This is a genomic window from Vreelandella venusta (genome assembly GCF_007989605.1).
GTDB classification, from domain to species: Bacteria; Pseudomonadota; Gammaproteobacteria; order Pseudomonadales; family Halomonadaceae; genus Vreelandella; species Vreelandella venusta.
Genome location: NZ_BJUL01000004.1, coordinates 1 through 57,671, shown reverse-complemented (window position 1 = coordinate 57,671; position 57,671 = coordinate 1). Strand labels below are relative to the sequence as shown.

Genomic DNA, 57,671 nt, shown 5'->3' with positions numbered 1-57,671 from the left:
ACTTTGTTGACGCTGCATTGGGTGGGGAGCTGGAAGTGCCCACGCTGGATGGCCGTGTGAAGCTGAAGATTCCACCGGAAACTCAAACCGGTAAGCTCTTCAGACTGCGCGGTAAAGGCGTGAAGCCGGTACGTGGCGGCGCACCTGGCGACTTGCTTTGTAAAGTGGTCCTGGAGACGCCGGTCAATCTCAATGACGAGCAGAAAGACCTGCTTCGTCAGTTGCAAGAGAGCTTTGACGGCAGCAATAGCCACAGCCACTCGCCGAAGAAAACTGGTTTCTTCGACAGTGTGAAGAAGTTTTTTGAAGAGATGAAGCCGTAACGGCGATTCACTTCACAGCACATCAGCGCCCCGGCACTTTCAAGTATCGGGGCGTTTTTTTGTTAACTAGTTATTGCTAATTCATTGTGTTGCATAGTGTAAAATAGTGGGCCTGATGGGCTTATCGCTTAATCGCTAACCGATACCCTTTAAAGCGTGGATTATTTGCACATAACTTATTTGCACATAAGGACGAGGGCAAATGCTAGCGGATGAAGAGTCTCGCCCAGGGTTGGGCATTGGGCTGCGGGTGCTTTCCGGCGTGCTGTTCACCGGCATGTTGGTGTGTATTAAAGCGGTGAGTGACGAGGTGCCGGTAGGGCAGTCGGTGTTTTTCCGCTCGCTATTTGCGCTGTTGCCGATTGTTGTGTTTTTGATGCTACGTCGCGAGTTTCCGCAGGGATTGGCGACGCGTCGTCCACTGGGTCATGCGTTGCGCTCGGGGCTTGGGGCAGCGGCAATGTTCGCGTCGTTCGCGGCGGTGGCCTTGTTACCTGTCGCGGAAACTACGTTGTTAGCCCAGCTGACGCCCGTGTTTATGGCATTGGGTGGTGTCTTGCTGCTGGGGGAGCGCTTCTCGCTTTATCGTGCGGGCGCTATTGCGTTGGCGTTAGCTGGGGTGGCGGTGCTGGTGCTGCCAGGGCTTGAGGCCAGTCGCGAGCAAGGGCAGTTGGCTGGCTATGCACTAGGCGCGCTGAGCGCGCTGTTAACCGCCGGGGCGCTGCTAACCGTACGGCGCATTTCACGTACCGAAACAGCCGGTTCCATTGCCTTCTACTTTATTCTGGTCTCTGCGCTAGCGGGGTTGGCAACACTGCCCTTGGGCTGGGCACCGCTTAAGGGTGACGTGGTGTGGTTGTTAGTGCTGTCTGGCTTGTTTGGCGGCTCGGCCCATATTGCGATGACGCTGGCGCTGCGTTACGCCGAAGCGTCACGCCTAGCGCCTTTTGAATACATTGCGTTGGTGTGGCCTGTGTTAGCAGATTGGCTGCTGTTTGGCCTGCCGGTTTCTAGCGGCTTTTTGCTGGCACTGCCGTTGCTACTTAGCGGGGTTGGGTTGGCCACACTGGAAGGCCGTCGGATTAAACGGCTTCTTCGACAATAAGCTGAGGGCGGCCCTTTGAGCATGGCTCAATACGCGCCGTCACTTTGTAAACTTGGCGAAGTAACTCCGGTGAGATTACTTCCTCGGTTGGGCCGCAGGCGATTAAGCGGCCGTTCTCTAACACCATGGCTGCATCAGTGAAGCGCAACGCATGCCCGAGGTCGTGAAGGGCAACCAGAATGAGCATGTTGCGCTCATCGGCAAGACGCCGCAGTACGCTTAGCAGGTTGATTTGGCGGTTAAGGTCAAGCGCTGAGGTAGGTTCATCCAGCATTAAAATTTCAGGCTCTTGAACCAGTGCCTGGGCGGCACTCACCAATTGACGTTGACCGCCGCTCAGATCACCAATGTCGCGTTCGCCAAGTGCACTGATATTGAGCTCTTCAAGCGCTCGGTCGACCTGGCTAAGGTCTTCAGGCTGCACTTTTAGGCTGCGCCCTTGCATACGTGCCAGCAGCACTGATTCGTACACCGTTAGCACTGCTTTTGCCCCCGTATCTTGAGGCATATACGCCACTGGGCGTTCGGCACTGGTGCCACTGACAATCACCTCACCATCCCCTTTTAGCAGGCCTAGAATACGGCGAAACAGGGTTGATTTACCCGCAGCGTTAGGGCCAAGCAGGGCGACAACCTGGCCACCCTGAAAGCGCGGCGTGGTTATGTCCTGAATAATCGGACGACGCCCATAGCGAGCAGAAACGTGATTGAGTTGTAGGGTTACCATGATGCCTTCTTATGGTTGAGTACCAAAAATAGGAAGAAGGGAATGCCCACGAGTGATGTGATAATGCCAATGGGAATAATGGTGCCAGGGATAATGATTTTGGAAATCACTGAGCCAACCGAAAGGATCAGCGCGCCGCATAAAGCAGAGCCGGGCAGGAAGAAGCGCTGATCCTCACCCAGCAGAATGCGTGCAATGTGTGGCCCTACTAGGCCGATAAAACCAATGGTGCCGACAAAAGCGACGGCAATCGCTGCCAGCAGCGACACCAGCACTAAAACTTCTAAGCGCAGTGCGCGTGGGTTGACACCCATGCTTTCGGCCTTGGTATCCCCTAGGCGCATAGCGGTTAGCGCCCAGCCGTGGCGCGCCAGTAACGGCATAACGGCTGCCAGTACACCGAGTGCAATCCAAAACTTTGGCCAGGTTGCCTTGGTTAGACTGCCCATGGTCCAGAAGACAACAGCGGCGACAGCCTGTTGGCTGGCAAAAAACTGAATCAATGCCATTAATGAGTTAAAAATAAACACCATCGCAATGCCTAGCAGTACGATCGTTTCCACGGTGACGCCGCGCTTAAGGCTGAGTGCGTGGATTAAAAAAGCGGTCACCATTGCCATCAGGAATGCATTGATAGGAACGACATACTCAATGGCCGCAGGAATGATCGCAACACCAAAAGCCAAGCCCAGGGCGGCGCCAAAGCTAGCGCCGGCCGAAATGCCTAACGTAAACGGGCTGGCCAGCGGATTGCTTAGGATCGTTTGCATCTGCGCCCCCGCCACCGAGAGGCTGGCACCCACCACTAACGCCATCAGCGCTACGGGCATGCGAATTTCCCACAAAATGACACGTGCCTGCTGGCTAACAGCCTCTGGGGTAAACAGGGCCGCAACGACTTCGCCAAGACTGTAACGTGCAGGGCCGAGTGCAAGGTCAATACACAGGCTTAAGAACAGTGCTATGACCAGCGCCGCCAAGATCATTTGGCGGCGAAATACCTGGGTGCGGTAGAAGGCGCGTCCGTGGGAAACGCTATTCATTGCAGTGCTGTCAGTCGTCATTTAACGATATCCAATAACCGGGTGCATAATCGATAGGCAAAAAGCGATCGTGCAGCTCGCGCATTGTTGCTTCAGGGTCGAGATCGACAAACAGTTCGGGGTGCAGCCATTTCGCCAGTTGCTGAACAGCAACAAAATAGTAAGGGCTGTTATAGAACTGATGCCAAATGGCGTGGAAGTTGCCAGTGTCGACCGCTTCAATACCGGTCATGGCGGTGCGCTTGGTGAGGGCTTCGAGTTTCTCGCGAGCGTGATCCATGTTTGCGCCTGGTCCTACGCCCACCCAGGCGCCACCGGGAACGTAAGCATCCCAATTACCGCCGGTGACAACGACGTGTTCGGGGTTGGCGGCAATAATTTGTTCAGGATTCAAATTGCCGAAGCTGTTAGGAATAATGCCTTCGGCAATGTTACTACCGCCAGCCAGGGTGACATATTCGCCAAAGTTACCAGGGCCAAAGCTCATGCAGCATTCATCTGAATACCCGCCTGCCCGGTCAATAAACACGCTAGGGCGCTCTGGGTTGGCGTCCTCAATAACATCAGTAACCCGCGCCATCTGTTCTTCAGCAAAGGCGATAAATTCCTCGGCAGCGGCTTCATCTCCCATCAACTGGCCAATAATCCGCATCGAGGGAATGGTATGTGCGATGGGGTCTTCGCGGAAATCCACATAGACAATAGGGATATCCAGCTCGGCTAACTTATCGTCATAGGCGGCGTCTTCAGTGGCTGCTTTCGCCTCAATATTCATCAGGATGACGTCAGGATTCAGCGCTGCTGCCTGCTCAACATCAAAGGTGCCATCTTTGAAGCCACCAAAGGTGGGGATTGCTTCAATGTCGGGGAAGCGTTCCAGATAGCGGGCGTAATTGTCGGGATCCGCCTGAGAAAAGTCTTCCCGCCAGCCAACTACATGGGTAAAAGGCGTTTCTGGCTCTAGTAGGCCAAGCAGATAAATTTGCCTTCCTTCGCCTAAGATAACTCGCTCGGCAGGCGCATCTAAGGAGACTTGACGGCCTGCAACATCGGTGACGGTGATGCTATCTGCATTGGCTGCGGTGAACGTTAAGGCGGTTAGTGCGCTAAGTAGCGTCCGGAAAGCGTGGGAAGAAATAACTATATTGATCACCAGTTGGTAAGTGAAACTAACCGTGGGTCGCCAGCGCGACTATTGAGAGGTAACGCTAAGGGGAAATTGATTATGCGTGTAATTCGTATTCACTGAGCTGGGCATTATTACGAAAACAGGCTTGTTTGTCGAGGTACGCTGCTAAGGAGGCGCCTTTGGAACGTGTTGTTGCAAGGCATTATTATTCGCCGCTTGGCGCTTTTCGTTGTGGGCATTACGCTAGTAGGAGTTCACTCGCTATCTTTGGAGAAAACAGCATGCCTTTATCCCGTGCCGAAATCGTAACGCCTTCTGGTGAGCGCTTGATAAACCGCTTATGCAAGCACTGGGCACATAAGCTTGAGGTTGAGCAGAATGACCAGGCAGCCAAAATCACATTTGCCAATGGCACCTGCCTGATGCACGTCGAGGCGGATCGCTTGATTGTGTCCCTCGAAACCTTGGAAGAGGAGCATCTGGATCAGTTGGAGGGCGTGGTGGAAAGTCATCTCATACGCATGGCAAAAGACGAGCCGCTGGAAATTGTTTGGGAGAATTAATTCGTTCGAGGCAGCGTGCGCGCTGCCCTAAGCAAGCACCGCATCATTAACAGGGGTCTGTTATAATTTCGGCCACTTTTTTATCCTTGTTTTTCTTATACTAAGCTTGGTGCCGAACGGCGCATGCGCAGGAGTTCTCATGACCCGAATTGCCATTGTAGGCGTCGCTGGCCGTATGGGCCGCACGTTAGTAAATGCGGTAGAGCAGCAGGCAGGTGCCTCACTTGCAGGTGGTATCGTTGAGCCAGGTAGTTCCTTAGCGGGGGCGGACATTGGCGAGCTGGCAGGTGTTGGCAAACGCGGTGTGGTGGCCGTCGATTCTCTCGCTGCAATTGTGGACGACTTTGATGTTCTAATCGACTTCACCGCGCCGCAAGTCACCTTGGCAAATTTGGCATTCTGCGCTGAGCACGGCAAGCGCATTGTGATTGGCACCACCGGCATGAGCGATGACGAACTGGCCGAACTGGATAGCTACCGCGATAAAGTGGCCATGGTGTTTGCGCCTAATATGAGTGTCGGCGTTAACCTAACCCTCAAGTTGCTTGAGACCGCTGCAAAAGCCCTCGGTGACGAAGGCTACGATATTGAAGTCATTGAAGCGCATCATCGTCATAAAGTGGATGCGCCTTCTGGCACGGCGATTAAGATGGGAGAAGTGGTCGCGGAGAGTATCGGCCGCACGTTAAAAGAGCACGGGGTCTATGAGCGGGTAGGTCAGTGTGGTCCGCGCACCGACAAAGAGATTGGTTTTGCCACCGTACGCGCTGGCGACATTGTTGGCGAGCACACGGTGATGTTTGCCACTGAAGGTGAGCGTATCGAAATTACCCATAAAGCCTCCAGCCGTATGACCTTTGCTAAAGGTGCGGTTCGCGCTGCTCGCTGGGTCGCTGATAAAGCGCATGGCCGTTACGATATGCAGGATGTATTAGGTTTAGAGTAATGTTTTAGCTCAACAGGTCGTGTCTCGGTATGCACTCTGTTGGCTGCTGAGCATGGCTTTGTTGATGGCCTCCGAACCTGCGGGTGAGGGGGCTTTGTTGCTTTTGGCCCCCTCCTAATCGATTTTCTGCTTAATTTTGACGTCGGTGCTGTAGGCGTCCCCCTGCCCAGGTTTCGAAGATAGCGCGGTCGTCGCCTAGCATCATGAGAGTGAACAACTCCTCTGCCAGGCTTTCGCACCGTGCCATACGGCGTGCCATCAGCGGTGAGGCTGACAGGTCGATAACGACGAAGTCGGCATCCATGCCGGGTGCGAAACGGCCGATGCGGTCATCTAGCGATAGGGATACGGCATTGCCTCTGGTCAGGGCGTGAAAGCCTGCCCAAGCCGTCAGCGGCTGGCCGAGCAGTTGTCCTACTTGATAGCCCGCCTTGAGAGTCGCCAACCCGGAAAGATCGGTGCCAGCGCCAATATCGCTGGCCAGGGTGAGATTTAACCCATTTTCATGAGCGGCGTGGCGGTCGAACAAGCCGCTACCAAGGAAGAGGTTAGAGCTGGGGCAAAAAGCGATATTGGCACTGCGATCAGCAAGCCGCTTGCGCATACCATTGTCCAGATGAATGCCATGGGCAAAGGTGCTGCGTGGTCCAACCAAACCAGACTGCTCGTAAACCTCAAGATAGTCACGGCTTTCTGGAAATAGCTCGGCTACCCAGTCCAGCTCGCCGAGGTTTTCCGATAAGTGAGTCTGTAGCCAGAGGCTTTCATCGTTGCGCAGCAGGCCGCCAGCGGCATCAAGCTGGGTGCGTGTGGACGTGGGAGCAAAGCGCGGCGTAACGCTATAGCCAAGGCGATCGGTGCCATGCCAGTCGCTGATTAAGCGCTCGGTATCACGAATGCCGCCGAGGGTCTTATCAGTCAGTGTTTCAGGGGCGTGGCGATCCATTAGTACCTTGCCCGCAAGCATACATAGGCCGCGGCGTTGGGCAGCACTGAAGAAGGCATCTACCGAATTGGGATGGCTTGAGCAGAACACTTGGGCGGTGGTGGTCCCGACTCGCATCAACTCTTTGAGAAAAGCGTCGGCCATGTTGTCGGCATGTGCACGCTGGGCGAAACGGCACTCTTCAGGAAAGGTGTAGTCATTCAACCAGTCCAGCAGTTGGCGGCCATAAGAGGCCATGATATCGAGCTGAACATAGTGGACATGACTGTCAATAAAGCCTGGCATGACCAGCTTGTCGCGCTGGTCGATGACGCTGATATCGGCGGGTAGCTGAGGGGCCAGAGTGCGATAGTCGCCGACGCCCTGAATGCGACCGTCGGCCCACCATAGAGCACCGTCTTGGTGGTAGACAACGCTACCCTCTCGGGGCGTGTCACCATCGCCGGGGTCGGCATCGAAACTCAAGACCCGTGCACGTATTAACCAGGCTTGCCCCTGCTCTTGTTTCAGGCATGGTCCTTGCTCTTCATTCATACTGTTGCTCCTGAAGATAGTTAGAGAGGGAAGGCTTAATGGCCATTGCTGTGCCGTTTGTCAGCGTCAGGGGCAAGTTTGGCGCGTGCGGCTTCGGCTGCCGCCATGACTCGCTCCGGTGTGGCTGGGGTGTCCAGAGGTATCGCCTGAGTGTATCCGTTTAGGCTGGCCAAGCCGTCACGCAGTGCCGCCCATACCGACATACCAAGCATGAACGGGGGTTCACCCACGGCCTTGGAACGATAGATGCTGGCCATGGAGTTGGGGTGGCCTTCCATTAAGGAGGTGTTGAAAGTGGCGGGTAGGTCGCCGTAAGTGGGAATCTTGTAGGTCGCGGGGCCATTGGAAATCAGTTGGCCTTTATTATTCCATTTCAGCTCTTCACTGGTTAACCAGCCCATCCCCTGAATAAAACCACCTTCGACCTGGCCGATATCGATAGCCGGATTCAGTGAGTCACCCACGTCGTGGAGAATATCGACACGATCTACCAGGTACTCGCCGCTCAAGGTATCGATTGAAACTTCGGCCACCGCCGCACCAAAGGCATAGTAGTAAAAAGGGCGTCCATTGCCGGTGGCGCGGTCATAATGGATCAATGGGGTAGCGTAAAAGCCTTTTTCCGAAAGTGAGATGCGCGATAGATAAGCGGCTTGAACCAGCTCTCCCCAAGCGATGCGGCGTTCACTTTCGCCAAAGCCGGCTATTAAATAACCCTCTTTGATGTGGATAGTTTCTCGATCGAGATGGTAGTGCTCGGCGGCAAAGTCATAAAGTCGTGTTTTTAGTTTGAGTGCCGCATCGCGCGCCGCCTGGCCATTGAGATCGGCACCGCTGGAGGCGGCGGTGGGAGAGGTGTTGGGCACCTTGTCGGTACGCGTGGCGGTGATGCGCACGCTATCAAGATCCAGCCCCAACTCACGCGCAACTACTTGGCAAATCTTGGTGTGCAGCCCCTGGCCCATCTCGGTGCCGCCATGGTTGATCATGACGCTGCCGTCGGTATAGACGTGAAGAAGCGCGCCCGCTTGGTTGAGGTGCTGGGCGGTGAAGGAAATGCCGAATTTTACCGGGGTCAACGCTAAGCCTTTGCGAATGACGGGGCTCTTGGCGTTGAACTCTCGGATCGCTCGGCGCCGCTGCCAGTAGTCGCTAGAGGTTTCGAGTTGCTCAACCAGCTCATGCAGTAGAACGGTCTGATCTACCGTCTGGCCGTAATGCGTCGTGTTGCGGCCGTCGCGGTAAAAGTTGCGCTTGCGTATCGTCAACGGATCTTCGCCCAGACGGCGAGCGATATCCTCCATTGCCGCCTCGATAACCATCATACCTTGGGGGCCGCCGAAGCCGCGGAAGGCTGTGTTAGAGGCCGTATGGGTGCGCGCTCGATATCCTGTAACGCGGACGTCACCCAGCGAATAGGCGTTATCCGAGTGGAACATAGCGCGATCAACAATGGCGTCGGAAAGGTCGGGTGAATAGCCACAGTCGCCGATTACATTGATATCGCCACCCAGAATCACGCCCTGAGCATCGACGCCAAGACGGTAGTCGTTATGAAAAGGGTGGCGCTTTCCGGTGACGCGCATGTCGTCGACCCGCGGTAAGCGGAAGCGGCAGCTGCGCCCGGTTCGTCTAGCGATTAGGGCGGCTAGGCAAGCCCAGGGAGAAGCCTGTGTTTCCTTGCCGCCGAATCCGCCCCCCATGCGGCGAGTCTCGACGGTAACGGCATGGAAGGGAATGCCGAGCACCTCGGCAACCAGTTTCTGCGTCTCGCTAGGATGCTGGTTGGAGGTATGAATCATAACGCCTTCGTCTTCGCTGGGATGAGCGACGCAGGCTTGCCCTTCCAAGTAGAAGTGTTCCTGGCCACCGACAAACTGTTTGCCAGCAACGACAATGGCAGCGTCGGCAAAGGCTTTTTCCCAGTCTCCACTGATCTGTTGATGAGTAGGGCGTACCAGATCGCCCGCGTTGGCGGCAGCAACGGGGTCGAGGCTTGCAGGGCGCTCTTCGATCTCGATAATTGCCTTTTCGACTGCTTGACGAGCCGCACGATGGCTGTCGGCCGCCACGGCGAATAGCACCTGGCCCGCATAGAGCACTTCGCCGTCAGCCATGATGGGATCCCCTGGGAAAACGGGGCCAATATCGGTATGGCCAGGTACGTCTGCCACGCTAATGACATCGACCACGCCCGGCGCCGCCCTTACTGCTTCCAGATCCATTCGGGTAATACGACCGTGGGCGACAGACGACAGTCCCGCAGCTAAGTGGAGAGCATTGGCCGGAAGGGCTAGGTCATCAATATAAGCCGCGCGTCCGGTGACATGCTTGATGGCACTTTCGTGATTGGCCGAGGTGCCAGAAAAAAAACGGCCGGTATGTTGTGCTGGCTGAATTGCTTTCTGCTCAGGCTGTGGTGCTGGCAGATCAGTGAGCGTACGCATGGAGCATCACCTCCTGAGTGTGTGGTTGAGCGTGGGTAGACGATTCGATGACCAGACGCAGGCGTTCAAGTAGCGCACTCGCTGAACGCGAACGGTAGTCAGCGCTGCCCCGGACATCGCTCATCGGTGAAAAGTCATTCGCGAGCGCTTGGCGTGCAGCCTCGAAGACGCTTGGTGAGGGGGGATTTCCTTCGAGAGCCGCTTCGGCCCCGCGGGCTCGGGCAGGTATGCCAGCCATGCCACCGAAGGCCAGGCGTACATCGCGTAAACATCCATCCTCCAGATGCCAGGCAAAGGCACCCAGCACGGCAGAAATGTCATCTTCGCGCCGCTTCGAGAGTTTCCATACTTTCAACTGATGGCCTGCTTGTGGGGCCGGGATGAAAACTGCGCTTAACACCTCATTGTCAGCCAGGTCGGTTTTTTTGTAGTCGATGAAGAAGTTGCTGGCGGCAATCTCGCGGGAGCCGTTAGGGCCTGCTAGGCGAAGCTGTGCATCAAGAGCCAGCAGCACCGGCGGGGTATCGCCGATGGGGGATGCATTGGCAACGTTGCCGCCCAAGGTGCCACGGTTGCGTACTTGTGCCGAGCCTAGGCGGTGCAGAAGATGGACAAAGGTTGGATATTGACTCTCGAGTAGAGGCTCCAGGCGTGCATAGGTGACGGCTGCTCCGATCCACCAACCGGGGCGCCCGCTCGCATCCTGACCCTGTTCAATTTGCTGCAGCTCACTTACGCGAGTGGTATCGATAACCCGCGGTAAGTCCTTTAGTTGTTGGGTGACTTCAAGCCAAAGGTCAGTGGCGCCCGCAACCAAGCGTGCCTCTGGATGGGCTGCGCGCAGACGTACTAGTTCATTTAATTGGCGAGGCTGATGGAAGCGGCTGCTGGTTTCGTCCAGGTTGGCCTCGTGCTGATTATCTTGCGGATCATTCAGTGTGGCATCTAACCAGATAGGGCGATGACCATCGATACTGTTCATGGCTAATGCCGCATCGCGAATGGGGCGATAGCCAGTGCAGCGACACAGGTTGCCGCCAAGTGCGGCTTCAAGGCGCTCAGGGCTAAAGGGCGTGGCAAGCGGATTAGTGTGTTGCTCTTCGTGCAGTGTGAACAGTGACATCACAATGCCCGGCGTGCAAAAGCCGCATTGGCTGCCATGGCATTCAACCATGGCTGCTTGGGCGGGATGCAGGTATTGCTGGTCGTCAGCGAGACCTTCGACGGTGACTAAGTGGCGGCCTTGGAGCTGATGAGCGGGCATGATGCAGGCATTGGCGCTGTGGTAGCGTAGCTCGCCATTGGCGTCGGGTGCTCCGATGGCTACCGTGCAAGCGCCACAATCACCCGATGCGCAACCTTCCTTGGTGCCGGTCAGGTGTAGTTGTTCTCTTAGTAGTTCCAGAACACTAAGGTGAACATCCGCTGTAACGCGATGCGGTTGCCCATTGAGGTGAAATGTAATCATAGTCCTACCCGTTATGTTGTTATTGGTTGCTTAGTTGCTGTCCGATCGGTCAAGTGGTGCATGAGAAACGGGGTATTTCTTGATGACTCAACATGAGAGGAGTCGTCTATTGTGCTGTCAGCAGCATCACCACCGCCAACAGGGCGGAGACCCACATAGCAGGCTTAATCTCATTCAGCTTGCCGGTAGCAAGCCGGATGAGTACAAAGCTGATAAAGCCGAAGGCGATACCCAGGGTGATGGAGTAGGTCAGCGGCATTAAAATGATGGCCAGAAATGCGGGGAAAGCTTCATCGAGACGGTTCCAGCCAATTTTTCCAATCGGTGCCATCATGAACAGCCCCACCAAAACAAGAGCTGGAGCAGTTGCGATGCTGGGAACTAGGGACAGCAACGGCGAGAGAAACAGAAAAGGCAAAAATAACACGCCAATAACGACTGCCGTGAGTCCTGTGCGGCCGCCCTGGGCAACGCCAGCACCGGATTCGATAAAGGTTTGCGCCGCACTGGTGCCGAGGGGAGCCGCGATCATCGATGCGAAAGCATCCACCGTCATGGAGCGCTTGAGGTTGCGTGGATTACCGTTAGCATCCTTAAGGTCAGCAGACTCGGATAGCGCCATAAAGCAAGACAGTGAGTCGAAGAAGTTCGTAAATAGCATCACGAAAATGAACGGCAGGTAAGCGACCTTGAGGGCGCCTAGAATATCGACCTTCATTACTGCCGAGAAATCCGGCCAGGCGGCTAGGCCTTGCCAAGCGACCAATACGTCGTCACTCCACAGCCGCCCCATAGGGGCTGCCAGCAGAGTGGTTAAGGCGATGCCTAGGATCAAAGCGCCATTGAAGCCGCGAATGACCAATATCGCAGTTACTATTAGGCCAATAAAGAAGGTTATTAGGCTTGCGTTTAGATCACCAAGGCTAACAAGGGTCGCTGGGTTGGCTACGATGAACCCGGCATTTTTGAGCCCAATAAACGTAATGAATAGTCCTATTCCGCAAGTAATGGCATAGCGCAATGAGGCTGGAATGGCCTCGATGATGGCTTCGCGAACGTTAAACAGAGCCAAAACAGCGAACAGTACTCCTGACCAGAATACGCAGCCTAGAGCAACTTCCCACGATAACCCTGCACCAAGCACCAGGGTGTAGGTAAACAACGCATTCATGCCCATTCCGGGAGCAACCAAAATTGGGTTGCGGGCATACAAGCCCATGGCCAAGCTACTCAAAAAGCTGATGACCACGGTGGCAGAGAGCGCAGCAGAGAAGGGAATGCCCGCATCAGATAAGATGGCTGGGTTGACCACGATGATATACATCCCAGCTAGAAACGTCGCGATGCCTGCAAGCACTTCGGTCTTCACCGAGGAGCCGCGGCGGCTGACATTAAAGTAATTATCCAGGGTGCTCGTTGGCTGGACGGGTGGGGAGCCGGAATACGGCGTAGGACTTTGTGGCATGACGATATTCTCTTTGTATTTGTTGGGTGAGCTATCGAAAAGCGAGTTTGACCATTTGGTCAAGCCTGGGAAAGAGTAGACAAAAAAACATCCGAAAGGCAACCAAATATATTGATTACGTACACAAAAAAAATTGGGCGACTTCTATCTTCCTCATTTACCGATAGCCCTAAGGCTGTGGCATATTGATTGCATGATTAAAACTGGGCATGTAAAGTTACTGGTAGTTTTAGGGCTAGCCTAAGGTCGATAAATCCTGTAACATTCCAAAAATTTTGGCCCAGTGGCTGCAAAAAGCAGCAAAATATCTGCAGCGAACAAATTTCTGCAGGGTAAGCACCGCGCTTGTTGCACTGGCCTTAGGTTAAAAACAGTCAGCTAACGCTGCGCCATGGCCATTCGCCACGGAAGAGAACAACAAGCGGGATGAAACCGATTTTTTTACTATCGGCTTCGTCCCGCTTTTTTACGACCCGACGTTTGCACGCAAACGCCGACAAACCGGATCGCCGAGCCTGCGCCCACAGGCTCCCACCAGCATGGGAGAACTTGTCTTGAATAACCCCGCATTGAGCAAACCCGCGATATTAGCCCTGGAAGATGGCAGCGTGTTTCATGGAATTGCCATTGGCGCAGATGGCGTCACAAGCGGTGAGGTGGTGTTCAATACAGCCATGACCGGCTACCAGGAAATCCTCACTGACCCTTCTTACACCCGCCAAATCGTCACGCTAACCTATCCACATATCGGCAATACCGGCATTAATTCGGAAGATGTGGAATCTGCATCGATTGCCGCAGCGGGCCTGGTAATTCGTGATTTACCTCTGCTAGCCAGCAGTTTCCGTTCAGAGCAAAGTCTGTCTGACTATCTAAAAAGCCAAAATGTGCTGGGCATTGCGGATATCGATACTCGCCGTTTAACGCGCATTCTGCGTGATAAAGGCGCGCAAAACGGTGCGATTCTGGCGGGTGCAGAAGCAGAGGACGATGATGCGGTAGAGCGGGCGCTGGCGGCAGCGAAGGCATTTCCTGGGTTGAAGGGCATGGATCTGGCCAAGGAAGTCTCGTGCAAAGAGGCTTACGAATGGACGCAAGGCGAGTGGGCGTTGGGCGAGGGCTATGCTGATACTACTAAAGGTGAGCGTCCTTACCATGTGGTGGCGTATGACTTCGGTGTGAAATTTAACATCCTGCGTATGCTGGCCGAGCGCGGCTGCCGGTTGACGGTCGTACCGGCACAGACGCCTGCTGCTGACGTGTTGGCGATGAATCCGGATGGGATCTTTTTGGCTAACGGCCCTGGTGATCCCGAGCCTTGTGATTACGCCATCAAGGCGATTCAGGACGTATTGGAAAGCAATACGCCGGTATTTGGCATTTGCCTTGGCCACCAGTTGCTGGCGCTGGCCTCGGGTGCCAAAACCATCAAGATGGGCCACGGCCACCACGGTGCTAACCATCCGGTGCAGGATTTAGACACCGGCACGGTAATGATTACCAGCCAAAACCACGGCTTTGCTGCCGATGAAGCGACCCTTCCAGCCAACGTGCGCGCCACGCACCGTTCGCTGTTCGATGGCACGCTGCAAGGAATCGAGCGCACTGACCGCCCGGCGTTTAGCTTCCAAGGTCACCCGGAAGCCAGTCCCGGCCCGCGTGATGTGGCGCCGCTGTTTGATCGCTTTATTGCCATGATGCAGGCGCGTCGCTAACGCTGCCCTTGATCGCCGCCATGTAACGCCGTTTTTTTGTCGCTCATCGTCACCTATTTTGCGGGAACCGTTATGCCTAAGCGTACCGATATCAACAGCATTCTTATCATTGGCGCTGGCCCGATTGTCATCGGCCAGGCCTGCGAATTCGACTACTCTGGCGCCCAGGCGTGTAAAGCGCTGCGTGAAGAGGGGTTCCGGGTTATTTTGGTTAACTCCAACCCGGCCACCATCATGACTGACCCGGCCATGGCCGATGCTACCTACATCGAGCCGATTACCTGGCAAGCGGTTGAAAAAATTATTGAGGCCGAGCGCCCGGACGCGATCCTACCCACCATGGGTGGTCAGACAGCGCTCAACTGTGCCCTTGACTTGGAAAAGCATGGCGTACTAGAGAAGTACAGCGTCGAGATGATTGGTGCCAATGCCGATGCGATTAATATGGCTGAAGATCGTGATCTGTTCGATCAAGCCATGAAGCGCATCGGTTTGGAGTGCCCGAAAGCGAAAGTGGCGCACACCATGGACGAGGCCTGGGAAATTCAGGCGGAGCTTGGTTTCCCGACCATTATTCGTCCTTCTTACACCATGGGCGGCTCCGGCGGCGGCGTGGCGTATAACAAAGAAGAGTTCGAAGAGATCTGTACCCGCGGTTTCGAGCTTTCCAATAACCACGAGCTATTGATCGACGAATCGCTGCTGGGTTGGAAAGAGTACGAAATGGAAGTGGTGCGGGATAAGAATGACAACTGCATCATTGTCTGTGCGATTGAGAACTTCGATCCGATGGGGGTTCACACCGGCGACTCGATTACTGTTGCGCCAGCGCAAACGCTGACCGACAAAGAGTACCAAATCATGCGTGACGCCAGCCTCGCAGTACTGCGCGAGATTGGTGTGGAAACCGGCGGTTCCAACGTGCAGTTTGGCATGGACCCGAAAACCGGCCGCCTGGTGGTTATCGAGATGAACCCACGGGTATCGCGTTCATCGGCGCTGGCATCTAAGGCCACAGGTTTCCCGATTGCCAAAATCGCCGCAAAACTGGCGGTGGGTTACACCTTAGATGAGCTGCAAAACGACATTACCGGTGGCCGCACTCCTGCATCGTTCGAGCCATCAATTGACTATGTCGTCACTAAGATTCCGCGTTTTACCTTCGAGAAATTCCCGCAGGCAAACGACCGCCTGACCACCCAGATGAAGTCGGTGGGTGAGGTGATGGCGATTGGTCGTACGTTCCAAGAGTCGCTGCAGAAAGCGCTGCGCGGCCTGGAAACCGGTAACGATGGCCTTGATCCGATTATCACTGATTTCACGCCAGACAATATGGCGATTATTCAGGGCGAGCTGCAGGCTGCCGGTGCCGAGCGTATTTTTTATGTGGCTGACGCCATGCGCTCTGGAATGAGCATTGATGACGTCTTTGCGCTCACCAATATCGACCCTTGGTTCCTGGTTCAGTTGGAAGATCTAGTGTTGACGGAAAATGCCGTCGCCAAGCGCGCCCTGGCCGATTTCTCTGCTCGCGAGCTTTATCAGCTTAAGCGCAAAGGCTTTGGTGATGCACGTTTAGCCAAGCTGTTGGGTGTATCTGAAAAAGAGTTTCGTAAAACGCGCCAGGCAGCGGGTATTCGTCCGGTTTATAAGCGTGTCGACACCTGTGCTGCGGAATTTGCTTCAGACACTGCTTATATGTACTCCACCTATGAAGAGGAGTGTGAGGCAGATGTCTCGGATCGCCAGAAAATTATGGTACTTGGTGGTGGTCCGAACCGCATTGGTCAAGGTATCGAGTTCGATTACTGCTGTGTTCATGCCGCCTTTGCCATGCGCGATGATGGCTATGAAACGATCATGGTCAACTGTAACCCAGAAACGGTTTCTACCGACTACGACACCTCTGATCGCCTCTACTTCGAGCCGGTAACGCTGGAAGATGTGTTGGAAATTGCCGACAAAGAGAAGCCGGTGGGCGTGATTGTCCAGTTCGGTGGTCAAACCCCGCTGAAGCTTGCCCGTGAGCTAGAGGCAGCAGGCGTGCCGATTATCGGTACCACGCCGGACGCTATTGATCGCGCTGAAGACCGCGAGCGCTTCCAGGTGATGATCGACAAGCTAGGTCTGAAGCAGCCGCCCAATGCCACTGCCCGCAGCTTTGAAGAGGCGTTTTCCAAGGCGGAGGCCATTGGCTACCCGTTAGTGGTGCGTCCTAGTTACGTGCTAGGTGGGCGGGCGATGGAGATCGTTTATGATGCCTCCGAACTTGAAAACTACATGACCAATGCGGTGAAGGTGTCTAATGACTCACCTGTCCTGCTTGACCACTTCTTGAGTGCTGCGGTCGAGATTGATATCGATGCTGTATCGGACGGTCAGCAGGTGGTTATCGGCGGTATTATGCAGCACGTTGAGCAAGCGGGCGTTCACTCTGGTGATTCCGCCTGTGCGCTGCCGCCTTACTCGCTGCCTGCCGACGTGCAGGATGAAATGCGCGAGCAGGTCAAGAAAATGGCCGTTGAGCTGGGCGTTAAAGGCCTGATGAACGTGCAGCTGGCATGGCAGGATGGCGAGATTTATGTCATTGAGGTTAATCCTCGTGCGTCGCGTACCGTGCCGTTTGTGTCTAAATGCATCGGCACTTCGTTGGCGCAGATCGCTGCGCGCTGCATGGCGGGTAAAACTCTGGCCGAGCAGGGCTTTGAGCGCGAAATTATCCCGCACTTCTATAGCGTGAAAGAGGCGGTCTTCCCGTTCAACAAGTTCCAGGGTGTTGACCCGATTTTGTCGCCCGAGATGAAGTCGACAGGCGAAGTGATGGGCTCTGGCGAGACCTTTGCAGAAGCGTTCTTTAAAGCGCAGTTGGGCGCTGGCGAAGCCATTCCAGCATTGGATGGCGACCGTAAAGCATTCCTCTCGGTGCGCGAACCTGACAAGCAGGGGATTATCGAAGTGGCACGTTCTCTGCTAACATTAGGCTTCACACTATGTGCAACGCGCGGTACAGCAGCGGCGCTTGAAGCAGCTGGACTGGACGTGGAGCACGTCAATAAAGTCTACGAAGGCCGTCCCCATATCGTCGATCTGCTGAAGAACGACGAAATCGCCTACATCGTTAACACGACTGAAGGTCGTCAGGCTATTAACGACTCTTCAATAATTCGCCGTACTGCTCTCGCGCGCAAGGTGCCCTATGCGACCACCTTGGCGGGCGCTAATGCTGTTTGCATGGCGCTTGAGTACGGTAGGGAGATTACGGTGCGGCGCCTTCAGGATCTGCATGCAGGAGCAAGTCAATGAACAAGGTCCCGATGACGGTAGCGGGAGAAAAAAGTCTTCGCGAAGAGCTGAATCACTTGAAGGGCGAAGCCCGCCCTCAAGTTATTGCTGCTATTGCTGAAGCGCGTGAGCATGGCGATCTCAAGGAGAACGCTGAGTATCACGCCGCTCGTGAGCAGCAAGGATTTATTGAAGGTCGTATCCAGGAAATTGAAAGCAAGCTCTCAGGCGCGCAGGTAATCGACGTTACTAAACTGCCAAAAACCGGCAAGGTGATTTTTGGGGTTACCGTATCGCTGCTGAACCTGGACAGCGACGCCAACGTTACCTACCGCATTGTTGGTGAAGACGAGGCCAATATTAAAGAGGGACGCATTTCTGTGACCTCGCCTATCGCCCGAGCGTTGATCGGCAAAGAAGAGGGCGATGTAGTGGTGGTGAAAACACCTGGCGGCGATGTTGAGTACGAAATTGAGAGTGTTGAGCATCTCTGATTTACCGCTGTGACGCGGGGCAGGCGTCTTAATGGCGCCTGTCATCCAGGCACGCAAAAAAAGGCCCGTGACGGTGGCGTCGCGGGCCTTTTTACATCTCACATTGTTTAACGAACCACGTGGGGATTAATGCCGTCCGTGGTGGTTTTCAAACCGCGTGATGTTGGAAAGTTTGGGGTTTACCTTCGGGTTGCGGCGATAGAGTAGCGCCATTTTGCCAATGGTTTGTACTAGCTCGGCGTTACTGTCGGCGACTAGCTCATTGAGTGCCGCGACGCGGTCTTCCCGCTCTGGAATAGCGAGCTTCACTTTGATGAGCTCGTGATCGTTGAGCGCGCGGCTGAGTTCTGCGAGCAAATTTTCGGAGACGCCGTTCTCAGAAACGGTGACCACTGGATTGAGGTGGTGGCCAATGCTACGAAATGCTTTCTTTTGTGCCTGTGACAAGCTCATGGTATCTTGCGGTATCCCGGTTAGCGCTTAACGCTCCATCTTACGGTGAAATGCCGTTAAGTGAAAGCAATCGCTTGAATGCGCCCATCTCTTATTCCAGCGTTAGATTCCCACATGCAGCAAAAGCCCCCAAGCCGTAAACACTCAGTAAGCAAGACCAGCAACAACTGGAAGAAAGAACATTTTGACGATCAGTATGTAAAGCAGCGCTGGCAAGATGGCTACCGCTCCCGTGCTAGCTATAAGCTGCTTGAACTTGATGAAAAGGATAAACTGTTTCGCCCAGGCATGACGGTTATTGATCTTGGCGCCGCCCCAGGGGGGTGGAGTCAAATTGCCGCAGAAAAGGTAGGGCCTGAGGGTGTCGTGATAGCGTCAGACATATTAGAGATGGATGCCCTAGCTGGCGTTGACTTCATCCAGGGCGATTTTACTGAAGAGAGCGTGCTTAACGCGATTCTTGAGCGCCTAGGAAATCGTCAGGTAGACCTTGTGATGTCTGATATGGCCCCCAATATGAGTGGTATGGCGGCTATTGATCAGCCACAGGCAATGTACCTCGTTGAACTCGCTTTGGAGCTTGCGCGAGAAACGCTACCGCCTGGCGGGCGTTTTCTGGCTAAGGTATTTCAAGGCGAAGGATTTGATACCTATTTGAAAGAGCTCCGAAGTAGCTTTGATCGTGTTGTGACTCGCAAGCCGGATGCTTCGAGGGCGCGCTCGCGGGAAGTCTATTTTTTAGCGGAAGGATTTCGAGGCTAACGAGACGTGGCCCTGTGCTCGTTGGTAAGTGCGAGCGTGTAGAAGCTGTGAGTAATAGCAAAGATTTATCACCACGATTGCCAGACAGGCAGGCGTAAATTGTGTCACATTATGCACATTGGACGAGCGTGACACAGATGGCCCAAAGCAAAATGTGCTTTGGCAATGGTTGAACGTTAAGCTCTAGTGTAAGGTCTGAGTATTGACGGTTAACTGACGGATTCTTGTAATGAGGGTAGCCCCTTGAACGATATGGCGAAGAACCTGATTCTGTGGTTGGTCATCGCGGCCGTTCTACTGACAGTGTTCAACAATTTCAGTACGGAAAGCGCACCGCAAACCACCAACTACTCTCAGTTTGTGCAGCAGGTGCAAAATCAGCAGGTACGTAGTGTCACGATTGATGGCTATACCATCATTGGTGAGCGTACGGACGGTTCCCAGTTCCAGACCATCCGCCCATCGGCGGAAGATCCTAAGCTGATGGATGATCTGCTCAGCAACAACGTGACTGTTGTGGGTAAAGAGCCGGAGCAACAAAGCATCTGGACGCGCTTGCTGATTGCGAGTTTCCCGATTCTGCTCATTCTGGCCATCTTTATGTTCTTTATGCGCCAGATGCAGGGTGGGGCCGGTGGCGGTAAAGGCGGCCCAATGAGCTTTGGTAAGTCGAAAGCCAAACTGCTTTCCCAAGATCAGATCAAGACAACATTTGCTGATGTTGCCGGCTGCGATGAAGCGAAAGAAGAAGTTGAAGAGCTTGTAGACTTCTTGCGTGATCCTACTAAATTCCAGCGTTTGGGTGGCACAATCCCACGCGGTGTATTGATGGTGGGGCCGCCGGGAACTGGTAAAACGCTGCTGGCCAAATCCATCGCCGGCGAAGCCAAAGTACCGTTTTTCTCTATCTCCGGTTCAGACTTTGTTGAAATGTTTGTCGGCGTTGGTGCCTCACGCGTTCGTGACATGTTTGAGCAAGCCAAGAAGCAAGCGCCCTGCATTATCTTTATTGATGAAATCGATGCCGTTGGCCGTTCGCGCGGTGCTGGCATGGGTGGCGGCAATGATGAGCGTGAGCAGACACTCAACCAGTTACTGGTAGAGATGGATGGCTTTGAAGCTAATGAAGGTGTCATCGTTATTGCGGCCACTAACCGCCCTGACGTTCTTGACCCTGCGCTGCTGCGTCCGGGGCGTTTCGACCGCCAAGTGACGGTTGGGCTGCCGGATATTCGTGGCCGTGAACACATTCTGGGTGTTCACTTGCGTAAAGTACCGCTGGCTGATGACGTCAAGCCGCAGCTGATTGCACGTGGTACGCCAGGCTTCTCTGGTGCGGACCTTGCGAACTTGGTGAATGAGGCTGCGCTGTTTGCAGCCCGCCGTAACAAGCGCTTGGTTTCCATGGAAGAGTTGGAGCTTGCTAAAGACAAAATCATGATGGGCGCTGAGCGCAAATCGATGGTTATGACCGATAAAGAGAAGCTCAATACGGCCTATCACGAATCAGGTCACGCCATTATTGGCTTGATCGCGCCTGAGCATGATCCTGTTTACAAAGTGACAATCATCCCGCGTGGCCGTGCGCTAGGCGTTACGATGTTCTTGCCGGAAGAGGATCGCTACAGCCTGTCTCGCCAGCAGATTCTCAGTCAGATTTGCTCGCTGTTTGGTGGACGTATTGCCGAAGAGATGACGCTGGGGGCTAACGGTGTGACAACGGGTGCCTCAAACGATATCAAGCGTGCCACCGAGCTTGCCCATAACATGGTCGCTAAGTGGGGGCTGTCGAATGAAATGGGCCCGATCATGTACGACGAGGATGAGTCTCACCAGTTCCTTGGTGGCCCTGGTCAGGGGGGCGGTAAGCTAAAATCTGGCGAAACAACGTCTCGTCTCGATAAAGAAGTACGCAAGATTATTGACGAGTGTTACGAGCAGGCGCGTCAGATTCTGGAAGATAATCGCGACAAGCTAGACGCGATGGCCGAAGCGCTGATGAAGTACGAAACCATCGATTCTGATCAGCTTAAAGATATTATGGAGGGGCGTGATCCGCGTCCGCCCGAAGGCTGGAACGACGGTGACTCATCTGGCGGCGGCACGCGTGTTAGCGACGACAAGCCTGAAGAGAAGGCTGGGGAAAAGGCTGACGGTACGCCTTCTGATGCGTCTGGCGACGATGGCGAAGAAGATGATGACGAGCCACGCCGTCGCCCTTCTGATCCGTTAGGCGGCCCCGCAGGTCCTTAACGTGTTCGAGTGTTAGCGATGTTAGCAAAGGCGCCCCATAACGGGGCGCCTTTTTGTTATGCTGTGACGCAATTGCAAACACGTTTTTTCTTTTAGTAGGCCGCAGCATGAAACCGATAGTTGACTCTTCATCGCCTTTACGGGCAGCGGATAGCGCATATCACCTGCGCTGTGGACGCCATGCATTAGATCTTTCGTTTCCCCGAGTAATGGGGATTTTGAATGTTACGCCGGACTCCTTCTCTGATGGCGGGCAACACATTGGCCTAGATAGCGCGCTGCACCGTGCTGAACAAATGTTGGCGGAAGGTGCTGCGATGATTGACGTGGGCGGGGAGTCGACAAGGCCAGGGGCTAGCCCCGTATCAGAGCAAGAAGAGTTAGACCGAGTAGCACCTGTGGTTGAAGCATTAGTGCACGAGCTAGATGCGCTGGTGTCAGTGGATACCAGTAGCCCTGCCGTTATGCGAGAAGTAAGTGCGCTTGGTGCCGGTATGATTAACGATGTGCGAGCGCTAGAGCGTGAGGGTGCGTTGGGCGCTGCAGCAAGCACGGGCTTGCCAGTGTGTTTAATGCATCGCCAGGGCGAGCCTCAGGATATGCAGCAGTCGCCATATTACGGTCAGCCAGTTGAGCGAGTGGTTGCCGACTATCTGGCTGAGCGGATAGCCGCGTGTGAAGCCGCTGGAATTCGCCGAAGCCGTCTGTTGGTCGATCCGGGTTTTGGTTTTGGCAAAACCATTGAACATAACCTGCGCTTGCTGAAGTATATGGATGAGCTTCAGGCGCTGGAGTTGCCGCTGCTAGTCGGGATGTCGCGGAAAAGCATGATTGGTAAAGTGCTGGGTCGCCCGGTGGAGGAGCGTTTGGCCGGCGGCTTGGCGTTAGCAGCCATGGCGGTTGAGCGGGGCGCCAATATTTTGCGTGTGCATGATGTAGGGCCCACGGTAGATGCCGTTAATATGGCATGGGCGGTACTCCAGGAGGGTTGCGAGTTGCCGCTAAATAAGGAGATGACGCCATGACGCGACGTTATTTTGGTACCGATGGAATTCGCGGCACGGTCGGGCAAGCGCCTATTACTGCCGATTTTATGCTCAAGTTAGGCTGGGCGGTGGGGCAGGTGCTGCGCCGTGAAAAAGGCCGTACTCGCGTATTAATTGGTAAAGATACGCGCATCTCTGGCTATATGTTTGAATCAGCCCTGGAAGCGGGGCTATCTGCCGCAGGTGTCGATGTTGCGTTGTTGGGGCCAATGCCTACGCCGGGGATCGCTTATCTAACTCGTACCTTCCGCGCTGACGCTGGGATTGTGATTTCCGCGTCTCATAACCCGTTTGACGATAACGGCATTAAGTTTTTCTCTGCCGAAGGTAAAAAGCTGCCCGACGAGATTGAGGATCGTATTGAGACGATGCTTGATGCGCCTCTGACAACGGCGAGCGCGGCTCAGTTGGGTAAAGCGACGCGCATTGACGATGCTGCGGGGCGCTATATCGAATTCTGTAAATCGACGCTACCTGATCGTCTCAGCTTGCATGGTCTAAAAGTGGTATTGGATTGTGCTCATGGGGCGACCTATCACATTGCACCAAACGTGTTTCGTGAGCTAGGCGCTGATGTGAGTGTGATTGGCTCCTCCCCCGATGGGTTGAATATTAATCACCACGTGGGGTCTACCCATCCCGCAGCGCTGCGTGCGGCGGTGATCCAGCAAGGCGCTGATTTAGGCATTGCCTTTGATGGTGATGGAGATCGAGTACTGCTGGTAGATGCCGATGGCCGTGAGGTGGATGGCGACGATATTCTTTATCTAATTGCCCGAGACCGTCACGAGCGGGGGCTTCTTGAGGGCGGCGTAGTAGGCACCCTGATGAGTAACTTTGGGCTTGCTATGGCGCTGGAGCGGCTGGGAATTCCTTTTCAGCGCGCAAAAGTGGGTGATCGCTTTGTCATGGAAGTGATGGCTGCCAACGGCTGGGAGCTGGGTGGCGAATCATCAGGTCATATTGTATGTGGCCATGTTCAAACCACAGGCGATGGGATTGTTTCAGCGTTGCAAGTGTTAGCGTTGATGGTGCGAGAACAAAAGCCGCTGCTGTCTCTCTTGAAGGGGTTGGAAAAGGTGCCTCAGTCGCTGGTTAACGTCAGGCTGCCTGGGGACACCAACGCAAAAGATGTCATGACGGCAAAGCCGCTAGTTGAAGCGGTGGCTGCCCTTGAGGCTGAGCTGGGTGACCAAGGTAGAGTGTTGCTGCGGCCGTCGGGTACTGAGCCGCTAATCCGAGTGATGGTGGAAGGGCGGGCTCACCTGGACGTTGACCGTCTAGCGCATAAACTTGCCGATCAGGTCCAGGCGTTGCTCGGCTAGCTTGGTCAATGTGTTTGATAGACGAGCATGCTTGCCACCCCCTCAACTAACTAACCTGTATAACAGCGGTTGTCTTGACAAGGCCGCTCCTATACCATTTCGCTCCACCTTGAGTGAGGATAATCGATGCGTACGCCATTAATTGCCGGTAACTGGAAAATGAACGGCTCCACGGCGTTGGTTCAAGCGTTTGGAGACGCCTTCACCGCGTCCAAACTGCCTAATGATATCGACGTTGTAGTTATTCCGCCGTTTCCTTATTTGGAAGCGGCGCGAAGTGCTTTCCAAAATACGCCGTTACAGTTAGGGGCGCAGACGCTCAATCCACAGCACTCAGGTGCGCATACGGGTGAGATTAGCGGGCGTATGCTTAAAGAGTTTGATGTGGCCTATGTGCTGGTTGGCCACTCTGAGCGTCGCCAGCTATACAAAGAAGGTGATGAGCAGGTGTTTGACCGTTTGGTAGCTGCACTTGATGTCGGCATCACGCCGATTCTTTGTGTTGGTGAAACCCTGGAAGAGCGCGACTCCGGTAGCACGATGGATGTTGTATTGCGCCAAGTTGGCTATGCAATGGCGCGTTTAGAGCCGGCACAGCGGCTTAAGATTGTGATTGCCTATGAGCCCGTCTGGGCAATTGGGACAGGCCGCACAGCAACGCCGGAACAGGCTCAGGAAGTAATGGCCGGTATTCGTGCTTACCAGGCCGGGTTTGATAAAACGCTAGCTGAGCAGCTTAAGCTGCTTTACGGCGGTAGCATGAATGCAAGCAATGCGGCTGAGCTGCTCGCTCAGCCGGATATCGACGGCGGTTTAGTGGGCGGTGCTTCGCTTAAAACCGACGATTTCTACGCCATTTGTCAGTCAGCAGGATAATCCCATGCAAGTTGCAATTCTTATGGTTCACGTGGTGATTGCGATCGCCTTGGTTGTGCTCATCCTGCTTCAGCAGGGTAAAGGTGCCGAAGCGGGTGCCTCCTTTGGTGGAGGGGCATCGCAAACTGTGTTTGGTTCGCGGGGTAGCGGTAACTTTTTGTCTCGTGCAACGGGGCTTTTAGCGGCCGGTTTTTTCGTTACCTCAATGGCATTGGCTTACTTTGCGACCCAGGCAGGGCAAGCGCCTGAAGCAGGTATTCCCGACTCTCGGCTAATTGAGCAGCAGCGCAACATCCCAACGCTTGACGATAGCCCTGCAAGTATGGATAATACCGCGCCAGTGCTAGAGGAAAGCAGCGAGTAACGTATTGATACTGCTTTTTTTAGCCTCCCCTGTTGCCGAAGTGGTGGAATTGGTAGACACGCTATCTTGAGGGGGTAGTGACCGTATGGTCGTGCGGGTTCAAGTCCCGCCTTCGGCACCATCTGTTTTGCTGGTTTACCAGCTTCCCAGAGTTATTTTGTCAAATAGGCTTGATTAGAAAGCCATTGTCAAAAGAGTAGGGATTGGCGCCTAAGACGAAAAATGCACTTGAAAAGAAAGGTTGACGAAAGTGGTTCAAGTGTCTATTATCGTCGACCTAGATTGATGCGGGGTGGAGCAGTCTGGTAGCTCGTCGGGCTCATAACCCGAAGGTCATCGGTTCAAATCCGGTCCCCGCTACCATTTGCTAGTAACATGTTAATTGCCTGAAAAAATCTTGATGTTAGTTAGTCTTGATGCTGGTTGGGTAAGGGCAAAAGCCAAGTCATGTTATTAGATGGTATTACAGGTTTCTTTCGAAAAGCCCCTTCCTGTGAAGGGGCTTTTTGTTAGTAGCTTTTCGAGAGCCAAGAGTGTCTCCACAGCGGATGTCTTCCGAATTGCCAGAGACACATTTCCGGGTAACGCCAATCAGCCACCTAGCTTTTCATTCAACTCCTGGCCAGGTGCCTGATGCAACGGCTATAGGAGCTTTGTCTGTGGCCACAAAACACGCTGCGCTTCACGCGCTGATCGAACCTGTCGTAGCCGCCATGGGTTTTGAGCTATGGGGTATCGACCATCTTTCCCAGGGCAAGCATTCGCGGCTGGTGATTTATATCGAACGCGAAAGTGGCGTCAGTGTGGAAGACTGCGCTGATATTAGTCGCCAAGTCAGTGCCGTTATGGATGTGGAAGATCCCATTCCTGGCGAATACCGCTTGGAAGTCTCGTCGCCTGGTATGGCACGTCCCTTATATACCCTGGATCAATTTATTCGTTATCAAGGCCACCACGTTGCGCTCAAGTTGCGCGTGGCTTTTGATGGACGGCGTAAATATCAAGGCCTTCTCGCTGGTGTCGAAGGCGACGAGGTTCTGCTACAGCTGGATGGCGAAGAGTACTGTTTTCCAATCGAAAGCATCGATTCTGCGCACGTCGTCCCGCAATTCGACGAATAAACGGGTGGCGGCTTCCGGCAGGCTGCCGGGATGATGCACAAAAGGACAGGTTTTCTGGCGAGGCAAACGCATGAGTAAAGAAATTTTAATGGTCGTGGACGCGATCTCTAACGAAAAAGGCGTCCCCCGCGATGTTATTTTTGAGGCGGTTGAGGCCGCGCTAGCTAGCGCGTCACGCAAGCGTTTTGATCAGGAAGAAGCCAATGTGCGCGTTCATATCGACCGCCGCACGGGCGACTACGATACGTTCCGCTACTGGACCGTTGTCGAAGATGACGAATTTGAAACACCTGATTATGAAATTAAACAGACCATCGCTGAGCAGCGTGATCCGCCGCTTAAACTAGGCGATGTAGTTGAGACAAAGATTGAAAATGCCGTGTTTGGGCGTATCGCTGCGCAAACTGCCAAGCAGGTTATCGTGCAGAAGGTACGTGAAGCCGAACGCGCTGAAGTGGTTCGTCAGTACGCTGACCGCGAAGGCGAGTTGGTGGCAGGCATTGTCAAGAAAACCACGCGTGATGGATTGATTATCGACCTGGGTGAAAACGCTGAAGCGTTCTTACCGCGTAACGAAATGATCCACGGTGAGCGCTACCGCATGAATGAGCGGGTACGCGCCTTGCTAGTAAAAGTTGATCCAGACGCACGTGGGGCGCAGCTACAGCTGTCGCGCACCTGTCCTGAGTTCATCATTGAGCTGTTTAAAATTGAAGTGCCGGAAATTGCTGAGCAGCTGATTGAAATCAAAGGTGCGGCGCGCGACCCTGGCTCGCGGGCCAAAATCGCCGTTAAAACCAACGACCGCCGTATTGATCCTGTTGGGGCGTGCGTTGGTATGCGTGGTTCTCGTGTACAGGCAGTGTCGTCAGAGCTGCAAAATGAGCGTGTCGATATTGTGCTGTGGGACGACAACCCTGCGCAGCTGGTGATAAATGCCATGGCACCTGCTGATGTGGCATCTATCCTGGTTGACGAAGATGCTCACGCCATGGATGTGGCCGTTGCCCAAGACAATCTGGCTCAGGCCATTGGTCGTAGCGGCCAGAACGTGCGTTTAGCTTCTGAGCTAACCGGCTGGCGTATTAACGTGATGACCGAAGATGAAGCTGAGTCAAAACGTGAGCAGGAAATTGATAGCCTGGTGGACTCCTTTGTTCAGCATCTGGAAGTGGACGAAGACGTTGCCCGCCTATTAGTGGAAGAAGGGTTTACCACCCTGGAAGAAGTTGCCTACGTGCCGCTTGAAGAAATGCTCGAAATCGAAGAGTTCGATGAAGATTTGGTGGAAGAGCTGCGCGCACGAGCGAAAGACGAGCTGCTGACGATGGCCATTGCCTCGGAAGAAGCGCTAGACGGTGCCCAGCCGGCAGACGATCTGCTGGGAATGGACGGCATGGAGCGCCACCTGGCCTTCATTCTGGCTAGCCGAGGCATCGTCACCATGGAAGATCTCGCCGAGCAGTCTGTCGACGATCTGGTCGATATCGAGGAGTTGGACGAAGCGCGCGCAGCGGCACTGATCATGACTGCCCGTGCGCCCTGGTTTGAAGACGATGGCGTATCGGATTCGAACACACAGTAAAAGGTCACGGGCTGAGGAGGGTCACTATGTCAGATATGACAGTTAAAGATTTTGCAGTAAAGGTGGGCCGTGATGTGCCCCGCCTATTGGAACAGATGAAAGAAGCCGGTTTAAAACATGCGTCAGAAAGCGACGCCGTGTCTGAAGACGATAAGCAAACGCTGCTCAGCTTTTTGAAAAAAAGCCATGGCGGCGGTGACAGCGATGCTAGCAAAAACCGCATTACGTTGACGCGTAAAACCCGTAGCCGTATTAAAACGGGTGAGCGTGGCAAAACGATTGAAGTGCAGGTGCGTAAGAAAAAAACGTACGTTAAGAGCGCCGAAGAAAATAAGCCGAAAGCGCCTGAGCCTAAGCATTCTGGCCCGCGTCAGTTGGTAGGTGATATGGCGGAAGCGGAAGCCGAGCGTAAAGCTCGCGATATCCGTGAAGCTGAAGAAAAGGCTGCAGCGGCTAAAGCGAAAGCTGCAGAAGATGCTGCACGTAAAGCCGAGGAAGAGAAAGCCAAGGCAAAAGCAGCTGAAGTACCCGAAATCGCTGTGCCTGAGCTGCAAATCGACGATACCCCGGCATCTGATGATTTGCCGCCTGCGCCGCCGAAAGAAGGCCGCACGGATCGTCGTACAGCACCGCCTAAGAAGGCAGCGGCGAAGAAAAAAGGCCGTAATGACGATGAGGATCGTGGCGACCGCGAAGAGCGTAAGCGCGGTGGTGGCGGCAAGAAAGTAAAACGTGCCGAGCGTCGCGGCGGTCGTCGTGGTGGTGCCAGCCAGAGTGGCAACGGCAAGCATGCTTTCCAAAAGCCGACTCAGCCGATCGTTCGTGAAGTCTCGATTCCTGAGTCGATCAGCGTTGCTGAGTTGGCCGACAAAATGTCGATCAAAGCCAATGAAGTGATCAAGGCCATGTTCAACATGGGCGCGGCCGTGACCATCAACCAAACGATTGACCAAGATACAGCGGCTATCGTTGTGGAAGAGATGGGCCACAAAGTCAAGCTGGTGAAGGACGATGCGCTGGAAACGGAAATGCTGGAAGGCATCTCCTATGAAGGCGAAGAGATCACTCGTTCACCGGTGGTCACTGTTATGGGCCACGTTGACCACGGTAAAACATCGCTGTTGGATTATATCCGTCGCGCGAAAGTTGCCACTGGCGAAGCAGGCGGTATTACCCAGCATATCGGTGCTTACCACGTGGAAGACAATCACGGCGGGGTTACCTTCCTGGATACTCCTGGCCACGCGGCATTTACCGCGATGCGTGCCCGTGGTGCCAAAGCGACTGACGTCGTTATCCTGGTTGTTGCTGCTGACGATGGCGTGATGCCTCAGACGATTGAAGCGATCGAACACTCCAAAGCTGCTGAAGTACCCATGGTGGTAGCGGTGAACAAGATCGATAAGCAGGGCATCGATCTGGATCGCATCCGTAATGAGCTCGCGCAGCATGGCGTGATTTCAGAGGAATGGGGTGGTGACACCCAGTTTGTTCACGTTTCTGCGAAGACTGGCGATGGCATCGAAGAGCTGTTGGAAGCCATTCAGCTTGTGTCAGAAGTGCTTGAATTGACGGCTGTACCTTCCGCACCTGGTAAAGGCGTTGTGGTTGAATCGCGCCTTGATAAAGGTCGCGGTCCGGTAGCCACCGTTCTGGTGCAAAACGGCACGCTGAAGAAAGGCGATATCGTTCTTGCCGGTCTGCATTACGGCCGCGTTCGTGCGCTTACCAATGAGCTAGGCAAGCAAGTGGACACCGCTGGTCCTGCTATGCCGGTCGAAATCCAAGGGTTGGATGGCACGCCGGATGCTGGTGATGACTTCATGGTCGTTGCCGATGAGAAGAAAGCCCGTGAAGTGGCCAACTTCCGTCAAGGCAAATACCGCGAAGTGCGCCTAGCACGTCAGCAGAAGGCCAAGCTGGAGAACATGTTCAGCCAGATGGGCCAAGACGAAGTGGCCAAGGTCAATATCGTTCTGAAAGCCGACGTTCAAGGCTCGCTGGAAGCTATCAAAGGTGCCCTGGAAGAGCTTTCCACTGGTGAAGTTGAAGTTGCCGTGGTCTCCTCGGGTGTTGGCGGTATCACCGGTACCGATGCCAACTTGGCGCTTGCTTCTGAGGCTATCGTCGTTGGTTTCAACGTCCGTGCTGATGCGGCTGCTCGTGAAATCATCGAACGTGAAGGTCTGGATCTGCGCTACTACAGCGTTATTTACCAGCTGATCGATGAGGTTAAGCAGGCGATGAGCGGTATGCTTGCCCCCGAGTGGAAAGAAGAGATCGTGGGTGTGGCCGAAGTACGCGATGTGTTCCGCGCACCGAAAATTGGTGCAGTGGCTGGCTGTATGGTTGTCGAAGGCACCGTATCGCGCAGCAAGCGTATCCGTGTACTGCGTGACAACGTTGTGATTTACGAAGGCGAACTCGAGTCGCTGCGCCGCTTCAAAGATGACGTTCAGGAAGTGCGTAATGGCATGGAATGCGGCATCGGCGTGAAGAACTACAACGATGTTCAGGTCAACGATAAGATCGAAGTCTTTGACCAAGTGAAGGTCGAGCGCAGCCTGTAAGGCCGCGAGGAGCAATCATGCGCGAATTTAAGCGTACCGACCGAGTCGCTGACCAGCTCCAAAAGGAGCTGGCAGTACTGATCCAGCGCGAAGTGAAAGACCCGCGTTTGGGCATGGTAACGGTCAGTGGTGTTACCGTTAGCCGTGATCTTGGCTACGCCGATATCTATGTCACCTTATTGGGTGAGCAAGATCCCGCGCGTATCAAAGAAAACCTACAGGTGCTCAAGCGCGCTGGAGGCTTTCTAAGAAGCCAAATTGCCAAACGCATTAAGCTACGTCATGTACCTGAGCTGCGCTTTCATTACGATGAAAGCGTGGTGCGCGGCCAGCACCTTTCATCGCTGATCGACGAAGCGGTTTCAACTGACCGCGCACGTCAACAGGATGATGAAGAGGGTAGCGATAATGACAGTGGTGAGGAGACGCGCTAATGGCACGTCGCCGTCGCGGATTGCCGGTTAATGGCGTATTGCTGCTGGATAAGCCTAAGGGCATTTCCAGCAACCATGCGCTGCAGCGTGTGCGTCGTCTGTTTGAGGCGCAAAAAGCCGGTCATACCGGCACGCTGGACCCTATGGCAACGGGGTTGTTACCGATTTGCCTTGGGGAGGCTACTAAGTTTTCCGCGCACCTGTTAGAAGCCGACAAGATGTACCGCACCCGGGTAGAGCTGGGCGTGATTACAGACACCGGTGATGCTGAAGGCACGGCCATTGAGCGGCGCGAGATCCCCCGTTTAGCGGCTGAGGATATCGAGTCAGCCCTAGCTCGCTTTCACGGCGAGATTGACCAAGTGCCGCCAATGTATTCGGCATTAAAGCATCAAGGCAAAAAGCTTTATGAGCTTGCTCGTGAGGGTAAGCACGTTGAGCGTGCAGCGCGGCGAGTAAGCGTGTATGATGCGCGGCTGCTTGCTTTTGAGGGCACCGCCTTTGAAATGGAAGTCAGCTGCAGCAAAGGCACGTATATTCGCACCTTGGCTGAAGATATTGGTCATGCGTTGGGCTGTGGTGCCCATATAAGCCAGCTGAGAAGGCTCAAAACAGGGCCTTTTACCAGCGATGCAATGTGGACACTGGAAGACCTTGAAGCGCTGGCAGATCAAGCCGCCCGCGAGGCTGAGCTAATGCCTGCGGATGTGCTGGTTGATCATTTGCCGTCACTGACGGTAGATGAAACAGCGTATGGGCGTCTTGCACACGGTCAATCGGCGAGCTTAGCCGTGGGTGTGCTTGAGCCTGACGCGCTGGCAAGACTTTATTACGCTGAGACGTTTATCGGCCTTGGCGTTGTAAAAGGGGCGCAGGAAGTAGCTCCCAAGCGACTGTTAAGTACCGTCGCTATCTCGTAAAGCGTTGCAAGGACGTAGCGATTTGCGCGAAAATTGTACGTGAAGATGTACGTGAAGATAGTTGCATGAGACTGCAAATATGCGTGGTCTCACCCATTCAATTTTAGGCATATTGCTTACTGGAGAGACAGATGGCATTAACCGCTGAGAAGAAGGCCGAGATCGTCAACGAATACGGCCGCGGCGATAACGATACCGGTTCCCCTGAAGTTCAGGTTGCACTGCTGAGCGCCAACATTAATGGCCTGCAGGACCACTTCAAAACCAACAAGCAGGATCACCACTCTCGTCGTGGTCTGATCCGCATGGTAAACCAGCGTCGTAAGCTGTTGGATTACCTGAAGCGTAAAGATTTTGAACGCTATCAGTCTCTGATTCAGCGTTTAGGTCTGCGTCGTTAAGCGTTAACGGCAACGATCAAAAACGGGCAGCCCCCTTGTGGGCTGCCCGTTTTTTTGTTTCTGGTAGCCGTATGGCGCCACAGCGCCTAGAATGGTGGCGAGTCAAAACGACCCAAGCGAAAAGACAAGTAGATATTAATGTTAAAGGAAGTCGCCGTGAATCCGGTAAAAAAAACGTTTCAATACGGTCGTAGCACCGTCACCCTAGAAACTGGGCGTATTGCTCGCCAAGCCACTGGCGCCGTTATGGTGACCATGGATGAAACCGTCGTACTGTGTACGGTGGTGGCCAAAAAAGAAGCGAACCCCAGCCAGTCTTTCTTCCCACTCTCGGTACACTATCAAGAGAAAACCTACGCAGTGGGCAAGATCCCCGGCGGCTTCTTTAAGCGCGAAGGGCGCCCTACCGAGAAAGAAACCCTTACCTCTCGTCTGATTGATCGTCCGATTCGTCCGCTATTTCCGAAAGGGTTTATGAACGAAGTACAGGTTATCTGTACTGTTCTATCGACTGATCGTAATCATGACCCCGATATCGCAGCCCTGCTGGGCACCTCAGCAGCGCTGGGTATTGCCGGTGTGCCATTCAATGGCCCGATTGGCGCGGCACGTGTGGGCTTTAATGAAGAGCAGGGCTACTTCCTAAACCCAACCGTCGAAGAGCTGGCTACCTCAGAACTAGACATGGTTGTTGCCGGTACCGAAAACGCCGTATTGATGGTGGAGTCGGAAGCTCAGGAACTGCTTGAAGATGAAATGCTTGGTGCCGTGCTGTTCGGTCACCAGGAAATGCAGGTAGCTGTCAGCGCGATTAAAGAGCTGGTCGCTGACGCTGGCAAACCGCGTTGGGATTGGCAGCCCGCTCAAGAGAATATCGCACTGAAAACAGCCATGGCCGATGCTTTTGAAGCCAAGGTAGGTGATGCTTATCGCATTACGGACAAAATGGCTCGCCAAGATGCGCTGTCAGCGCTGAAAGAGGAAGCGGTTGCCCAGTTGGCTGCTGCTGAAGGCGAAGAAGTAGAAGGTAAATTCAGCCAAGATGACGTGAAAGGTGCGTTTGCGGGCCTTGAGAAGCGCGTTGTACGCTCTCGTGTGGTAAAAGGCGAGCCGCGTATTGATGGGCGCGACAATGCCACTGTACGTCCTCTAGCGATTGAGGTGGGTGTCCTGCCTAAGACACACGGTTCGGCGGTGTTTACCCGTGGCGAGACCCAGGCTATTGCCGTTGCGACCTTGGGCACCCTGCGCGACTCACAGCTGATCGAATCCCTGGAAGGCGAGCGTAAAGACCGCTTTATGCTGCACTACAACTTCCCTCCTTACTGTGTCGGCGAAGCAGGCTTTATGGGCGGGCCGAAGCGTCGTGAAATCGGTCATGGCCGTTTAGCACGCCGTGGCGTTCAAGCGATGCTGCCGTCAGAAGACGTGTTCCCCTATACCATCCGTGTAGTATCGGAAATCACTGAATCTAACGGTTCTAGCTCCATGGCGTCAGTGTGTGGCTCCTCGCTCGCACTGATGGATGCCGGTGTGCCATTAAAAGCCCCGGTGGCAGGTATTGCCATGGGCTTAGTGAAAGATGAAGACGGCTATGCGGTATTGACTGATATCCTGGGTGACGAAGACCACCTGGGCGATATGGACTTCAAAGTTGCCGGTTCTGAAGAGGGCGTTACTGCTCTGCAGATGGATATTAAGATTGAGGGCATCAATGAAGAGATCATGGAGAAAGCGCTGCAGCAAGCCCATGATGCTCGCCTTAGTATCCTCGCTCAGATGAACGACGTGATCAGTCAAAGTCGTACGGACGTATCGGAAAATGCGCCGTCCATGGCGACGATTAAAATCGATCCGGACAAGATCCGTGATGTGATTGGTAAAGGTGGCGCAACGATTCGTAAAATTTGCGAAGACACCGGTGCCTCTATTGATCTGGATGATGATGGCACCGTGCGTATCTACGCCGAAGATAAAGCAGCCGCCAAAAAAGCCATTGATACCGTGCTGGCAATTACCGCAGAAGCGGAAATTGGTAAGCTGTATAACGGTAAAGTAGTTCGCATTGCTGACTTTGGTGCTTTCGTTAATATCATGCCGGGTACCGACGGCTTGGTGCATATCTCACAAATTGTTGCCGAGCGCGTTAACAACGTGCGCGACTTCTTAAATGAAGGCGATGATGTGATTGTGAAGGTATTGGATATCGACAACCGCAATCGTGTGAAGCTCTCAATCAAAGAGATCACCGAGGAAGAGAAAGCAGCTTTTGCCGCTGCCGAAGCGGACGTCGCTAACTAAAGCGATGTAGACGTAACGGCCGCCCCCGCAGCTTTCAGTTGCGGGGGCGGTGTCGTTTTATAGGCAGTAAAGGAAAAGAGAACATGGAGAAGGAGCAAGCGCCGCGTTGGCGGGCGGTAGTGGCCGTGATGATCGGCATTTTTTTATTGGTGACAGCAGAGCAGCTGCCTATAGGGTTATTATCCCAGGTGGCGTCGTCAATGGGGGTCACGCCAGGCTTGGCGGGGCTTATGGTGACTGTGCCGGGAGTGGTTGCCGCTTTCTCTGCGCCGCTGTTGCCGGTAGCGGTAGGCCGTCTAGATAGACGTATCATGCTCACGGTGATGATGATTGTGATGGTGATTGGCAGCGCGCTTTCAGCAGTGGCCAGCAACTTTGGCTTACTACTGGCAGCCCGGGTGTTGGTGGGCATTAGTATCGGCGGGTTTTGGGCCATTGCGGGCAGTATTGCTCCAAGGCTGGTGCCCAGCGATCAGGTTGCCAAGGCCATGACGATTATTTTCAGTGGTGTGGCTGCTGCGTCGGTATTGGGGGTGCCGTTGGGCACGCTGCTTGGCGACTTGAGCAACTGGCGGGTGGCATTTGGCGCGCTAGGCGGACTGAGTCTATTAACCGCCGTTGCACTATGGTGTTGGCTACCGCCACTGCCGCCAAGAGAGCCGGTGCGATTACGTATGTTAGTGCAGCAGTTTAGCAGTCGTGGTGTGCGTGTCGCGGTGTTAACTACTGGCTTTGTCGTTATTGGACACTTTGCTGCTTATACCTTCATTAGCCCCATTCTTCAGGAGATTAGTGGCGTGGCTCAGCGCCATGTTGGCAGCTTGCTGTTGCTATATGGGGCGGCCGGGATTATGGGTAATATCGCGGCAGGTATCTTTGCTGGGCGTCACCCTTATCGAGCGGTGCTGGCCATTCCCAGCCTGTTACTGTTAGTGGTGGCTATTTTCCCGCTGCTGGGGGTTCAGCCTATCAGCGGCGTACTGCTGCTAATGGTATGGGGGGCTGTTTTTGGCAGCGTGTCAGTGAGTATTCAAACCTGGATTATACGTACTGCGCCTAATACCGAGGCAGCCACCGCGCTGATGGCATTTACCTTTAATATGTCGATTGGCTTAGGGGCTATGTTTGGCGGACGTATCGTCGATGCCACTAGCCTGCCGATTGCGATGTGGGCGGCATCGGGACTATTCTTGCTGGGGGCGTTGTTAGTATGGCGAACACCTTCAAGTATTGTGGGAGAGAAACGCCGCTAGGACGTTGCAACATAAACCATGAAGAATAAGCCATTAAAAAAATGCCCCCGCTTTTAGCGGGGGCATGGCGTTTAAGCGTATTGAAGAGTAGTTAAGGGCGCTCAATCGCCAGTGCAACGCCTTGGCCGCCGCCGATACACAGCGTGGCTAAGCCTTTCTTCGCATCACGCGCAATCATTTCATGCAGCAAGCTAACCAAAATACGACAGCCAGAAGCGCCGATCGGATGGCCTAGGGCAATCGCACCGCCATTAACGTTCACTTTGCTGACATCCCAGCCCAACTCTTTGTTGACTGAAAGTGCTTGAGCAGCGAATGCTTCGTTAGCTTCTACAAGGTCAAGGTCGTCCAGGCTCCAGCCCGCTTTTTCGAGGCAGCGGCGGGTGGCCGGGGCTGGGCCAATGCCCATAATGGCAGGGTCAACGCCAGCGTTAGAGTAAGCGGCAATACGCGCCAGTGGCTCTAAGCCAAGTTCTTTGGCTTTTTCTGCTGAACAAAGCATTACCACGGCAGCACCATCGTTTAAGGATGAGGCGTTACCGGCGGTAACGGTGCCGTCTTTCTTGAACGCGGGACGCATACCCGCTAGCTTCTCAGCGGTAACTTCTCGTGGGTTTTCATCAGTATCAAACACCACTGGATCGCCTTTACGCTGTGGAATTTCCACGGGCACGATCTGGCCTTTGAACTTGCCATCTTTGATGGCTTGTGCGGCTTTTTGCTGAGAGGCTGCCGCGAATTCATCCATCGCTTCGCGAGTGATACTGTATTTTTCTGCCAGGTTTTCTGCAGTAATACCCATGTGATAGTTGTTGAATGCATCCCACAGGCCATCGTGAACCATGGAATCAATCGCCTTCCAGTCGCCCATGCGCTGGCCGTTACGCGAGTTAGGCAGGATGTGGGGGGATGCCGACATGTTTTCCTGTCCACCTGCCAGAACAACGCTGGCGTCACCGCAACGGATGGCTTGGGTCGCCAGGTGCAAGGCCTTGAGGCCTGAGCCACATACCTTGTTGATCGTCATGGCTGGAACGGCATCAGGCAGACCAGCTTTGATAGCTGCCTGGCGCGCAGGGTTTTGGCCTACACCGGCTGTCAGCACTTGGCCTAGCAACACTTCATCAATTTGCTCTGGGGCAACGCCGGTAGAGGTGAGGATGTCTTTAATAACCAATGCACCTAAATCGCTAGCAGGAATGCCAGCGAGTGATCCACCAAAGCTTCCTACGGCGGTGCGGCGAGCGGCGACAATAACCACGTCTTGCATATGATGACTCCTTGGGTAAGTAACGCAACGTTCTGAGTGAGGACAGCGACTTCAGGGGAAGCGGACTCTCCATTGTTGTTAGCATGTTGTGTCGAACTTACCTATCAGCATAGGGGAAGGTTGTGCATTGCGGCAATACGCTTTTTTAGGCAAATAAAAACGGGCCGTAAAACGGCCCGTTAAATAGCTGATTACTCACTTGCTTGGCTTACGCTAATTGGACAGGAATCGCATTGCTGGTGTGGCTAACGTGATTGCCTTCTTGCAGATAGACAAGCGCAGGCTGATGGCTTTCAAGCTCTGCTTCGGAGTAGTGCGCGTAACTACAAATAATGATCCGGTGTCCCGGTGAGGCTAAATGCGCGGCTGCACCATTGATAGAAATTAGCCGAGAGCCTTCTTCTCCACGAATCGCGTAGGTGGTGAAACGCTCGCCGTTTTCCACGTTATAGATCTGGATTTGCTCGTTTTCACGAATACCGGCCATATCCAGCAATTCCCCGTCGATAGCGCAGGAACCTTCATAATTGAGTACCGCGTGGGTAACGCGAGCCATATGCAGCTTGGCTTTAAGCATAATCGTGTGCATAGAAACTCCTAAATAGCGAAACTAGCTACGAGCTAGTGTCAGTGGCAGCGTCTGGGAGCTGCACGCTGATGTTGTCAATAAGCCGAGCGGGCCCTAGCTTAGCGGCTGCTAGTAGCACGGCACTGCGTGTCGAGCTGCTCACAGGAGCAAGCGTTGCGTCACGTAGCTCAAGGTAGTCAGGCGTAAAACCAGCATCATACAGTGCCGTTTTACCCTGTTGTAGTACCTCTTCGATGGAGGTGCCGCGCTCTAATGCATCGCGTAGCTCGCATAAAGTGCGATATAGCATAGGGGCTTTGGCGCGCTCAAGCTCACTTAAATAACCATTCCGAGAGGAGAGCGCTAGGCCATCATCGGCGCGCACAATCGGCACGCCGATAATCTCGATAGGCATGTGAAGATCACGCACCAGCTTACGAATGACCGCAAGTTGCTGATAATCCTTTTCACCGAAGCAAGCTACATCCGGCTGCACCAGATTAAATAGCATGCTGACCACGGTCGAAACGCCATCAAAGTGCCCAGGGCGCGAGCCTCCGCACAATCCTTCGCCTACGGTGGGGACATGCACGAGGGTCTGGGCCGTCAGGCCATTGGGATAAAGCGCACTGACGGTGGGGGCGAAGAGAATATCGCAGCCAGCATCGGTCAGCTTCGCTTGGTCGGCCTCGAACGTGCGTGGGTAGGCGTCCAGGTCTTCACCGGGGCCGAACTGCATGGGGTTCACGAACAGGCTTGAAATAACGACGTCAGCGTGCTGGCGAGCATTGGCCACAAGCGCCAAGTGGCCTTGATGCAGATTTCCCATCGTAGGCACTAAGGCAATGCGTTGGCCGCGCTGACGGTATTCACGGAGCGTGCTGCGTAATTCGTTGATATCTCGTAAAGTGCGCATAAAGGGATCGTCGTCGTTCCAGGTGGCGCTTAAAAACAGTGCTCAGCGGCTGGGAAAGTACGGGTTTTAACCGCTTCATGGTAGTTTGCAAATGCGCTTTGAATGCTTTCAGCGTCAGCCATGAAGTTTTTGACGAAGCGCGGTGTGCGGCCATGAGTGACGCCTAATACGTCGTGCATGACTAAAATTTGGCCATCGGTATCAGAGCCTGCGCCGATGCCAATCACTGGGACGTCTAAGGCTTCAGTGACCGCTTTACCCAGGCTTGCTGGCACACACTCCAGCAAGATCACGGAAGCACCTGCCTCAACGAGCACTTTGGCATCATGGATAATTTGTTCGGCCTGGGCGGCTTCGCGGCCTTGCACTTTATAACCACCTAACTGGTAGACCGTTTGCGGTGTTAACCCGAGGTGAGCGCATACCGGGACGCCACGGCGGGTCATCTCACGGATACCGTCGGCCATCCATGCTTCGCCTTCGACTTTTACCAGTTCGGCGCCAGCACGCATCAATGCGGCGGCATCCTCTAACATGCGTTCCGTGGTGGCGTTGCTCATAAACGGTAAGTCCACCATCAACAGGCTATGGCCTTTGCCACGGGCTGTGCAGCGTGTGTGGTAGCAAATATCTTCAATAGTCACGGGAAGCGTACTAGTGTGCCCTTGTAAGACCATGCCTAGGGAGTCGCCGACTAGCAGAACATCAACGCCTGCAGCGCTGGCAGCATGGGCAAAAGAGGCATCGTAAGCGGTCAGGCAACTGAACGTTTCGCCGGCGCGCTTATACGCCTGCAGAGTGCTCAGGGTGACGGTTTTCATGGCGTGCTCTCGTAGTTTCTAAGTGGGCCGATGCAACGTGGGCAGCCGACCATTATTAACGTTGCATCCTTGCAAGCGTGAAGTGGCGTAACTGGCAATTGTTACCTGAATGGGGGCTTGGTGTCGAGATTTGTGTCAGACGGTAGCAGTCACGGTAGCATTTAGGTTGTCTAACCGTTGTATTCCGCTTTGCTCAAGCTGCTTCAGCCACTCTGCAAGCGGCTGTTGATAAAGCACTATTGGCTCTGATTGAGCGGCAGACACCAGTTCTTCAAGAGGCGCTAGGACAAAGGCGCGTTTATGCATATGGGGATGAGGCACCTGAAGCCTAGGGCGCACGATCGTGTCTTGATCATAAAGCAGCAGATCTAAATCCAGCGTGCGTGGCCCCCAGTGACGCAGTCGCCGGCGGCGGTGGCGTTGTTCCAGCCCTTGAAGCTGATCTAGCAGTGCCAACGGTGAAAACGTAGTTTCAAGGGCAGCTACGGCGTTAATGAAGTCTGGCTGATCTTGTGGCCCTATTGGTCGTGTAGCGTATAAGGACGACTGAGCCACAAGTTGGCAAAGAGGCAGCTTGTCCAGTTCTCGTAGGGCTTGGCGAATATGGCTGACAGGATCATCCAGATTGCTACCTAGACCAATATAAGCAAGTGGCATTGTGTTCTCACTGCTCTGTTTTACGCGGTTTGCGCCGTTTTTTACGTCGCCGATCCCCTTGGCTTGCCGGATCACTTCCCACTTTCTGTAACAGCCGAAGCTGCTCGTGTTCATCACCTTGCTGGAAGGCACTCCACCAATCGCCTAAGCCACGCGGTATTTCACCTGCTTGTTCACGCAACAGCAGCAAATCGTAGGCGGCTCGGAAACGTGGATGTTCGCGAGTTTGAAATGCCCGCTTGCCGCGGCGTAGGGGAAGGCGCGCCTGTAGCTCCCAAATATCGCGCATGGGCATGCCAAAGCGCTTGGGGATCGAAATATGCTGTAACTGACGAGTGACTACCTGCTGTGCGGCAGTTTGCAGCGCTGGAATTGCGGGCATGCCCTCACGCTCAAGCTCGGCTTGGCGATGTGCTACGGGCGCCCACAAAAAGGCGGCTAACAGGAAAGCTGGCGTGACTGGTCGACCTTCTGCAATGCGCTTATCGGTGTTAGTGAGCGCTTGCTCAATTAGCTCTTCGGCCCAGGCGGCATCCGCCATCGCTTCTTCCGCTTCGGGGAATAGCATGCCAAACAAGTTGTAATGGCTCAGTAAGCGGAAAGTAATTAAGCCATGCCCCGACATGAATAGCTTGAGGACTTCATCAAATAAACGGGCGGGAGGGATTTGCAGCAGCAGCGGCGCCAGATCGTACATCGGCTCTTCAGTGGCTGGCTCGATGGTGAAATCAAGCTTGGCCGCAAAGCGCACCGCCCGCAGCATGCGCACGGGGTCTTCCCTATAGCGGGTAGCGGGGTCGCCAATCAGTCGCAGCGTACGCGACTCAATATCACGTGCGCCATCGGCAAAGTCATGAATCGTGAAGTCAGCAATATTGTAGTAAAGCGCATTCACGGTGAAGTCGCGCCGTAGAGCATCTTCTTCGATGTTGCCCCACACATTATCTCGCAATAGCAAGCCATCGTCAGACTGCTGGGCAATATGGTCGCCGTGCTCGTCCTGAGGCTTGCCGCGGAAAGTGGTAACTTCAATGACTTCGCGGCCAAAGCGCACATGCACAATGCGAAAACGCCGACCAATTAGCCGCGAGTTGCGAAACAGATCGCGCACCTGCTCCGGCGTTGCATTCGTGGCAACGTCGAAATCTTTCGGCACCTTGCCTAGCAATGCATCACGAATGCAGCCGCCAACCAGATAGGCATCAAAACCTGCGCCATTGAGGCGATAGAGTACCTTTAACGCAGCCTCACTGATTTGCTGACGAGAAACAGGGTGCTCGGAGCGTGGAATAATACGGGGACTGAGCGCGTCTGCGGCGCTCTCTGGGGAATCGAGCAGGGATTTCAAGTGCTCTCCCGGGCTATGTAATAAACGGGTAAATCCTTTAAACATGCGGCGATATCGACTCGCAGGGTATCGAAAACAGTATTATCGAAAACGGTATCGAGAACGTAGCGATAAAATGACCGCAAGGTTAGCGGTAAGTTGCTGAGTGTAGCCGACCCCTTGAGGCTTGCAAAGCACTCGAGCAGGGTTTGTAAAAGATGACTGCCCTTAAACGCGGAAAGGGGAGGCTATAAAAGCCTCCCCTGTAAAGCAGACAATCAGCGTCCATGCTGCTGTTTTTCTTCATGATGGCACATCGCTCTGAATACGCACCGCAGTCGGTAGGCGTGAGAACCAGTCTGATTCCGACCGCCTCGTATTCAAAACAATAATCCAACTGCGAACTTTTTCTCCCGGCGTGTTGTTATTGTTTCCGGGGTGTACACACATGCTGCTATTGTTTTTATTTGGAAGCAGATTCTTTGTGTACGTCGCGTCCTTTTTTGGGCACTTGCTAACTGTTGTTATTGTTCGCTGCGCCTATTCTGCTTAGCGCTAGCAAGTCGTGAGACTCAAGCCTGTTGTTCTTGTTAGTACTGTGATCTCTGCCTGGCCCTGTTGTTTTTGTTTTGGCTCAGGTCGGGGCGGTGTCATTTTGTTTTTGTTAGCGACGTCCGCGCTGCCCATTTTGTTCTTCTTGCCCAGTAATATTGCACTTGCTGTGCCACCCATTTTTTATTCTTTTATTTTCAGTAGCTTGTAATTTATTGGCTATGCCAGGGAACTAATCGCAGCGCATAGTGTTACCCGTTTTTAAGAGATTTTGAGAGCGTGTTGTGTGGGAAGGTAACAGTAACGGGTGGGTGGATTTTGGATATTTCTTATGGAAATCAATCTATTAGACGTTAGTCTTAGAGAGGGTATATGAGTGGTTGAGTATAAGTACTGCCGCGCCTAATTGGGGCGGCGTGCGGTTTTTTTACGTGGAATGCCTAAGCGCTGGCGCCGCTCCCATAAATTTTTACGGCTAATTCCCAGTTTTTGGGCTAACTCGGTTTCACTCATTTGATCCTGATGTTCCAGCACAAAATGCTGAAAATAGTCCTCAAGGGAGAGGTCATCGTCATCCCCACTCGGCGCTGAGGAGTCATTGGTTAATGAGGAGCTGTTGCCTGAAGATGAAATAGGGCGGTTGGTAACAGGGCCAAGGCCTAGGTCGTCAGGGTGAATTAAATGCCCCTCCGCGAGAATTACGCCCCTCTCCAGGGCATTTTCGAGCTCGCGTACGTTACCAGGCCAAGGGTAGTCGCGTAGCACCTGACGGGAAGCCCGTGATAAACGAAGCCCTTGGCGATCATGGCGTTGGCAGGCTTTGTCTAACAGGATATCGGCTATTTTCAATACGTCTTCTTCACGGTCACGCAGCGGTGGCAGTTCAATCTGCATAACGTTGAGACGGTAGTAGAGATCTAGTCGGAATTCGCCGCTTTTTGACAGAGCGCGCAAGTCCCTATGGGTGGCGGCGATCAGGCGAACGTCCACATGGCGTGTTTCGACGGAACCAATCTTGCGGATTTCACCTTCCTGCAGCACGCGTAACAGTCGCGCTTGGGCATCCAGCGGCAACTCGCCGATTTCATCCAGGAATAGGGTGCCACCGTCGGCGGCTTCCACTAACCCAGTTCGGGAAGCGCTAGCGCCGGTAAATGCACCTTTCTCATGTCCAAAAAGCTCTGACTCGATCAGCGTCTCCGGTATTGCCGCGCAGTTCACACAAATTAGCGATGCATTAGCGCGTTTGCTTTGTTGATGAATGGCCCGAGCAACGAGCTCTTTGCCTGTACCAGATTCTCCTTGAATCAGCACGGTAACGTCTGCTGGGGCTGTCTTACGGATACGCGTATAAACCTGCTGCATGGCCGTGCAATTGCCGATCATGGTTTGGCGACTACCACCTTCATCGGTGATATCTGGAGGCGTGCCTTGCTGCATCGACTGTTTATGCAGAATGCGTTCGACGGTTTCTAAAAGCTCGGTGTGATCAAATGGTTTAGCAACATAGTCCACAGCCCCTTGTTTTAGCGCGTCAACTGCTGAACGCATGCTCGCATAGCTGGTCATTATTAATACCGGCGCAGGTGCTGCGGCCTCAATGAGGGCGGTACCAGGGTCACCTGGCAGTCGCAGATCACTAATCACTAGATCAAACTCGCTAGGAGCCAGATCGCGTGCTTCTTCTGCGCTGCCCGCTTCGCTGACGGTATAGCTATGACGTTCGAGTAAACGCTTTAAAGCGCTGCGAATAATCGCTTCATCTTCAACAATCAGTATCCTGGGCATGAGGTAGGTGATCATCCTGTTGGTAAAGCGGTAGCCAAAGCGTGATGGCAGTGCCGCGAGGCTTTCCTGGAGGCGGTGACGCAACCTCTATTTTGCCTTGGTGCTCATTGATAATTTGGTAGGCCAGCGAGAGCCCGAGTCCAGTGCCTTGGCCCGCAGGCTTGGTCGTGGTGAACGGCTCGAAAAGGCGATGTTTCACGCTTGGGTCAATGCCGTGGCCATCATCGGTGACTCGCCACCAAGCATGGCTTGCCTGTTTGCCCGCTTCAATATGAACCGTGCCCTGAGCGTCGCAAGCATCTTTGGCATTGCTCAGTAAGTTGACCATGACCTGGGTTAATCGCTGAGCATCGCCACGCACTACGATGTCATCCGGACAGTCATTGGTAAAGCTTACATCCTCCCCCGAGCGCACTAAATGAATCAAGTGCAACGCGTCTTCGCTAACGCTAAAGAGCGAAGCAGGAGATGTCGGCAGTGGCAGAGTCTGACGGCCGCCGTGAGCAAAACCGACCAGCGAGTTAACAATCTTGGTGACTCGCTGGGTTAACTGTTGAATTTGATCAGCTGTTTCCAGTAGCGCAGGATCATCGGTGTCGTAGCGCAAGTTTTGAGCCAGTGATGAAATGCCCGTGATAGGGTTGCCTATTTCATGTGCCACGCCTGCTGCAAGTTGCCCTATGGATGCCAAGCGTGCAGCGTGGACAAGCTCTTCTTCTAGCCACTTCATTTCAGTATGGTCTTCTACCAAAATCACGCTGCCGCCACGGCTGTCGTGTCCGCTTAACACCGCTTTGTGAAGGGTGAGGAAGTAATCCTTGCCATGGAGCGAGACTGCTTGTTTATACAGCGGTGTATGGCTGGCGTTGAGTACGCTACCGAGCAAATTGGGCCAGGGTGGGGGCAGGCTATCGCGGCGTGAGCCAATCACGCTATCACCGCTAATCCCGGACAGTGATGAAAGCGCCTCATTCCACATTAACAGCTCATCATCATCGCCTAACACGCACAAGCCTACCGGCAAGTAGGCTAGCGTTTGTCGATGATGGCGGCGCAAGCCATCCAGTTCCCGAGCCAGGCCAGTGAGCCTAGAGCGGTAAGCTTCAAGGCGGCTTTCAACAAAATGAATATCGTCAGTAACCGGTGCGTCGTCGTGGCGGTAGGGCAGGTAACGGTCAACAATATCTCGCGCAACGGAAGGCCCCATTAAACCGGATAGGTTAGCCTGGATTCGGTCGCGCAGGCGGCGCAGTGCATAGGGGCGGCGCTCCTGAGGCGTCAGGTTTAGCGCTGCCAGTGCGCGGTCAACTTCACGGCTGGCAGCTTCATCGCCCAACGCTTGGGCAAGATAAGTGGGAAAGTCTCCCGCCGTAGCGGCTTCCAGTGGTAAACGTTTTGAACGAATGACCGCATCTACGGAGCATGCTTCGGCCGCCGAGCGTTCTCCTTCTGAGATGCGGGTAAATAGCGACACAATAAGCAGCAGTAGAATATTAACCGCTAAGGAAACAAGCGTAACGTTATACCAAATGGGGGCATCGGCAGACATCAAGGGGATGAAAGGCAGCGAGAGCATAGGGAGATCAAGCAAAAGCGGCAACCATAGGCCCCACAGCCAAATAATAATGCCGCTCATTAGCCCGGCGATCATGCCCTTACGGTTCGCGCCGGGCCAGTACAACAGCGCCAGCATGCCAGGCAGGCACTGTGCCATGCCTACAAATGCAGCGAGCCCTAAGTTTGTTAGCGAATGGTAGCGACCAACGCTTTCAGCAAATAGCCACCCGCCGGCAATCGCAGCGACCACTAAGCCGCGGCGTAGCCAGAGCAGCCAGCCGTATAAATCGCTACGCGCCTCGGGCGGGCGAGCTACTAGCACTACGTGGTTTAGCACCATGCCTGATAGAGCCAGTGCAATCATCATCATCGTACCGCTGGCGGCGGCAAGGCCGCCGATAAAAGCTAGCGCGCCTACCCACCAGTGTTCTGACATCAAGAAGGCGGCATAGGCAGCGACGGGAACCGTCTCGTTTGTTGATTGTGCCGCCCACCAGATTAAAGGCACTGGAAGTGCCATCAGCAGCAAAAATAGCGGTAATGTCCAACTGGCTTGAAGCAGGGTATGGCGGGAAAGACTTTCGGCGAAGGTAATCTGAAACAGGTGCGGCATCATAAAAGCGGCCGCAAAGAACAGCAGTAGCAGGGTGCGCCATTGGGGGGCTTCAAGTTGTGGTGTTGCGGCTTGGGCCGCGGCTCCTGGCCCTTCTAGCCACTGCTGTAAGCCGTGAGCCCCATCAAATACCCACCACAGTGCAATGGCTCCTAGCCCAAGCATCGCCAGTAGCTTAATGATCGATTCAAAAGCAATCACGCTGAGTAGCGTATCGTGACGATGTCGGTGGCTGTGGCGTGCGCCAAACAATACCGCGCAGCCTGCGATCACTCCACAAAATAGTAGGGTAGCCGCTGCGCTATAGCGGCTGCCAGTGAGCAGGTAGACGGCATCGCTTAAGGTTTGCACCTGGATACCCAGCAGTGGCATCACGGCTAGCAGGCTGATCAGTGTTACCAGGGTACCCGCCCAACGGGACCGATAGCGAAACGCAAATAGATCCGCCAGTGAAGAGAGCTGGTAGGTGCGGGTAATGCGTTGTATGGGCACAAGCAGTACGGGAGCCAGCAGAAAGGCCCCGGCTGCACCGAGGTAATATGCCAAGTAGCCAAAGCCTGCTTGCGCCGCAAGTTCCACGCTGCCATAAATTGCCCAGGCGCTGGCGTATACGCCTAGCGCCAGGGTATACACAATCGGGTGGCGCGTAATGCGCACTGGTACCCAGCCCCGCTCTACGGCCATGCCGCAGGCAAACAGTAAGGCAAGATAGCCTAAGCCCAGCAGCACTACTCCAAAAAGCTCAACGCTCATCTAACTTCCTTTTTTGCTCAAGCCATAGCGTTAGCGCGATCAGACCGCCCCAAATAGCAAATGGGCGATACCAGGCAACGCTTGGATCTCCCCAGCCGTCCATTAGTAACGGCGAAAGCAAATAGCCGCCAAACACCAAGAACAGCAGTATGCGATAAACGTACATATTAAAACTCTGATTGATAGCGGCGGTGGGTGGTAGCGACAAGCTTTTCAACAGACCAATGTGCTATTGCCCAGTTTAGTTGCGTTTCAGGTGGCTCTTGAACCAGTGTGCGTGGTGGGGCCTGATCGAGTAACTGCAGTGCCTGAAACAGCTGTTGGCGAATGCCGTCGGCGTTTTCGGCTAGTGCAGGGGCCAGGTTTTGCTTAGAGAGCTTTTGACCATCTTGAGTAACGACGAGCGGTAAATGCAGATAGCGGGGAGTTGATAAGCCTAGCGCTTGCTGCAATTGGCCTTGCCAGGGCGTGTTGTCCAGCAGGTCGTAACCGCGCACAATATCGGTAATGCCTTGATCCGCATCATCGACTACGACGGCAAGCTGATAAGCCCAAAGCTGATCTTTGCGTTTAAGCACAACATCGCCCAAAACGTTAGGGTCGAACTGTTGGAAACCAAAAAGCCGATCTTGCCAAGTAATAGGGCGCTTTGCTAGGTCGCTGCGCAGCCGCCAGGCAACCGGCTTTGTAGTATCACGAACGCTTTCGCGGCACCAGCCGGGATAGATTGAAAACGCTTGCCACTGCTTTCTCGAACAGCTACACGGATACGCCAAGCCTTGGTCTGCTAGTTGATCGAGCGCCTGCTGATAAGCCGCATGGCGGTGATGCTGCCAGCGCACCGTTTCATCCCAATGAAGCCCGAAGGCGTCAAGCTGACGCAGAATTGTATCAGCTGCGCCTTCAGGGCAGCGGGGCGGGTCGATATCTTCAATGCGTACCAGCCACTGCCCGCCAGCAGCGCGGGCGTCTAAGTAGCTGCCTAGGGCGGCCACTAGCGAGCCAAGATGCAGTGGCCCTGACGGTGTGGGGGCGAAACGTCCCCGGTAATGCGTGGTATGGGTCATGACAGCCCGAATCAATTGTCCAAATAGCGCCAGTGATAACGACAAGATGACAAACAAAAACGGGCACCTCAAGGGTGCCCGTTGGACGCTTTAGCTTGTAACAAACTAGCAGCTTATAGCGTATTCGCGCGGATGGTTAGCCACCGAGCTGTTTCTCTTTAAGCTCTGCCAGCGTTTTACAGTCTACGCACAGCGTTGCCGTGGGGCGGGCTTCAAGGCGACGAATGCCGATTTCAACGCCGCAGGCTTCACAGAAGCCGTAGTCGTCTTCATCGATTTTCTCGATGGTTTCGTTGATCTTTTTCAGCAACTTGCGTTCGCGATCCCGAGTGCGCAGTTCCAAGCTGAAGCCCTCTTCTTGAGTAGCGCGGTCAGCGGGGTCAGCGTAGTTATTAGCGTCTTCCTGCAGGTGGCGTACGGTACGATCCACCTCTTCCATGAGATCTTGTTTCCAGTCTAGAAGGAGCTGGCGGAAGTGCGCGAGCTGCTTCTCGTTCATATACTCTTCGCCCGGTGCTGGCTCATACGGGGTGAAGGACTTGGACGCTTCCGGTTTCTTTTCCGCTACTGGCATGGGAGTGCCCCTTACGTATGTGACTGCTGATCGACCATGAGTGTATGTCACGATCTCACGCCAAAGGGATGCTTGTTTAGCTGAAAAATGCGCGCTATGCAAGCATAATAGCGCATTTTCGACCATGGTCTTGCCTCTTCAACGACCTGCGTCATGATTTCTCAACCATTTAGTGAAGGAACCGTTATGGCTTGGAATTCACGTGTAAATCACGTTGCACCTTTTCGCGTGATGCATCTATTGGAAATGGCCCAGGCTCGAGAGGCCGACGGCCACGATGTGATTCACCTAGAAGTCGGTGAACCTGATTTCGCGACGCCGGCACCGATTGTAGCAGCAGGCCAGCAAGCGCTGGCGACAGGCAAAACGCGCTATACACCTGCGGCAGGCCTGGCATCGCTGCGGGAAGCCATTTCCAGAAATTACGCTGAGCATTTTAATGCCACCGTTGACCCTTCACGTATTTTGGTAACTCCAGGAGCCTCTGGAGCACTGTTGCTGGCTAGCCAATTACTGGTCGAAACAGGTGACCGTGTTTTGATGGCCGATCCCAATTATCCGTGTAACCGTCACTTTATGGCCCTAGCTGGCGCAGAAATTGATGCCATTCCCGTGGGTCGTCAAAGCGGCTGGCAGTTAACGGCACCGCTGATTGAGCAACACTGGCAAGCTAAAACGAGTTTAGCCATGCTAGCTTCCCCGTCTAACCCTACAGGACATACGTTAGGCGCTGAGGCGCTAACTGCAGTCATCAACACCGTAGCTGCGAAAGGCGGTGACGTGATTGTCGATGAGATCTACCAAGGCTTGAATTATGACGATGCACCGCTATCGGCGACATCGCTTTCCGACCAGGCCTTCGTGGTCAATAGCTTCTCTAAATATTTCGGTATGACAGGCTGGCGCTTGGGCTGGTTGGTGGCGCCTGAACACGCCGTCGAGCCGCTTACTAGGCTGGCGCAAAATGTTTTCCTTGCCGCGCCGACCCCTTCCCAGCATGCGGCGTTGGCCGCCTTCACTCCAGAGTGTCGCGACATTTTGGAAGCGCGTAGGTCGACGCTCAAACAGCGGCGCCAAGTGTTGCTGGACGGGCTAGCGCAGTTGGGGCTTGCCCCAGACTTGCCACCTCAAGGGGCGTTTTATCTATGGTTGGATATTTCCCATTACAGCCGAGATAGCCAGGCATTCTGTGAGCAGTTGCTGGTCGAGGAGAACGTAGCAATTACTCCGGGCATTGATTTTGCGCTGGAGGGTGGCGAACACCATGTACGCATCGCCTTTACTAACAGCGTTGAACGGTTACAGGAGGCTGTAGAACGCATTGGCCGTTTCGTGGGTCGTCTATGACGACCTATGCTGAGTTGGTGCCTGGGGTGTTGCTGCGTCGTTATAAACGCTTTTTAGCCGATGTAAGGTTGGAGAGTGGCGAGGAAGTCGTCGCCCATTGCCCCAACACGGGCTCGATGAAGGCGGTGAATGTGCCCGGTTGTCGCGTATGGCTGTCACGGAGTGATAATCCCAAGCGCAAGCTGGCCTGGACGTGGGAATGGATTGAGTTGCCGGAGCCAGATGGTGCCTGCGCGCTGGCTTCTGTCCACACTGGCCGTGCCAACCGCATCGTGGAGGAGGCCATTTTAGCCGGTGATATTGGTCCATTGGCAGGTTATCAAACACTCAAACGGGAAGCGAAAGTCAGTGACGCAAGGCTCGATTTTCGGTTGAGTGATCCTGATAAGGGCGACGTTTTTGTTGAAGTTAAGCAGGTCACCCTTAAAGAAGCCGATGGGCATGGTTACTTTCCTGATTCGGTCAGCACGAGGGGCACCAAGCATTTGCATACCTTAACCACGCTTGTCGAACAGGGCGAAAGGGCCGTGCTGTTGTTTTGTGTCGCCCATGAAGGTATTCACGATGTAGCCCCGGCGGCCCATATCGATCCTACCTATGCGGCGGCGTTAGCCGCAGCGGTAGAGGCTGGGGTTGAGGTGTTAGCTTACGGTATTACGCTAGATTGGCAGGCAGGAGCGCCGGTAGCGGTGCGATTAACACGACCGCTACCGGTGCGAATTTAACGTTCGATATAAAAACGCTGAATAAAGCTGACCCGCTCCGGACTGGCATTGCGGTCGTAGCGAACGTCCAAGTTAAAACGTGTGGGCTCGTCGTGGCGCAAGGCAAAGGTGGCCAAGTGATAAGTGGCATCACCATCGTGCATAGTGCGGAAGTTTAGCGTTTCTTGTGCATCGGTGAGCCCCGTTACGTGGCCTTGTACGCTGGCGTTAACAGCACGGGTACTGCCGTCCTCTTGGCGTTCGCGTACGCTCACATTAACCAGTCCGTGACCTGCGCTGCGCTGAATGCCGTGCGCTTGGGCAACTTCTGGGGTGAGGAAGCTGGTGGCCACGGCACTGTAATGGATCTCATAGTCGCCTATCCGTACCAGCTGCTCAGCTACCGCTTGTGTGGCGAGGAGCAGTGAGCAAAGCAGCGTAGTAAGCAGGGTCGTTCTGCGTAACGCTCGATAAACCATGGTAGGTCTCCTCTTATGGGGCGATATGGCGAGTTAACGTAAAATAAATTAGCGACGGCGCACTCTGAAAATAGCAATTTCACCGAATAAGTTGGGCCACCACTTTGATGTCCAGTGTCCTTTGTGGTCGCCAACCCCTACCGCGCGATCAACAATCACCAACCCTTTTTCACGACACAGGTGCTCGAAGTCGTTAAAGGTCGAAAGGTGGATGTTGGGTGTGTCATACCAGGCATGAGGTAGCGATTTAGAGACCGGCATATAGCCACGTAGGCCAAGATGAATTCGGTGCCGCCAATAAGCAAAGTTAGGAAAAGTGATAATGCCTTCCTCGGCGACGCGTAACATTTCATCAAGCATTTTATCCGGACGGCGTAGTGCCTGAAGCGCTTGAGTCATAATGACTTGATCATAGCTGTTGTCGCTGAAACTACCCAAGCCATCATCCAGGTTGTGCTCAATAACGTTCACGCCCCTGAAAACGCACTGGGTAATCCCGTCGGGGTCGATCTCTAAACCATAGCCGGTAACATTTTTCTCCTGTGCTAGGCGCTCAAGTAGAGCACCATCACCGCAGGCTAAATCCAGCACGTGAGCCCCCTGGGGCACCCAGTCGTAAATCAGTTCAAGGTCCGCACGCATTACAGGGTCTCCTCCCTGGCTGTTTCTTCGATATTCAGCTCTCGGGCGATGCGCGTCATAAATGCGCTGAACAGAGCGTGGTAACGTGGCTCGGGCAGTAAGAAGGCATCATGCCCGTGAGGAGAGTCAATATTGGCATAGCTAACCGATTTGCCTGCGCGGATGAGTGCGTCGACGAGTTCTCGAGAGCGAGAAGGTGGGAAACGCCAGTCAGTCGTAAAACTAACGACCAGAAAAGGGCACTTGGCTGGTGCTAGAGCGCTGGCTAGGTCGCCTGCTTGAGTGGCTGCTGGATCGAAGTAGTCAAGAGCCTTGGTCATTAACAGGTAAGTGTTAGCGTCAAAGGCGGTGGAGAATGTATCGCCCTGATAGCGTAGATAAGACTCAACCTGGAACTCGACATCAAACCCAAAGTTCAAATCGTTGCTGCGCAGGTCGCGGCCAAATTTACTGCCCATTGCATCTTCGGAGAGGTAGGTGATATGGCCCACCATGCGTGCCAATTTCAAGCCCCGTTTGGGGACCGTATCGTGCTCTGCATACCAGCCGCCGAAAAACTCAGGGTCAGAACGGATCGCCTGGCGAGCCACTTCGTTAAAGGCAATATTCTGGGCGGAAAGCCGAGGGGTGGCAGCAATCACTACCGCATTGGCGACACGTTCAGGGTAAGTCATTGTCCACTGAAGCACCTGCATACCACCCAGGCTTCCGCCCACTGCTGCAGCCCAACGCTCAATGCCTAGTTGGTCGGCCAGGCGCGCTTGGCTGGCTACCCAGTCACTGACAGTGACCATGGGGAAATCAGGGCCCCACTGGCGGCCGGTTTCAGGGTTGTGGCTAACAGGGCCTGTGCTGCCATGGCAGCCGCCCAGATTGTTTAGCGATACCACAAAAAAACGGTTGGTATCGATAGATTTTCCAGGGCCGATATGAGCATCCCACCAGCCAGGTTTACGGTCTTCGTCGCCGTGATAGCCCGCTGCATGGTGGTGTCCTGATAGCGCATGGCAGATTAGCACAGCATTACTACGCTCAGCATTTAGCGTGCCGTAGGTTTCGTAGATAAGCTCGTACTCAGGCAGCACCTTGCCACAAGCAAGCGGGAGTGGCGTGTCAAATTTCGCTACATTAGGGGTGACAAGGCCAACGGAGTCCGCCGGCCGGTCAACGAAAGTGAGAGTGTCTGAATCAGGCATCGAAAGCGCTAGTCCTGCAAAAAATAAATCCTGCTAAAAAGAGGCCCTGGGGAATATTGCGCAGTTACAGCCCAACCAGTGCGCCAGAGATACCCGCAGCGCGAATCAAGGACCCCACTACTAAGCCATCCACCAAATTAATCGCAATAAACACCACGATGGGTGATAAATCGATCATGCCCAGCGGCGGAATGACTTTCCGAACAGGAGCCATAATGGGCTCGACTAGCTGCATCACCAACAGCGCGCCTGGGTGGCTAGCATTAGGGGCGACCCAGCTCAGGATAATCATCACAATCATGGCAAAGAAATAGATCTTTAATATGGCGTTAGCCAGTGCCGCAATGCCAGCAATCAGTAGTCCTGGGATGGGCGGCATACCAACGCCAATCACCATGAAAATGGCCACCATGCTAACCACTTTCAACACAAAACCCGCGGCCAACGTGGCAAGGTCAAAGCGCCCAGCGACGGGGCCTAAGAAGCCCTGAAATAGCCCGACAACAGGCTGGGTGATTTTAACCACTGATTGGCTAAGCGGGTTGTAATAATCCGCCCGCGATGCTTGCAGCAAAAAGCGCAACATCAGTAAGAATAAATAAATATTGATTAACGAGTTAACGAGCATTAACCCGGCACTGCCCACTTGACTACCCATTGCGGCCTCTCCGTTGCAAAGTTGTGTATTTAGTTAGCGCTAAGTTCCTTGGACATTGCTTCTGCGCGCTGGGCACAGGCCTGCATGGCGTCGGCGATAGTGGCGCGTAGTTGCGCATCTTCCATATGCTGAATAGCACGTTCTGTCGTGCCGCCTGGCGACATAACATTTTGTTTAAGTGTGGCCGGGTCTTTGTCACTGCGCTGGGCCATAGTGGCGGCGCCTAGCGCTGTTTGAATAGCCAAGCGTCGCGCTGTGGCGGCAGGCAAGCCAAGTTTGACAGCGGCCTCTTCCATCGCCTCAAACATCAGAAAGAAGTAAGCTGGCGCGCTGCCTGATACCGCGGTTACCGCATCAAGCAGGCTCTCTTCTGCAACCCACTCCACAATGCCAACCGCTTCCATAAGCTGCGTTGCTAGCGTGCGTTGCTCCTCACTCACCGCGCTATTGGCATATAAGCCGCTGGCACCGATGCCGACCAATGCAGGCGTGTTGGGCATGCAACGAACCAGCGCATTATTACCGCCTAGCCATTGGTCAATGGTGGCTGCGTCCAGACCTGCTGCAATAGAAATGATCAGCGGTGATTGCTGTTGTACGTTATCCCGCATCGCTTCACATACGCTGCGCATAATCTGGGGCTTTACGGCCAGTACGACCACGTCGGCGTCTTCTACGGCGGCGTTATTATCGGTGTTTGTGTTAATTCCTAAGCGCGCTGCTAAAGGCGTTAACTCGCTTTCATTAGGTGCGGTGGCAGTGATGTCGCTAGGAGACACACCACTATCGATGAGGCCGCCGATAATGGCGCTGGCCATATTGCCTGCGCCAATGAAGGTAATCTTGCTCGCCATGTGGGTATCCTTATTGGGTAAAAAAGCTGCATTGGGCAGCATGGAGGTCAGTCGTCTTTACGCTCTTCGATTAGCAGTGCTACTGAGCCGCGTGTTGAGTGGTGCGTGCGCCAAAAATCGCCGTTCCTAAACGTACCAGCGTTGCGCCCTCTAAAACAGCGGCTTCTAAATCGTCGCTCATCCCCATCGATAGCGTATCCAGAGGGGCATCCGGAAGCGCTGTCTGAAGGGTTTCCAAAAGTTGTCGCAAGGCCGCAAACGGTGCCCGCTGTTCTGCAAGGTTGTTAGCCGGGGCCGGAATCGCCATGAGCCCACGTAGACTTAGACGCGGCAGAGCGGCCACTTCTTTCGCTAGTGCCATTACCTCATCGGGCATGACGCCCGACTTCGAAGCTTCGTGGCTAATATTGACCTGCAAACAAATGTTGAGTGGCGGTAAGTGTTCCGGGCGCTGTTCGCTAAGCCGTCTGGCTATTTTTAAGCGGTCAACGCTATGTACCCAAGCGAAGCTTTCTGCCACTGCGCGGGTTTTGTTGGACTGTAGTGGGCCAATAAAATGCCACACAATACCGTCTAGGTCGGCCAGTTCGACTTGTTTTTCCAGTGCTTCTTGCAGGTAGTTTTCGCCGAATTCACGCTGCCCATGCTGCCAGGCTTGGCGAATCATGGAAGCGGGTTTTGTTTTACTAACGGCTAGCAGCGTTGCGCTATCGAGTGGGCGTTCAGCCTTTTTTAATGCGTTACTCAGGCGTTCGCTGGCCTGGGCGAGTGACTCGGGAAGCGCGATGTCTGTCATACTCAAGCACCTTACCGCTGCTGGGAAAAGAGAAATGGATATTACCGAACTGCTGGCATTCTCGGCAAAGCAGAACGCATCTGATCGTCACTTTTTTGCCAAGCATCCACCTATGATACGTGTTACTGGTACTAACCGTTGACTTAATCTAGCTGCCACGGGGGGCGCTGATGTCAGTCAGCAGGCGTAAATGCCACCCAGAACTCTCGAACCACTAGCACCGGTGACGGAAGGTAAGTTGCCGGGCAGACCATGTAAACGTTGGTGGGCGAGCCAAGCAAAAGCGCCTGCTTCAATCCAGTCTTCTGGCCAGCCCAAGTCTGCGGGAGACTTAAAGGTCGCATGGGGCAAATGCGCCGCGAGTCTTGCCATTAAATAACTGTTATGTGCTCCGCCGCCGCATGCAATTAACGTCATGCTGTTGTGGGTCGCAGACAATTGCTGAATGCCCTGGGCAACGCTTATTGCGGTCAGTTCCGCTAACGTGGTTTGCACATCGCAAGCCGTTTCATTGCCCGTTAGCTTGTTTTCTAGCCAAGCCAAGTGAAAGAGCTCGCGTCCGGTGCTGCGCGGCGGCGGCTGGTGAAAAAACGGCTCGTTTAGCAGGCGTTTTAATAGCGCTTGATCGACTTGCCCGTGAGAGGCCCAGGTGCCATTTTGATCAAAGCGACCGTCGTGATGCTTAGAGAACCAGGCATCTAACAACACATTAGCGGGCCCTGTATCAAAGCCAATGGCGGGAATGCTGGTATCGCTGGGTAGCCATGTCAGGTTCGCAAAGCCCCCTAGATTTAAAACAAGCTGTTCGCTTGCCTGGCGACCAAACAGGGCTTGATGAAATGCTGGTGCCAGCGGCGCGGCTTGACCACCAGCGGCTAAGTCGCGTCGGCGAAAATCAGCCACCACCGTGCAGCCGGTTAATTCGGCCAACAGGCTGGGGTTATCAAGTTGCAGTGTATAGGCAGGGCCGCCGTGGTGGCCGCTGGGAGCATGCTCGATTGTTTGTCCATGGCTACCAATAGCACTAATTTGCGCTGCTGAGATCTGTTGCTGAGTCAGCAGTGCTTTCACGGCGTTTGCCTGTAGCTGGCAAAATTCGGTTTCGGCCGCTGCCAGCTCAGCAAAGCTCACTTGCTCGGCATGACACAAGTTCAGCAGTAGGTTATGAAGCGACTGAGGCATGGGCGACGCATGCGTAGCAATGAGCTCCGGTGGCGAGTGCGGCGTTATAGCGACCAACGCCGCATCGATGCCGTCCAGGCTGGTGCCCGACATTAAGCCAACATAATACGACGGTAAGGTAGGGTGGGGCGTTTTCATAAAGCAGCTCATCCAAAACGTAGTGAAGGCTCAACCAAGGCGATAGGGCATGGTAACATCGCCGGTTATTCAATATCTGACGCCTATATATGGCACATATTACATGGAGAGAGGCAATGAGTGAGGTGGATCAGGCGTTAGCGCTACTGTCGCGAGGCACGCATGAAATCCTGGTAGAGGATGAGCTAAAGAAAAAGCTGGCGTCTGGCCGTAAGCTGCGTATTAAAGCAGGGTTTGATCCGACAGCACCTGATTTGCACCTTGGGCATAGTGTGCTGCTGACGAAAATGCGCCAGTTCCAGGATCTCGGCCATACCGTTATTTTCTTGATCGGGGATTTCACTGGTCGTATCGGTGACCCCACTGGCAAAAACGTTACTCGTAAACCGCTCACCGAGGCCGACGTAAAAGCCAACGCTGAAACCTATAAAGAGCAGGTGTTTAAAATCCTCGACCCCGAAAAGACCGAGGTGCGCTTTAACGCCGAATGGTTTGGTGAATTAAGCGCCGCTAAAATGATTGAGTTGGCAGCGCAAAGCACGGTCGCGCGGATGCTTGAGCGTGATGATTTTGAAAAGCGTTATAAAGCTAACCAATCTATCGCGATCCACGAGTTTCTCTACCCCCTTGTCCAGGGTTACGACTCAGTCGCGCTTGAGGCGGATGTTGAGTTAGGCGGGACCGATCAGAAATTTAACCTGCTGATGGGCCGAGAAATTCAAAAGCACTTCGGCCAAGAGCCTCAGGTCGTGATCACCATGCCACTGCTCGAAGGGCTGGACGGCGTGCAGAAAATGTCCAAGTCATTGGGTAACTATGTTGGTGTCGATGAAGCGCCGGGCTCTATGTTCAATAAGCTCGTCTCTATGCCCGATAGCTTAATGTGGCGTTACTTTGAGCTGCTCTCTTTGAAATCCAACGAAGAGATCGATGCGCTTAAGCAGAGCGTAGAGGCGGGGGCTAACCCGCGTGACGTGAAAATGGAGCTAGCCCGTGAGCTGATTGCCCGTTACCACGGCGATGAAGCGGCCGCTAATGCGCACAAGTCGGCGGGTAACCAACTCGCGGAAGGTGAGTTACCGGAAGACCTGCCTGAAGTAGCAGTAGATTTCGAAGGTAATGAGCAGGCGCCTATCGCAGCAGTACTCAATCGCTCTGGCCTGACCAAGAACAGTGCGCAAGCCAAAGACATGTTGAAAAACGGCAGTGTGAAAGTCGATGGGAATGTTGTTGCCCAAGACACGATGCTGGCTACGGGGAGTGCCTACGTTATCCAGGCGGGTAAGAAGCGTTATGCTCGTGTGACACTTAGCTAACGTTTTTGATAATTTTCTCAAAAAACTACTTGCCAAGACGGCAGC

Annotated in this window: 50 protein-coding genes, 2 tRNA genes and 1 pseudogene (1 of these 53 running past the window's edge); 27 read left to right on the top strand and 26 right to left on the bottom strand. The window is 54.1% G+C overall.

Going from position 1 to position 57,671, the window contains the following annotated elements; all coding sequences use genetic code 11:
- Positions 1–323 carry the final stretch of a molecular chaperone DnaJ gene (gene dnaJ, locus HVE01_RS05560; RefSeq protein WP_146942919.1) on the top strand. It extends 820 nt beyond the left edge of the window, so the window shows 323 of its 1,143 coding nt (coding positions 821–1,143); its start codon lies off the left edge, out of view; it ends in the stop codon at positions 321–323.
- Between the two features lie 202 nt (positions 324–525).
- Entirely contained in the window at positions 526–1,428 is a 903-nt protein-coding gene (locus tag HVE01_RS05555) for a DMT family transporter (RefSeq protein WP_125745122.1), read from the top strand.
- On the opposite strand, the gene HVE01_RS05550 is transcribed toward HVE01_RS05555, so the two are convergent.
- From HVE01_RS05550 to HVE01_RS05540, 3 genes are read right to left on the bottom strand one after another with little or no spacing between them, the layout of a single operon-like run.
- A complete protein-coding gene (locus tag HVE01_RS05550; RefSeq protein WP_146942917.1) occupies positions 1,406–2,155 on the bottom strand; it encodes an ABC transporter ATP-binding protein in 750 nt (249 codons plus the stop codon). The genes HVE01_RS05555 and HVE01_RS05550 overlap by 23 nt on opposite strands.
- Positions 2,149–3,219 (bottom strand): FecCD family ABC transporter permease, encoded by a 1,071-nt coding sequence (locus HVE01_RS05545; RefSeq protein ID WP_171880222.1) that lies wholly within the window; start codon positions 3,217–3,219, stop codon positions 2,149–2,151. The genes HVE01_RS05550 and HVE01_RS05545 overlap by 7 nt, the downstream gene beginning before the upstream one ends.
- Entirely contained in the window at positions 3,209–4,336 is a 1,128-nt protein-coding gene (locus tag HVE01_RS05540; RefSeq protein WP_146943117.1) for an ABC transporter substrate-binding protein, read from the bottom strand. Before HVE01_RS05540 ends, HVE01_RS05545 begins: the two co-directional genes overlap by 11 nt.
- Positions 4,337–4,608: 272 nt before the next feature.
- Here HVE01_RS05540 and HVE01_RS05535 point away from each other — a divergent pair, with 272 nt between their 5' ends.
- Both HVE01_RS05535 and dapB read left to right on the top strand, forming a co-directional pair.
- Complete coding sequence (locus tag HVE01_RS05535; protein ID WP_125745128.1) at positions 4,609–4,890, top strand: DUF2218 domain-containing protein; 282 nt, start codon at positions 4,609–4,611, stop codon at positions 4,888–4,890.
- Positions 4,891–5,029: 139 nt separating this feature from the next.
- The gene (dapB, locus tag HVE01_RS05530; protein WP_125745130.1) at positions 5,030–5,836 is read left to right on the top strand and encodes a 4-hydroxy-tetrahydrodipicolinate reductase; all 807 of its coding nucleotides are present in this window, start codon (positions 5,030–5,032) and stop codon (positions 5,834–5,836) included.
- A 130-nt stretch (positions 5,837–5,966) separates the two neighbouring features.
- On the opposite strand, the gene guaD is transcribed toward dapB, so the two are convergent.
- The 4 genes from guaD to HVE01_RS05510 form a co-directional block, all read right to left on the bottom strand.
- On the bottom strand, positions 5,967–7,316 hold the full coding sequence (gene guaD / locus HVE01_RS05525) for a guanine deaminase (protein WP_146942915.1): 1,350 nt from the start codon (positions 7,314–7,316) through the stop codon (positions 5,967–5,969).
- Between the two features lie 35 nt (positions 7,317–7,351).
- Entirely contained in the window at positions 7,352–9,763 is a 2,412-nt protein-coding gene (xdhB, locus tag HVE01_RS05520; protein ID WP_146942913.1) for a xanthine dehydrogenase molybdopterin binding subunit, read from the bottom strand.
- Positions 9,747–11,231: a xanthine dehydrogenase small subunit gene (gene xdhA / locus HVE01_RS05515; RefSeq protein ID WP_146942911.1), complete on the bottom strand. Its 1,485-nt coding sequence runs from the start codon at positions 11,229–11,231 to the stop codon at positions 9,747–9,749. The genes xdhB and xdhA overlap by 17 nt, the downstream gene beginning before the upstream one ends.
- A gap of 106 nt (positions 11,232–11,337) precedes the next feature.
- Complete coding sequence (locus tag HVE01_RS05510) at positions 11,338–12,696, bottom strand: NCS2 family permease (protein WP_125745138.1); 1,359 nt, start codon at positions 12,694–12,696, stop codon at positions 11,338–11,340.
- 569 nt (positions 12,697–13,265) lie between these two features.
- Here HVE01_RS05510 and carA point away from each other — a divergent pair.
- The 3 genes from carA to greA all read left to right on the top strand — a co-directional run bounded on the left by carA (position 13,266) and on the right by greA (position 18,187).
- Entirely contained in the window at positions 13,266–14,411 is a 1,146-nt protein-coding gene (gene carA, locus HVE01_RS05505) for a glutamine-hydrolyzing carbamoyl-phosphate synthase small subunit (RefSeq protein ID WP_186808811.1), read from the top strand.
- Positions 14,412–14,483: 72 nt separating this feature from the next.
- On the top strand, positions 14,484–17,714 hold the full coding sequence (gene carB / locus HVE01_RS05500) for a carbamoyl-phosphate synthase large subunit (protein WP_146942907.1): 3,231 nt from the start codon (positions 14,484–14,486) through the stop codon (positions 17,712–17,714).
- Positions 17,711–18,187 (top strand): transcription elongation factor GreA, encoded by a 477-nt coding sequence (greA, locus tag HVE01_RS05495; RefSeq protein WP_125745144.1) that lies wholly within the window; start codon positions 17,711–17,713, stop codon positions 18,185–18,187. The genes carB and greA overlap by 4 nt, the downstream gene beginning before the upstream one ends.
- A gap of 126 nt (positions 18,188–18,313) precedes the next feature.
- Here greA and yhbY read toward each other — a convergent pair whose 3' ends face one another.
- On the bottom strand, positions 18,314–18,640 hold the full coding sequence (gene yhbY, locus HVE01_RS05490; RefSeq protein WP_125745146.1) for a ribosome assembly RNA-binding protein YhbY: 327 nt from the start codon (positions 18,638–18,640) through the stop codon (positions 18,314–18,316).
- A gap of 114 nt (positions 18,641–18,754) precedes the next feature.
- Here yhbY and rlmE point away from each other — a divergent pair, with 114 nt between their 5' ends.
- The 16 genes from rlmE to HVE01_RS05410 all read left to right on the top strand — a co-directional run bounded on the left by rlmE (position 18,755) and on the right by HVE01_RS05410 (position 35,851).
- Entirely contained in the window at positions 18,755–19,402 is a 648-nt protein-coding gene (gene rlmE / locus HVE01_RS05485; protein WP_038480697.1) for a 23S rRNA (uridine(2552)-2'-O)-methyltransferase RlmE, read from the top strand.
- 243 nt (positions 19,403–19,645) lie between these two features.
- The gene (ftsH, locus tag HVE01_RS05480; RefSeq protein WP_146942905.1) at positions 19,646–21,655 is read left to right on the top strand and encodes an ATP-dependent zinc metalloprotease FtsH; all 2,010 of its coding nucleotides are present in this window, start codon (positions 19,646–19,648) and stop codon (positions 21,653–21,655) included.
- Positions 21,656–21,762: 107 nt separating this feature from the next.
- Positions 21,763–22,680, top strand: a complete 918-nt coding sequence (folP, locus tag HVE01_RS05475) for a dihydropteroate synthase (protein ID WP_198350398.1) — start codon at positions 21,763–21,765, stop codon at positions 22,678–22,680.
- On the top strand, positions 22,677–24,026 hold the full coding sequence (glmM, locus tag HVE01_RS05470) for a phosphoglucosamine mutase (RefSeq protein WP_146942903.1): 1,350 nt from the start codon (positions 22,677–22,679) through the stop codon (positions 24,024–24,026). The genes folP and glmM overlap by 4 nt, the downstream gene beginning before the upstream one ends.
- A gap of 126 nt (positions 24,027–24,152) precedes the next feature.
- On the top strand, positions 24,153–24,902 hold the full coding sequence (gene tpiA / locus HVE01_RS05465; RefSeq protein ID WP_146942900.1) for a triose-phosphate isomerase: 750 nt from the start codon (positions 24,153–24,155) through the stop codon (positions 24,900–24,902).
- 4 nt (positions 24,903–24,906) lie between these two features.
- On the top strand, positions 24,907–25,266 hold the full coding sequence (secG, locus tag HVE01_RS05460) for a preprotein translocase subunit SecG (RefSeq protein ID WP_125745153.1): 360 nt from the start codon (positions 24,907–24,909) through the stop codon (positions 25,264–25,266).
- Between the two features lie 34 nt (positions 25,267–25,300).
- Positions 25,301–25,387 (top strand) — tRNA-Leu (locus HVE01_RS05455).
- Positions 25,388–25,552: 165 nt separating this feature from the next.
- Positions 25,553–25,629 (top strand) — tRNA-Met (locus tag HVE01_RS05450).
- A gap of 296 nt (positions 25,630–25,925) precedes the next feature.
- Complete coding sequence (rimP, locus tag HVE01_RS05445; RefSeq protein ID WP_030074116.1) at positions 25,926–26,387, top strand: ribosome maturation factor RimP; 462 nt, start codon at positions 25,926–25,928, stop codon at positions 26,385–26,387.
- Positions 26,388–26,457: 70 nt separating this feature from the next.
- Positions 26,458–27,972, top strand: coding sequence for a transcription termination factor NusA (gene nusA, locus HVE01_RS05440; RefSeq protein WP_125745155.1), 1,515 nt, complete (start codon positions 26,458–26,460; stop codon positions 27,970–27,972).
- 26 nt (positions 27,973–27,998) lie between these two features.
- Positions 27,999–30,542, top strand: a complete 2,544-nt coding sequence (gene infB, locus HVE01_RS05435) for a translation initiation factor IF-2 (protein WP_146942898.1) — start codon at positions 27,999–28,001, stop codon at positions 30,540–30,542.
- Positions 30,543–30,559: 17 nt separating this feature from the next.
- Positions 30,560–30,976: a 30S ribosome-binding factor RbfA gene (gene rbfA, locus HVE01_RS05430; protein WP_125745159.1), complete on the top strand. Its 417-nt coding sequence runs from the start codon at positions 30,560–30,562 to the stop codon at positions 30,974–30,976.
- The gene (gene truB, locus HVE01_RS05425) at positions 30,976–31,896 is read left to right on the top strand and encodes a tRNA pseudouridine(55) synthase TruB (protein WP_146942896.1); all 921 of its coding nucleotides are present in this window, start codon (positions 30,976–30,978) and stop codon (positions 31,894–31,896) included. Before rbfA ends, truB begins: the two co-directional genes overlap by 1 nt.
- Positions 31,897–32,027: 131 nt before the next feature.
- Positions 32,028–32,297, top strand: coding sequence for a 30S ribosomal protein S15 (rpsO, locus tag HVE01_RS05420; RefSeq protein ID WP_009723734.1), 270 nt, complete (start codon positions 32,028–32,030; stop codon positions 32,295–32,297).
- Between the two features lie 138 nt (positions 32,298–32,435).
- Positions 32,436–34,598 (top strand): polyribonucleotide nucleotidyltransferase, encoded by a 2,163-nt coding sequence (gene pnp, locus HVE01_RS05415; RefSeq protein WP_125745163.1) that lies wholly within the window; start codon positions 32,436–32,438, stop codon positions 34,596–34,598.
- A gap of 83 nt (positions 34,599–34,681) precedes the next feature.
- The gene (locus tag HVE01_RS05410; RefSeq protein WP_146942894.1) at positions 34,682–35,851 is read left to right on the top strand and encodes an MFS transporter; all 1,170 of its coding nucleotides are present in this window, start codon (positions 34,682–34,684) and stop codon (positions 35,849–35,851) included.
- A gap of 91 nt (positions 35,852–35,942) precedes the next feature.
- On the opposite strand, the gene HVE01_RS05405 is transcribed toward HVE01_RS05410, so the two are convergent.
- The 11 genes from HVE01_RS05405 to dksA all read right to left on the bottom strand — a co-directional run bounded on the left by HVE01_RS05405 (position 35,943) and on the right by dksA (position 48,314).
- Positions 35,943–37,121 carry an acetyl-CoA C-acetyltransferase gene (locus HVE01_RS05405; RefSeq protein ID WP_146942892.1) on the bottom strand — a complete coding sequence of 393 codons (1,179 nt, stop codon included), beginning with the start codon at positions 37,119–37,121 and terminating at the stop codon, positions 35,943–35,945.
- Positions 37,122–37,329: 208 nt separating this feature from the next.
- The gene (gene panD, locus HVE01_RS05400; RefSeq protein WP_125745169.1) at positions 37,330–37,710 is read right to left on the bottom strand and encodes an aspartate 1-decarboxylase; all 381 of its coding nucleotides are present in this window, start codon (positions 37,708–37,710) and stop codon (positions 37,330–37,332) included.
- Between the two features lie 25 nt (positions 37,711–37,735).
- On the bottom strand, positions 37,736–38,605 hold the full coding sequence (gene panC / locus HVE01_RS05395; RefSeq protein WP_146942890.1) for a pantoate--beta-alanine ligase: 870 nt from the start codon (positions 38,603–38,605) through the stop codon (positions 37,736–37,738).
- A gap of 29 nt (positions 38,606–38,634) precedes the next feature.
- Positions 38,635–39,426, bottom strand: coding sequence for a 3-methyl-2-oxobutanoate hydroxymethyltransferase (gene panB / locus HVE01_RS05390; protein ID WP_146942889.1), 792 nt, complete (start codon positions 39,424–39,426; stop codon positions 38,635–38,637).
- A 135-nt stretch (positions 39,427–39,561) separates the two neighbouring features.
- Complete coding sequence (folK, locus tag HVE01_RS05385) at positions 39,562–40,083, bottom strand: 2-amino-4-hydroxy-6-hydroxymethyldihydropteridine diphosphokinase (protein ID WP_146942887.1); 522 nt, start codon at positions 40,081–40,083, stop codon at positions 39,562–39,564.
- 7 nt (positions 40,084–40,090) lie between these two features.
- Positions 40,091–41,476 carry a polynucleotide adenylyltransferase PcnB gene (pcnB, locus tag HVE01_RS05380; protein WP_146942885.1) on the bottom strand — a complete coding sequence of 462 codons (1,386 nt, stop codon included), beginning with the start codon at positions 41,474–41,476 and terminating at the stop codon, positions 40,091–40,093.
- An 888-nt stretch (positions 41,477–42,364) separates the two neighbouring features.
- Positions 42,365–43,750, bottom strand: coding sequence for a sigma-54-dependent transcriptional regulator (locus tag HVE01_RS05375; RefSeq protein ID WP_125745179.1), 1,386 nt, complete (start codon positions 43,748–43,750; stop codon positions 42,365–42,367).
- A complete protein-coding gene (locus tag HVE01_RS05370; protein ID WP_146942883.1) occupies positions 43,728–46,673 on the bottom strand; it encodes an ATP-binding protein in 2,946 nt (981 codons plus the stop codon). Before HVE01_RS05370 ends, HVE01_RS05375 begins: the two co-directional genes overlap by 23 nt.
- Complete coding sequence (locus HVE01_RS19810; protein WP_009723722.1) at positions 46,663–46,839, bottom strand: hypothetical protein; 177 nt, start codon at positions 46,837–46,839, stop codon at positions 46,663–46,665. The genes HVE01_RS05370 and HVE01_RS19810 overlap by 11 nt, the downstream gene beginning before the upstream one ends.
- A gap of 1 nt (position 46,840) precedes the next feature.
- On the bottom strand, positions 46,841–47,740 hold the full coding sequence (gene gluQRS, locus HVE01_RS05365) for a tRNA glutamyl-Q(34) synthetase GluQRS (protein WP_146942881.1): 900 nt from the start codon (positions 47,738–47,740) through the stop codon (positions 46,841–46,843).
- A 136-nt stretch (positions 47,741–47,876) separates the two neighbouring features.
- A complete protein-coding gene (dksA, locus tag HVE01_RS05360; protein WP_009723720.1) occupies positions 47,877–48,314 on the bottom strand; it encodes an RNA polymerase-binding protein DksA in 438 nt (145 codons plus the stop codon).
- Between the two features lie 186 nt (positions 48,315–48,500).
- Here dksA and HVE01_RS05355 point away from each other — a divergent pair, with 186 nt between their 5' ends.
- Entirely contained in the window at positions 48,501–49,661 is a 1,161-nt protein-coding gene (locus HVE01_RS05355; protein ID WP_146942879.1) for an aminotransferase class I/II-fold pyridoxal phosphate-dependent enzyme, read from the top strand.
- Complete coding sequence (gene sfsA / locus HVE01_RS05350; RefSeq protein ID WP_146942877.1) at positions 49,658–50,386, top strand: DNA/RNA nuclease SfsA; 729 nt, start codon at positions 49,658–49,660, stop codon at positions 50,384–50,386. Before HVE01_RS05355 ends, sfsA begins: the two co-directional genes overlap by 4 nt.
- Here sfsA and HVE01_RS05345 read toward each other — a convergent pair.
- From HVE01_RS05345 to HVE01_RS05320, 6 genes are all read right to left on the bottom strand, one after another.
- On the bottom strand, positions 50,383–50,844 hold the full coding sequence (locus tag HVE01_RS05345; RefSeq protein WP_146942876.1) for a DUF4426 domain-containing protein: 462 nt from the start codon (positions 50,842–50,844) through the stop codon (positions 50,383–50,385). The genes sfsA and HVE01_RS05345 overlap by 4 nt on opposite strands.
- Before the next feature lie 48 nt (positions 50,845–50,892).
- Complete coding sequence (gene metW / locus HVE01_RS05340) at positions 50,893–51,486, bottom strand: methionine biosynthesis protein MetW (protein WP_125745189.1); 594 nt, start codon at positions 51,484–51,486, stop codon at positions 50,893–50,895.
- Entirely contained in the window at positions 51,486–52,682 is a 1,197-nt protein-coding gene (gene metX, locus HVE01_RS05335) for a homoserine O-succinyltransferase MetX (RefSeq protein WP_125745191.1), read from the bottom strand. Before metX ends, metW begins: the two co-directional genes overlap by 1 nt.
- 64 nt (positions 52,683–52,746) lie before the next feature.
- A complete protein-coding gene (locus HVE01_RS05330) occupies positions 52,747–53,340 on the bottom strand; it encodes a YggT family protein (RefSeq protein ID WP_125745193.1) in 594 nt (197 codons plus the stop codon).
- Positions 53,341–53,369: 29 nt separating this feature from the next.
- Positions 53,370–54,194, bottom strand: a complete 825-nt coding sequence (gene proC, locus HVE01_RS05325) for a pyrroline-5-carboxylate reductase (RefSeq protein WP_146942874.1) — start codon at positions 54,192–54,194, stop codon at positions 53,370–53,372.
- A 79-nt stretch (positions 54,195–54,273) separates the two neighbouring features.
- Positions 54,274–54,990 carry a YggS family pyridoxal phosphate-dependent enzyme gene (locus tag HVE01_RS05320; RefSeq protein WP_146942872.1) on the bottom strand — a complete coding sequence of 239 codons (717 nt, stop codon included), beginning with the start codon at positions 54,988–54,990 and terminating at the stop codon, positions 54,274–54,276.
- A 34-nt stretch (positions 54,991–55,024) separates the two neighbouring features.
- Between HVE01_RS05320 and HVE01_RS05315 the strand changes: the two are divergent.
- Positions 55,025–55,129: pseudogene (locus tag HVE01_RS05315) on the top strand (twitching motility protein PilT); the annotation flags it as partial.
- A gap of 38 nt (positions 55,130–55,167) precedes the next feature.
- Here the strand turns inward: HVE01_RS05315 and HVE01_RS05310 are convergent.
- Positions 55,168–56,310 (bottom strand): anhydro-N-acetylmuramic acid kinase, encoded by a 1,143-nt coding sequence (locus HVE01_RS05310; RefSeq protein WP_146942870.1) that lies wholly within the window; start codon positions 56,308–56,310, stop codon positions 55,168–55,170.
- Between the two features lie 116 nt (positions 56,311–56,426).
- Between HVE01_RS05310 and tyrS the strand changes: the two genes are divergently transcribed.
- Complete coding sequence (tyrS, locus tag HVE01_RS05305; RefSeq protein WP_125745201.1) at positions 56,427–57,626, top strand: tyrosine--tRNA ligase; 1,200 nt, start codon at positions 56,427–56,429, stop codon at positions 57,624–57,626.
- The last annotated feature ends 45 nt before the right edge of the window (positions 57,627–57,671 follow it).

Coding starts and splice junctions, on each gene's coding strand:
- HVE01_RS05555 (WP_125745122.1), top strand. CDS start 526: ATGCTAGCGGATGAAGAGTCTCGCCCAGGGTTGGGCATTGGGCTGCGG.
- HVE01_RS05550 (WP_146942917.1), bottom strand. CDS start 2,155: ATGGTAACCCTACAACTCAATCACGTTTCTGCTCGCTATGGGCGTCGT.
- HVE01_RS05545 (WP_171880222.1), bottom strand. CDS start 3,219: ATGACGACTGACAGCACTGCAATGAATAGCGTTTCCCACGGACGCGCC.
- HVE01_RS05535 (WP_125745128.1), top strand. CDS start 4,609: ATGCCTTTATCCCGTGCCGAAATCGTAACGCCTTCTGGTGAGCGCTTG.
- dapB (WP_125745130.1), top strand. CDS start 5,030: ATGACCCGAATTGCCATTGTAGGCGTCGCTGGCCGTATGGGCCGCACG.
- guaD (WP_146942915.1), bottom strand. CDS start 7,316: ATGAATGAAGAGCAAGGACCATGCCTGAAACAAGAGCAGGGGCAAGCC.
- xdhB (WP_146942913.1), bottom strand. CDS start 9,763: ATGCGTACGCTCACTGATCTGCCAGCACCACAGCCTGAGCAGAAAGCA.
- xdhA (WP_146942911.1), bottom strand. CDS start 11,231: ATGATTACATTTCACCTCAATGGGCAACCGCATCGCGTTACAGCGGAT.
- HVE01_RS05510 (WP_125745138.1), bottom strand. CDS start 12,696: ATGCCACAAAGTCCTACGCCGTATTCCGGCTCCCCACCCGTCCAGCCA.
- carB (WP_146942907.1), top strand. CDS start 14,484: ATGCCTAAGCGTACCGATATCAACAGCATTCTTATCATTGGCGCTGGC.
- greA (WP_125745144.1), top strand. CDS start 17,711: ATGAACAAGGTCCCGATGACGGTAGCGGGAGAAAAAAGTCTTCGCGAA.
- yhbY (WP_125745146.1), bottom strand. CDS start 18,640: ATGAGCTTGTCACAGGCACAAAAGAAAGCATTTCGTAGCATTGGCCAC.
- rlmE (WP_038480697.1), top strand. CDS start 18,755: ATGCAGCAAAAGCCCCCAAGCCGTAAACACTCAGTAAGCAAGACCAGC.
- folP (WP_198350398.1), top strand. CDS start 21,763: ATGAAACCGATAGTTGACTCTTCATCGCCTTTACGGGCAGCGGATAGC.
- glmM (WP_146942903.1), top strand. CDS start 22,677: ATGACGCGACGTTATTTTGGTACCGATGGAATTCGCGGCACGGTCGGG.
- tpiA (WP_146942900.1), top strand. CDS start 24,153: ATGCGTACGCCATTAATTGCCGGTAACTGGAAAATGAACGGCTCCACG.
- secG (WP_125745153.1), top strand. CDS start 24,907: ATGCAAGTTGCAATTCTTATGGTTCACGTGGTGATTGCGATCGCCTTG.
- nusA (WP_125745155.1), top strand. CDS start 26,458: ATGAGTAAAGAAATTTTAATGGTCGTGGACGCGATCTCTAACGAAAAA.
- infB (WP_146942898.1), top strand. CDS start 27,999: ATGTCAGATATGACAGTTAAAGATTTTGCAGTAAAGGTGGGCCGTGAT.
- rbfA (WP_125745159.1), top strand. CDS start 30,560: ATGCGCGAATTTAAGCGTACCGACCGAGTCGCTGACCAGCTCCAAAAG.
- truB (WP_146942896.1), top strand. CDS start 30,976: ATGGCACGTCGCCGTCGCGGATTGCCGGTTAATGGCGTATTGCTGCTG.
- rpsO (WP_009723734.1), top strand. CDS start 32,028: ATGGCATTAACCGCTGAGAAGAAGGCCGAGATCGTCAACGAATACGGC.
- pnp (WP_125745163.1), top strand. CDS start 32,436: ATGTTAAAGGAAGTCGCCGTGAATCCGGTAAAAAAAACGTTTCAATAC.
- HVE01_RS05410 (WP_146942894.1), top strand. CDS start 34,682: ATGGAGAAGGAGCAAGCGCCGCGTTGGCGGGCGGTAGTGGCCGTGATG.
- HVE01_RS05405 (WP_146942892.1), bottom strand. CDS start 37,121: ATGCAAGACGTGGTTATTGTCGCCGCTCGCCGCACCGCCGTAGGAAGC.
- panD (WP_125745169.1), bottom strand. CDS start 37,710: ATGCACACGATTATGCTTAAAGCCAAGCTGCATATGGCTCGCGTTACC.
- panC (WP_146942890.1), bottom strand. CDS start 38,605: ATGCGCACTTTACGAGATATCAACGAATTACGCAGCACGCTCCGTGAA.
- panB (WP_146942889.1), bottom strand. CDS start 39,426: ATGAAAACCGTCACCCTGAGCACTCTGCAGGCGTATAAGCGCGCCGGC.
- folK (WP_146942887.1), bottom strand. CDS start 40,083: ATGCCACTTGCTTATATTGGTCTAGGTAGCAATCTGGATGATCCTGTC.
- pcnB (WP_146942885.1), bottom strand. CDS start 41,476: ATGTTTAAAGGATTTACCCGTTTATTACATAGCCCGGGAGAGCACTTG.
- HVE01_RS05375 (WP_125745179.1), bottom strand. CDS start 43,750: ATGCCCAGGATACTGATTGTTGAAGATGAAGCGATTATTCGCAGCGCT.
- HVE01_RS05370 (WP_146942883.1), bottom strand. CDS start 46,673: ATGAGCGTTGAGCTTTTTGGAGTAGTGCTGCTGGGCTTAGGCTATCTT.
- HVE01_RS19810 (WP_009723722.1), bottom strand. CDS start 46,839: ATGTACGTTTATCGCATACTGCTGTTCTTGGTGTTTGGCGGCTATTTG.
- gluQRS (WP_146942881.1), bottom strand. CDS start 47,740: ATGACCCATACCACGCATTACCGGGGACGTTTCGCCCCCACACCGTCA.
- dksA (WP_009723720.1), bottom strand. CDS start 48,314: ATGCCAGTAGCGGAAAAGAAACCGGAAGCGTCCAAGTCCTTCACCCCG.
- HVE01_RS05355 (WP_146942879.1), top strand. CDS start 48,501: ATGGCTTGGAATTCACGTGTAAATCACGTTGCACCTTTTCGCGTGATG.
- sfsA (WP_146942877.1), top strand. CDS start 49,658: ATGACGACCTATGCTGAGTTGGTGCCTGGGGTGTTGCTGCGTCGTTAT.
- HVE01_RS05345 (WP_146942876.1), bottom strand. CDS start 50,844: ATGGTTTATCGAGCGTTACGCAGAACGACCCTGCTTACTACGCTGCTT.
- metW (WP_125745189.1), bottom strand. CDS start 51,486: ATGCGTGCGGACCTTGAACTGATTTACGACTGGGTGCCCCAGGGGGCT.
- metX (WP_125745191.1), bottom strand. CDS start 52,682: ATGCCTGATTCAGACACTCTCACTTTCGTTGACCGGCCGGCGGACTCC.
- HVE01_RS05330 (WP_125745193.1), bottom strand. CDS start 53,340: ATGGGTAGTCAAGTGGGCAGTGCCGGGTTAATGCTCGTTAACTCGTTA.
- proC (WP_146942874.1), bottom strand. CDS start 54,194: ATGGCGAGCAAGATTACCTTCATTGGCGCAGGCAATATGGCCAGCGCC.
- HVE01_RS05320 (WP_146942872.1), bottom strand. CDS start 54,990: ATGACAGACATCGCGCTTCCCGAGTCACTCGCCCAGGCCAGCGAACGC.
- HVE01_RS05310 (WP_146942870.1), bottom strand. CDS start 56,310: ATGAAAACGCCCCACCCTACCTTACCGTCGTATTATGTTGGCTTAATG.
- tyrS (WP_125745201.1), top strand. CDS start 56,427: ATGAGTGAGGTGGATCAGGCGTTAGCGCTACTGTCGCGAGGCACGCAT.